This window comes from Flavobacterium sp. J49 (genome assembly GCF_011742145.1).
Lineage (GTDB): Bacteria > Bacteroidota > Bacteroidia > Flavobacteriales > Flavobacteriaceae > Flavobacterium.
The window spans coordinates 57,672-115,342 of record NZ_JAAQQU010000038.1 but is presented as its reverse complement, the minus strand read 5'-3'; the positions used below and the strand labels follow the sequence as shown (position 1 = coordinate 115,342).

52 protein-coding genes and 1 tRNA gene (1 of these 53 only partly in view) are annotated in these 57,671 nt (G+C 37.9%); 39 read left to right on the top strand and 14 right to left on the bottom strand.

Annotation, left to right across the window (positions count from 1 at the left end; all coding sequences use genetic code 11):
• The 12 genes in view from HA632_RS00715 to HA632_RS00660 are tightly spaced (at most 51 nt apart) and all read left to right on the top strand, a layout consistent with a single transcriptional unit that may run on beyond the window.
• Window positions 1-267 carry the final stretch of a UDP-glycosyltransferase gene (locus HA632_RS00715; protein WP_176305324.1) on the top strand. Its footprint begins 1,134 nt before the window's first position, so only the last 267 of its 1,401 coding nucleotides appear in the window; its start codon lies off the left edge, out of view; its stop codon occupies window positions 265-267.
• A 1-nt stretch (window position 268) separates the two neighbouring features.
• Window positions 269-832, top strand: a complete 564-nt coding sequence (locus HA632_RS00710) for a serine O-acetyltransferase (protein WP_176305323.1) — start codon at window positions 269-271, stop codon at window positions 830-832.
• Between the two features lie 23 nt (window positions 833-855).
• Window positions 856-1,839 (top strand): bifunctional 2-polyprenyl-6-hydroxyphenol methylase/3-demethylubiquinol 3-O-methyltransferase UbiG, encoded by a 984-nt coding sequence (locus HA632_RS00705; protein WP_176305322.1) that lies wholly within the window; start codon window positions 856-858, stop codon window positions 1,837-1,839.
• Window positions 1,840-1,843: 4 nt separating this feature from the next.
• The gene (locus tag HA632_RS00700) at window positions 1,844-2,989 is read left to right on the top strand and encodes a glycosyltransferase family 4 protein (RefSeq protein WP_176305321.1); all 1,146 of its coding nucleotides are present in this window, start codon (window positions 1,844-1,846) and stop codon (window positions 2,987-2,989) included.
• Window positions 2,986-3,789 (top strand): FkbM family methyltransferase, encoded by an 804-nt coding sequence (locus HA632_RS00695; protein WP_228778728.1) that lies wholly within the window; start codon window positions 2,986-2,988, stop codon window positions 3,787-3,789. Before HA632_RS00700 ends, HA632_RS00695 begins: the two co-directional genes overlap by 4 nt.
• Window positions 3,790-3,799: 10 nt before the next feature.
• Window positions 3,800-5,341: a glycosyltransferase family 2 protein gene (locus HA632_RS00690; RefSeq protein WP_176305320.1), complete on the top strand. Its 1,542-nt coding sequence runs from the start codon at window positions 3,800-3,802 to the stop codon at window positions 5,339-5,341.
• A gap of 1 nt (window position 5,342) precedes the next feature.
• A complete protein-coding gene (locus HA632_RS00685) occupies window positions 5,343-6,344 on the top strand; it encodes a glycosyltransferase family 2 protein (protein WP_176305319.1) in 1,002 nt (333 codons plus the stop codon).
• 6 nt (window positions 6,345-6,350) lie between these two features.
• Window positions 6,351-7,469 (top strand): glycosyltransferase, encoded by a 1,119-nt coding sequence (locus tag HA632_RS00680; RefSeq protein WP_176305318.1) that lies wholly within the window; start codon window positions 6,351-6,353, stop codon window positions 7,467-7,469.
• On the top strand, window positions 7,466-8,539 hold the full coding sequence (locus HA632_RS00675; RefSeq protein WP_176305317.1) for a glycosyltransferase: 1,074 nt from the start codon (window positions 7,466-7,468) through the stop codon (window positions 8,537-8,539). Before HA632_RS00680 ends, HA632_RS00675 begins: the two co-directional genes overlap by 4 nt.
• Window positions 8,540-8,543: 4 nt before the next feature.
• Window positions 8,544-9,863 (top strand): O-antigen ligase, encoded by a 1,320-nt coding sequence (locus HA632_RS00670; RefSeq protein WP_176305316.1) that lies wholly within the window; start codon window positions 8,544-8,546, stop codon window positions 9,861-9,863.
• Window positions 9,856-10,866, top strand: coding sequence for a glycosyltransferase family 4 protein (locus HA632_RS00665; RefSeq protein WP_176305315.1), 1,011 nt, complete (start codon window positions 9,856-9,858; stop codon window positions 10,864-10,866). The genes HA632_RS00670 and HA632_RS00665 overlap by 8 nt, the downstream gene beginning before the upstream one ends.
• A 51-nt stretch (window positions 10,867-10,917) precedes the next feature.
• Window positions 10,918-12,312, top strand: a complete 1,395-nt coding sequence (locus HA632_RS00660; RefSeq protein WP_176305314.1) for a sugar transferase — start codon at window positions 10,918-10,920, stop codon at window positions 12,310-12,312.
• Here the strand turns inward: HA632_RS00660 and HA632_RS00655 are convergent.
• Together HA632_RS00655 and HA632_RS00650 are read right to left on the bottom strand one after the other, a co-directional pair.
• Window positions 12,292-13,410 (bottom strand): DUF4105 domain-containing protein, encoded by a 1,119-nt coding sequence (locus tag HA632_RS00655; protein ID WP_176305313.1) that lies wholly within the window; start codon window positions 13,408-13,410, stop codon window positions 12,292-12,294. The genes HA632_RS00660 and HA632_RS00655 overlap by 21 nt on opposite strands.
• Before the next feature lie 6 nt (window positions 13,411-13,416).
• On the bottom strand, window positions 13,417-14,400 hold the full coding sequence (locus HA632_RS00650; protein WP_176305364.1) for a PorV/PorQ family protein: 984 nt from the start codon (window positions 14,398-14,400) through the stop codon (window positions 13,417-13,419).
• A 195-nt stretch (window positions 14,401-14,595) separates the two neighbouring features.
• Between HA632_RS00650 and HA632_RS00645 the strand changes: the two genes are divergently transcribed.
• Window positions 14,596-15,312, top strand: coding sequence for a phosphatidylcholine/phosphatidylserine synthase (locus HA632_RS00645; RefSeq protein WP_176305312.1), 717 nt, complete (start codon window positions 14,596-14,598; stop codon window positions 15,310-15,312).
• 9 nt (window positions 15,313-15,321) lie between these two features.
• Here HA632_RS00645 and HA632_RS00640 read toward each other — a convergent pair whose 3' ends face one another.
• The 5 genes from HA632_RS00640 to HA632_RS00620 all read right to left on the bottom strand — a co-directional run bounded on the left by HA632_RS00640 (window position 15,322) and on the right by HA632_RS00620 (window position 18,532).
• The gene (locus HA632_RS00640) at window positions 15,322-15,549 is read right to left on the bottom strand and encodes a hypothetical protein (protein WP_176305311.1); all 228 of its coding nucleotides are present in this window, start codon (window positions 15,547-15,549) and stop codon (window positions 15,322-15,324) included.
• A gap of 33 nt (window positions 15,550-15,582) precedes the next feature.
• A complete protein-coding gene (gene lptB, locus HA632_RS00635) occupies window positions 15,583-16,323 on the bottom strand; it encodes an LPS export ABC transporter ATP-binding protein (protein WP_176305310.1) in 741 nt (246 codons plus the stop codon).
• An 82-nt stretch (window positions 16,324-16,405) separates the two neighbouring features.
• Complete coding sequence (locus tag HA632_RS00630; RefSeq protein WP_176305309.1) at window positions 16,406-16,753, bottom strand: carboxymuconolactone decarboxylase family protein; 348 nt, start codon at window positions 16,751-16,753, stop codon at window positions 16,406-16,408.
• Entirely contained in the window at window positions 16,746-17,567 is an 822-nt protein-coding gene (gene tatC, locus HA632_RS00625; protein ID WP_176305308.1) for a twin-arginine translocase subunit TatC, read from the bottom strand. The genes HA632_RS00630 and tatC overlap by 8 nt, the downstream gene beginning before the upstream one ends.
• Window positions 17,567-18,532, bottom strand: a complete 966-nt coding sequence (locus HA632_RS00620; protein WP_176305307.1) for an SIS domain-containing protein — start codon at window positions 18,530-18,532, stop codon at window positions 17,567-17,569. The genes tatC and HA632_RS00620 overlap by 1 nt, the downstream gene beginning before the upstream one ends.
• A gap of 86 nt (window positions 18,533-18,618) precedes the next feature.
• On the opposite strand from HA632_RS00620, the gene recQ reads away from it, so the two are divergent.
• Window positions 18,619-20,814 (top strand): DNA helicase RecQ, encoded by a 2,196-nt coding sequence (recQ, locus tag HA632_RS00615; RefSeq protein WP_176305306.1) that lies wholly within the window; start codon window positions 18,619-18,621, stop codon window positions 20,812-20,814.
• 95 nt (window positions 20,815-20,909) lie between these two features.
• Here the strand turns inward: recQ and HA632_RS00610 are convergent, their stop codons facing one another.
• From HA632_RS00610 to HA632_RS00600, 3 genes are all read right to left on the bottom strand, one after another.
• A complete protein-coding gene (locus HA632_RS00610; protein ID WP_171222771.1) occupies window positions 20,910-21,344 on the bottom strand; it encodes a hypothetical protein in 435 nt (144 codons plus the stop codon).
• Window positions 21,345-21,508: 164 nt separating this feature from the next.
• Entirely contained in the window at window positions 21,509-25,918 is a 4,410-nt protein-coding gene (locus tag HA632_RS00605) for a T9SS type A sorting domain-containing protein (RefSeq protein WP_176305305.1), read from the bottom strand.
• A gap of 173 nt (window positions 25,919-26,091) precedes the next feature.
• Window positions 26,092-26,328, bottom strand: coding sequence for a hypothetical protein (locus HA632_RS00600; protein ID WP_176305304.1), 237 nt, complete (start codon window positions 26,326-26,328; stop codon window positions 26,092-26,094).
• 58 nt (window positions 26,329-26,386) lie between these two features.
• On the opposite strand from HA632_RS00600, the gene HA632_RS00595 reads away from it, so the two are divergent.
• The 7 genes from HA632_RS00595 (at window position 26,387) to HA632_RS00565 (ending at window position 35,644) form a co-directional block, all read left to right on the top strand.
• Window positions 26,387-27,439 carry a DUF2891 domain-containing protein gene (locus HA632_RS00595; RefSeq protein ID WP_176305303.1) on the top strand — a complete coding sequence of 351 codons (1,053 nt, stop codon included), beginning with the start codon at window positions 26,387-26,389 and terminating at the stop codon, window positions 27,437-27,439.
• Window positions 27,440-27,472: 33 nt separating this feature from the next.
• Entirely contained in the window at window positions 27,473-29,035 is a 1,563-nt protein-coding gene (locus tag HA632_RS00590; protein ID WP_176305302.1) for an NAD(P)/FAD-dependent oxidoreductase, read from the top strand.
• A gap of 81 nt (window positions 29,036-29,116) precedes the next feature.
• The gene (locus HA632_RS00585) at window positions 29,117-30,160 is read left to right on the top strand and encodes a hypothetical protein (protein ID WP_176305301.1); all 1,044 of its coding nucleotides are present in this window, start codon (window positions 29,117-29,119) and stop codon (window positions 30,158-30,160) included.
• 79 nt (window positions 30,161-30,239) lie between these two features.
• Window positions 30,240-30,764, top strand: a complete 525-nt coding sequence (locus HA632_RS00580; protein WP_176305300.1) for an RNA polymerase sigma factor — start codon at window positions 30,240-30,242, stop codon at window positions 30,762-30,764.
• A gap of 11 nt (window positions 30,765-30,775) precedes the next feature.
• Window positions 30,776-31,678, top strand: a complete 903-nt coding sequence (locus HA632_RS00575) for a FecR family protein (protein ID WP_176305299.1) — start codon at window positions 30,776-30,778, stop codon at window positions 31,676-31,678.
• On the top strand, window positions 31,675-33,969 hold the full coding sequence (locus HA632_RS00570) for a TonB-dependent siderophore receptor (RefSeq protein WP_176305298.1): 2,295 nt from the start codon (window positions 31,675-31,677) through the stop codon (window positions 33,967-33,969). The genes HA632_RS00575 and HA632_RS00570 overlap by 4 nt, the downstream gene beginning before the upstream one ends.
• 94 nt (window positions 33,970-34,063) lie before the next feature.
• Window positions 34,064-35,644 (top strand): NADP-dependent glyceraldehyde-3-phosphate dehydrogenase, encoded by a 1,581-nt coding sequence (locus HA632_RS00565; RefSeq protein ID WP_176305297.1) that lies wholly within the window; start codon window positions 34,064-34,066, stop codon window positions 35,642-35,644.
• Between the two features lie 30 nt (window positions 35,645-35,674).
• Here HA632_RS00565 and HA632_RS00560 read toward each other — a convergent pair whose 3' ends face one another.
• Window positions 35,675-36,772, bottom strand: coding sequence for a bifunctional methionine sulfoxide reductase B/A protein (locus HA632_RS00560; RefSeq protein WP_176305296.1), 1,098 nt, complete (start codon window positions 36,770-36,772; stop codon window positions 35,675-35,677).
• A 163-nt stretch (window positions 36,773-36,935) separates the two neighbouring features.
• On the opposite strand from HA632_RS00560, the gene idi reads away from it, so the two are divergent.
• From idi to HA632_RS00475, 17 genes are all read left to right on the top strand, one after another.
• Entirely contained in the window at window positions 36,936-37,463 is a 528-nt protein-coding gene (idi, locus tag HA632_RS00555; protein ID WP_176305295.1) for an isopentenyl-diphosphate Delta-isomerase, read from the top strand.
• Between the two features lie 96 nt (window positions 37,464-37,559).
• The gene (locus tag HA632_RS00550) at window positions 37,560-37,970 is read left to right on the top strand and encodes a 6-carboxytetrahydropterin synthase (protein WP_176305294.1); all 411 of its coding nucleotides are present in this window, start codon (window positions 37,560-37,562) and stop codon (window positions 37,968-37,970) included.
• The gene (locus HA632_RS00545) at window positions 37,970-38,422 is read left to right on the top strand and encodes a peroxiredoxin (RefSeq protein ID WP_176305293.1); all 453 of its coding nucleotides are present in this window, start codon (window positions 37,970-37,972) and stop codon (window positions 38,420-38,422) included. Before HA632_RS00550 ends, HA632_RS00545 begins: the two co-directional genes overlap by 1 nt.
• Window positions 38,423-38,442: 20 nt before the next feature.
• Window positions 38,443-39,405, top strand: a complete 963-nt coding sequence (locus tag HA632_RS00540) for a type I phosphomannose isomerase catalytic subunit (protein ID WP_176305292.1) — start codon at window positions 38,443-38,445, stop codon at window positions 39,403-39,405.
• A 55-nt stretch (window positions 39,406-39,460) separates the two neighbouring features.
• Window positions 39,461-39,730 (top strand): hypothetical protein, encoded by a 270-nt coding sequence (locus HA632_RS00535; protein WP_176305291.1) that lies wholly within the window; start codon window positions 39,461-39,463, stop codon window positions 39,728-39,730.
• A 75-nt stretch (window positions 39,731-39,805) separates the two neighbouring features.
• Window positions 39,806-39,879 (top strand) — tRNA-Thr (locus tag HA632_RS00530).
• A 106-nt stretch (window positions 39,880-39,985) separates the two neighbouring features.
• Window positions 39,986-40,888 (top strand): DMT family transporter, encoded by a 903-nt coding sequence (locus tag HA632_RS00525; RefSeq protein WP_176305290.1) that lies wholly within the window; start codon window positions 39,986-39,988, stop codon window positions 40,886-40,888.
• Window positions 40,889-40,993: 105 nt separating this feature from the next.
• On the top strand, window positions 40,994-41,701 hold the full coding sequence (aqpZ, locus tag HA632_RS00520) for an aquaporin Z (protein WP_176305289.1): 708 nt from the start codon (window positions 40,994-40,996) through the stop codon (window positions 41,699-41,701).
• A gap of 72 nt (window positions 41,702-41,773) precedes the next feature.
• Window positions 41,774-42,376 carry an alpha-ketoglutarate-dependent dioxygenase AlkB gene (locus HA632_RS00515; RefSeq protein WP_176305288.1) on the top strand — a complete coding sequence of 201 codons (603 nt, stop codon included), beginning with the start codon at window positions 41,774-41,776 and terminating at the stop codon, window positions 42,374-42,376.
• Window positions 42,377-42,413: 37 nt separating this feature from the next.
• Window positions 42,414-43,244 carry a sterol desaturase family protein gene (locus tag HA632_RS00510; RefSeq protein WP_176305287.1) on the top strand — a complete coding sequence of 277 codons (831 nt, stop codon included), beginning with the start codon at window positions 42,414-42,416 and terminating at the stop codon, window positions 43,242-43,244.
• A gap of 98 nt (window positions 43,245-43,342) precedes the next feature.
• Window positions 43,343-43,618, top strand: coding sequence for a TIGR03643 family protein (locus HA632_RS00505; protein ID WP_176305286.1), 276 nt, complete (start codon window positions 43,343-43,345; stop codon window positions 43,616-43,618).
• Between the two features lie 55 nt (window positions 43,619-43,673).
• On the top strand, window positions 43,674-43,955 hold the full coding sequence (locus tag HA632_RS00500) for a TIGR03643 family protein (RefSeq protein WP_176305285.1): 282 nt from the start codon (window positions 43,674-43,676) through the stop codon (window positions 43,953-43,955).
• A 98-nt stretch (window positions 43,956-44,053) separates the two neighbouring features.
• On the top strand, window positions 44,054-45,916 hold the full coding sequence (locus tag HA632_RS00495; RefSeq protein WP_176305284.1) for a peptidase M61: 1,863 nt from the start codon (window positions 44,054-44,056) through the stop codon (window positions 45,914-45,916).
• A gap of 152 nt (window positions 45,917-46,068) precedes the next feature.
• A complete protein-coding gene (locus HA632_RS00490) occupies window positions 46,069-46,782 on the top strand; it encodes a DUF4369 domain-containing protein (protein ID WP_176305283.1) in 714 nt (237 codons plus the stop codon).
• Window positions 46,783-46,809: 27 nt separating this feature from the next.
• Window positions 46,810-48,996 (top strand): radical SAM protein, encoded by a 2,187-nt coding sequence (locus HA632_RS00485; RefSeq protein WP_176305282.1) that lies wholly within the window; start codon window positions 46,810-46,812, stop codon window positions 48,994-48,996.
• Between the two features lie 103 nt (window positions 48,997-49,099).
• Window positions 49,100-51,196 carry an ATP-binding protein gene (locus tag HA632_RS00480; RefSeq protein ID WP_176305281.1) on the top strand — a complete coding sequence of 699 codons (2,097 nt, stop codon included), beginning with the start codon at window positions 49,100-49,102 and terminating at the stop codon, window positions 51,194-51,196.
• Between the two features lies 1 nt (window position 51,197).
• Entirely contained in the window at window positions 51,198-52,076 is an 879-nt protein-coding gene (locus tag HA632_RS00475; RefSeq protein WP_176305280.1) for a hypothetical protein, read from the top strand.
• On the opposite strand, the gene rimO is transcribed toward HA632_RS00475, so the two are convergent.
• The 3 genes from rimO to HA632_RS14030 all read right to left on the bottom strand — a co-directional run bounded on the left by rimO (window position 52,073) and on the right by HA632_RS14030 (window position 56,021).
• Window positions 52,073-53,374, bottom strand: coding sequence for a 30S ribosomal protein S12 methylthiotransferase RimO (gene rimO / locus HA632_RS00470; RefSeq protein WP_176305279.1), 1,302 nt, complete (start codon window positions 53,372-53,374; stop codon window positions 52,073-52,075). The two genes, HA632_RS00475 and rimO, sit on opposite strands and share 4 nt — an antisense overlap.
• Before the next feature lie 123 nt (window positions 53,375-53,497).
• A complete protein-coding gene (locus HA632_RS00465; RefSeq protein ID WP_176305278.1) occupies window positions 53,498-55,003 on the bottom strand; it encodes an OmpP1/FadL family transporter in 1,506 nt (501 codons plus the stop codon).
• 76 nt (window positions 55,004-55,079) lie between these two features.
• A complete protein-coding gene (locus HA632_RS14030; protein ID WP_176305277.1) occupies window positions 55,080-56,021 on the bottom strand; it encodes a hypothetical protein in 942 nt (313 codons plus the stop codon).
• A 100-nt stretch (window positions 56,022-56,121) separates the two neighbouring features.
• Between HA632_RS14030 and proS the strand changes: the two genes are divergently transcribed.
• A complete protein-coding gene (gene proS / locus HA632_RS00455; protein ID WP_176305276.1) occupies window positions 56,122-57,600 on the top strand; it encodes a proline--tRNA ligase in 1,479 nt (492 codons plus the stop codon).
• Window positions 57,601-57,671: the final 71 nt, after the last annotated feature.

The following is a 57,671-nucleotide window of genomic DNA, read 5'->3' as shown; positions in this document are numbered from 1 at the left end:
TATGAAGTGCCGAATGCACAATATCCTAAATGGTCGGTGAAAAATATTTACCAATTCATCCATTTCAGGTCGATGCCGAGTAAAGATTCCGTTTTTTGGATTAACCATCCTAATGAAATTGAGGATTGCATTGCAAAGACATTAGATAACAAAGCTGAAAACGTGATTGCCAACGCCAAACAATGGTTTGAAAAAATCACCCAACATCCGCCGCAATCCGCTTCGGAAAGAATTTGGACTGCAATAGAGGAAATCTGTAAAAAATAAAATGGCAAAAGAATATATTTTATCTGATTACAAACGCTGTGGTATTCACAAAATTACCATTGGGGTTTTGTTTGACGTTTTTATCATAAGCCCAAATCCCGGATTGAAATACATGACCATTTTTCGTTTGGTGCAACATTACCGTAGACGCAACCGATTGTTGTTTTACTTTTATTTTTTGTGGCTTAGAAGACTAAAAGTCAAGTATGGTTTTGATATTTCGTACCGAACGCAAATAGGCAAAGGATTTTATATCGGTCATTTTGGTAACGTAGTCATTCACGGCGATAGTGTGATTGGTGACAATTGCAACATTTCCCAAGGAATTACCATTGGCGTGAGTAATTATGGCAAAAAAATGGGCGTGCCAACGATAGGCAATGAAGTTTTTATCGGGCCGAATGCCGGAGTTTTTGGAAAAATTACGGTTGGGAATAAAGTGACCATCGGTGCCAACTCGGTAATTACCCAAGACATTCCGGAGGGTAAAACCGTACTTCCTGCAGCAGCAATGATCATCGACAAAGACTTGTCTGACTATTATATTCAAAGCAAAATCAACTAATTGTTCTAACTATATTTTACATCATGTCCTACCAATCGTTATTGCCTTTAATACAAAAAACAGGAAGCACTCTTTCTCCGGAGCAATTTCAGGAAAGAATCAATATCGTGTTTCATGATTTTGAAGCCCAACATTATGATGCAATGCACACCGACATGTGGGGAAGTTTACAAGAGCAGATTGATTTGTTGGTTGGCGATTTGATGACTCAAAAAAATATACAAAGCAAAGCACTCAGCTTGCTCGACATTGGTTGTGGTACAGGTTTGAGTTCTCAAATTTTACTCAATTCAAAACTCGGAGCACACATTAGCCAAGTGACTTTACTGGACACTTCGCCTAATATGTTGCGTTTTGCCGAAGCCAAAGCCAAGACCTGGGGCAAACCCTATAAAACAGTTAATGGCTATTTAGCATCGCTGACCGAAAAATTTGATGTTATCATCATCAGTTCGGTGTTGCACCACATACCTGATTTAGAAACTTTTTTGAGTCAGGTGGATAAGGCGTTGACTTCGGGCGGGATTTTAATTCATTTACAAGACCCGAATGGAGATGCCATCAATGAAGCGGAATATTTGAACCGGAGAAAACGTTATGAAAAAGCCCTCGAAGCTTTACCAAAAAAGAAAAAAATTACCGATTTTATTCCGAAGAAGTTACTCAAATCCTTCAAGCGCCTTTTAGGGAGAAAAGATTATATCGACTTAATTAACGATCAATTGTTGGCGGAGAAAACCATCAAAAAGCGCATGACTGCCGACGAGATTTGGTCGGTTACCGATATCCATGTGGAAACCAAAACCGATTCTGCGAACAAAGGCATTTCTTTACAGTTTTTGAAAAGCCAATTGCAAAATTTTGAATTGTTGCAAATGCGTTCCTATGGTTTTTTTGGGTACTTGAAAAGTGATTTAATCGAAAGTTTTAAGGCAGAAGAAAGTCAATTGATTGCCGAAAATCAAACCAATGGTCGAAACATTTCTTGTGTTTGGATGAAAAAATAGGAATATGAAAATAGCCTTCCTGACTTCTGAATATCCTCATGCCAAAACCGGTTTTTCGGCCGGAATAGGGACGAGTATCCTGAATTTAAGCAAAGGCTTACTCCAATTGGGTCACCAAGTTACGATTGTGATTTATGGCCAAGACCAAGACGAAACTTTTACTGATGCCGGATTGACATTTTATAAAATCAAAAACCGAAAACTCAAAGGATTTTCGAGAATTTTGACCCAAAAAAAGATTCAAAAACGGATTAATGATTTGGTAGACAAAGGCGAAATTGATATCGTTGAAGCTGCGGATTGGACCGGAATTACTTCCAATATCCAACTGAAATGTCCATTGGTGATTAAACTTCACGGCAGCGACACTTATTTTTGTCATTTAGACCAACGACCGGTGAAGTTTCTCAATAAATTCAGAGAAAAAAAGGCACTGCAAAACGCCGATGCTTGGCTTTCAGTCAGTCAATATACAGCCACAGTGACCAAAGAATTATTGGCTTTGTCAAACGATTTTACCGTCATTCCGAATGGCATTGATTTGGATGATTTTTCGGTTGCAGCAACAAATAATAACACAGAGGAGGATACCATTTTATACTTTGGCACTTTAATTCGGAAAAAGGGTTCACTCGAATTGCCGCTGATTTTTAATGAAGTATATAAGCAAAATAAGCAGGCCAAATTAGTCCTTATCGGCCGAGACGCTGCGGATATTACCACCGGCAATTCTTCGGTTTGGGCAATGATGCAACCGCTGTTTGATGCCGATGCATTTCAAAACGTAACTTATTTGGGAAGCGTGCCTTATGACCAAATGAAGACGCATATCAATGCTTCCACCGTTTGTGTTTTTCCCACATTTGCCGAAGCTTTGCCGGTTTCCTGGATAGAAGCGATGGCAATGCAAAAGGCTATTGTCGCTTCGGAAATCGGTTGGGCCAAAGAAGTAATTGACGATGGCGTCAACGGATTTTTAGTGAATCCCAAAGCGCACCAAGCCTACGCCGAAAAAATAAACGCCTTGCTTGAAAATGCCTCACTAAGAAATCAAATTGGCACAGCGGCCAAAGCCAAAGTGCAACAAAAATTCAGTATCCAAGTGGTAGCCCAACAAAGTGCTGCTTTCTATCAAAAACTAATCCGATGAAAAAAGCACTCAAGAAAATACTCAGTAGTTTGATGCCCAAAGGCAACGCCAAAGAACAGCTGAAACTTTTTTATTACAGACTGTTGAAACCTAATAAAGTGACCTTTGATTTGGTGGAAGGAAAAGAAAGATTGGTGTATAAAACCGGTTTTCAAAACACTACACTAATCACCCATGAGGCTTTGTATCCGATAGTGGCGGATTTTGACTATTACCAACATTTTTATACCGTAAAATCGGGCGATGTGGTCATTGATGCCGGAGCCAATTGTGGCCATTTGACGATTTTTTTCTCCAAATTGGTGGGGAAAAGCGGAAAAGTATTTGCCTTTGAGCCGGATACATTCAATATCGAGCGAATCCAAAAAAATAGGGCTTTGAATCCGGATTTGACAGACAATATCAAGATTGAAGATTTGTTGCTTTGGGATAAAAATGAATGGATCGATTTTTACGAAGCCGGAACTGTGGGTTCTTCTGCGGTGTGGATGCCCGATACCGAACATTGTGTCAAAAAACAAGCGGTTACTATTGACGATTGGGTTAAAAATAACCATATTCAAAAACTCGACTTTATCAAAATGGACATCGAAGGTGCCGAAATAGAAGCGCTTGACGGTTGTGTGAATACCATTAAAACGTTACAACCGAACTTTGCCATCGCATCTTATCACGTGGTCAATGGCGAGAAAACGTATATCAAAGTGGAAGCTTTTTTCCGCCAAATGAATTATCCGTACAAGACAGTCACTTTCAGAGGCAATGAAATCATAACCTTTGCCGGACCGAATTTGAAATAAATAAAGTTTCATGATTATAATTTATCACAATCAATCAAAAGTAACTAACGTCGTTTCAGCCGAAGCGATTGACTTTTCGACTTTCAAAAATCGGAATGTGGTTGCAGTATTGCTTGATTTGGCGGATAAATTTGAAGATGAACTATTGGTTTGGTGTCACCAAAGGTTGGCAGACAACTTGAATGTCAATTCGATTGAAAACCTGTTTCACCATAAAAAGTTGCTTTTTTCCTTTAATCCTTCGTCTTCGGATTATTTCGGAAGAGAATTGGGGTATATCGAAGATTCTCCTTTTATCAAAATAAACAAAGAAGTTCGATACGCCACTTGGCAAATGAGTAGTCAGGTTGGTGCTATTCATGCTTCGGCACTAAAAGCTTGTCAACCTTATTTGAAGCCAGAAAATGACTTGGATTATTTTCTGCATTCTTTGGCCAAAAGAGCCATCGTTCACGGTTTGTTGTGCTATTCGGAACCCAAATTACTCCGTGGCAAAACCGCTGAAATGCCACTAAAGACCACAAGTCTTTATACTCTTTTTAAATTTACCAAACAGCATTACCGAACGCGTTGGATTTTCCTTTTGTTCTTTAATTTGGTGCTGTTTGAAAAGCGATTTCCGTTGCTGCCGTTGCTGTTTTCTTTGTTTTATAAAAAGCGAACTTTTAACCCGATTCGGCTCAATCAAATACCATTAAATTCAACCAAAACGACAGTAGAAAAAGGCACGATTGATGTACTGATTCCCACGATTGGTCGCAAACAATATTTGTTGGACGTGCTCAAGAATTTAGCCGCACAAACGCATTTGCCGACCAACGTTGTCATTATTGAACAAAATCCAATTGCAGACAGCGTTTCTGAATTGGATTTCATCCAAAATACTGCTTGGCCTTTTACCATCAAACACCGATTTACCCATCAAGCCGGTGCTTGTAATGCGCGAAATATGGGCTTGGAATTGATCACGAGCGAATTTTGCTTTATGGCCGATGACGATATTGTTTTTGGCAATGATTTACTCGAAAAGGCTTTGGACACTTTTAGGTCAACCGGAAATGAAGTGTTTTTGGTGGCGTGTCATTTGAAAACACAAACCATAGAACGTCAAGCACCCAAGCAATTTACCGTTTTTGGTGCGGGTCACGCTTTTGTAAAAAGTACTTGTCTTCAAGGATTGCGATTTAATATGGGTTACGAATTTGGTTTTGGCGAAGACAATGATTTTGGGATGCAATTGCGCCAAAAAGGATTTGATATTTTGTATATTTCTTCCTCCAATATTTTACACTTAAAAGCACCGATGGGCGGATTCAGAACGAAACCAATTTTGCGTTGGCAACACGAAGTAATCCAACCCAAACCGTCACCAACCGTGATGTTGTTCCGACTGTTGTATGATACGCCGGAACAATTGCGAAGTTATAAAACCACGATTTTCTTCAAGAATCTCAACAAAAGTTTTTTAAAGAATCCTTTGGGGTATATTAAATTGTTTAAAAAAAAATGGAATACCAGTGTTTTTTGGGCCATTACATTAAAGCATGAATAAGATGAATTTTACCCTGATAGTTTGTACGTATATGCGACCCAATCCTTTATTGAAGTTATTGACTTCGGTAAAAGGGCAAACACTTTATCCCAATGAAATTCTGATTGTTGACGGTTCTGTGAATGACGAAACCAAAGCCATGATTGCCGCGCATCCTTTTCAGAATCTGACTTATTTTAAAGTGGAAAAGGAGCACAGAGGCTTAACCAAACAGCGCAATTTTGGGGTTTCCAAAGTGTCATCGGAAGCGGAAGTAATTTGTTTTTTGGATGATGATACGGTTTTGGAGCCCAATTATTTTGAAGAAATCATCAAAGCTTATCAAACGGATTCAACCATAACAGGTGTGGCCGGAATTGCCATAAATGAAAACCGTTGGGTAAAAAAAGAACTTAATACAACGTACAGCAAATACAAGTTTTATGAATTCGAAGGCTACGTTTATCCCGAAGGTTCAAGAAATGTTTTAAGAAATTATCTCGGTTTGCAGTCGGATTCAGGTCCGGGACGCATGCCCGAATACTCACACGGCCGAACTTGTGGTTTTCCTTTGACGGGCAAAATTTATGAAGTTGATTTGTTGATAGGGATGTCGTTTTCGTTCAAGAGAGTAGTTTTTGATACCATTAAATTTTCGCATTATTTTGAAGGTTACGGCTTGTATGAAGATGCCGATTTTAGTATCAGAGCGCAACAATTCGGAAAAAATGTAATTGCCACCAAAGCCCAATTGTCACATTACCACGACCAATCGGGTAGGCCTAACAAATACCAATACGGCAAAATGGTGACCCGAAACGGTTGGTTTGTATGGCGTGTGAAATACCCGAAGCCTTCGTTCCAAGCCAAGCTAAAATGGACCGCCATTTCATTAGTATTGATATTCATCAGATTTAGCAATATCTTTACCACTAACAAACGTTGGGAAGCGTTAACCGAATCTTGGGGAAGAACCGTAGGTTTGGTGCGTTTGCTTTTTGACCAACCCAAAACAGAATCTTAAACCAACATGACCTTTTGCCTCATTACACACGTTCCTCACGGCTTTCAAAATGGCGAATATTATGCGTATTCTCCTTATGTGAGAGAAATGAATATTTGGGCAAAATATGTAGATAAAATCATCGTGGTCGCACCTTTGACTTTAAAGGAAAAAACTGCGATTGAAATACCCTATTCCCATCAAAACATTGATTTCAGAACTGTAGCTTCTTATCATTTTTTGTCTTTACAATCCGCTTTTCAAACGATTTTTAAATTGCCTAAAATTGTTTTTAAAATTTACAAAGCTATGCAGCAATCCGACCACATTCATTTGCGATGTCCCGGAAACATGGGTTTGTTGGGATGTTTGGTTCAGATTTTATTTCCAAACAAACCCAAAACCGCAAAATACGCCGGCAATTGGGATTTAGAGGCCAAACAGCCGCTGAGTTATCGCTTGCAAAAATGGATTTTGAGCAATACTTTTTTGACCAAAAACATGCAAGTTTTGGTGTATGGCGAATGGGAAAACAGCACTAAAAACATCAAACCGTTTTTTACAGCCAGTTATTCGGAGCGCGATAAGATTGCTGTTAGTCCGAGACCATTAACCGGAAAGATTTCTTTCGTTTTTGTCGGGACTTTGTCTAATGGGAAACAACCTTTATACGCCATTCAATTGGTGGAGCAACTGTATAAAAACGGATATGACGTTGCGTTGACAGTATTTGGCGAAGGCGCAGAGCGGAACAGTTTAGAAGATTATATCAAGACGAATAGTCTTGAAAATATTATCAGTTTGGAAGGCAATCAAAACCAGGAAACCGTTAAAGCCGCTTATATCAAAAATCATTTTGTAGTTTTACCGTCATTGAGTGAAGGTTGGCCCAAAGTCATTGCGGAAGGCATGTTTTGGGGTTGTTTGCCCATCGCTTCCCGAGTTTCTTGTGTGCCCAATATGTTGGATAACGGAAATCGCGGATTGCTTTTGAAATTGCAATTGGATGATGATGTCAGCCAAATAGAGGCAATTATAAAAGATGAAAATCGCTACCGAGCGCAAGTCAATGATGCCATTCAATGGTCGAGACAATACACTTTGGATGTGTTTGAAAATGAAATTAAACAGCTTTTTCCATCATGAGAATAGTACAAATTATTGACTCTTTAGAAGTTGGCGGTGCCGAAAAAATGGCCATCAATTATGCCAATGCGCTTTCAAATAGGGTTGATTTTTCGGGCTTGGTTGCGACCAGAGCGGAAGGCCATTTGAAAAGTCAGTTGGAGGATTCGGTGTCTTATCTTTTTTTGAAGAAGGCCAAAACACTTGATTTTGCTGCGGCTTTTCGATTAAAAAAATACTGTAAAACGAATAAGGTTGATTTTCTTCAACCGCACAGTAGTTCTTATTTCATCGCTTTATTAGTCAAAATAATTTACCCGAAAATTCAAATCATTTGGCATGACCACAATGGGTTGAGTGAGTTTATCAGTACCCAAAAATCATTAGTGCTCAAAGTTGCTTCGTTTTTCTTTAAAGGCATTATCGTTGTCAATTTCAAGCTGAAAAATTGGGCCGAAAAAGAACTCAATTGTAAAAACGTGGTTTATTTCCCTAATTTTACCAATGAGGTTTCAACAGTGAAAGCCGAAACTGTTTTGAAAGGAGAAGTTGGTAAGCGCATTTTGTGTTTGGCCAATTTGAGAGACCAAAAAAATCATTTTTTATTGTTGGATGTAGCCGAGAAATTAAAAGAAACCCAACCGAGTTGGACCTTTCATTTGGTAGGAAAAGATTTTGAAGATGGATATTCCAAACAGATTTCAGAATTGATTATCAGTAAAGGGTTGCAAAATACGGTTTTTATTTACGGGTCTAAAAATGATGTCGTTCCTATCATCAATCAAACAGATATTGCTATACTTACTTCAAAATCAGAAGGATTGCCGGTGGCATTGATTGAATACGGTTTGTATAAAAAGCCGGTAGTTTCTACCAATGTTGGTGAAATTCCGTTGATAATAAAAAATGGGGTAAACGGATTTATTGTTGGTGTAAATGAAGTGGATGCTTTTGGTGAAAGTTTGTCAAAATTGATTGATGACGAAGCCTTAAGAACGCAATTGGGTAATGCTTTGCACCAAACCGTTGTAGAAAATCATTCGGAAGAAGGCGTCATGACCAAATATTTAAATTGGATTAAAGGGTTATAAAACTATGAAAGAAAGAAATTATATATTATTAGTTTTATCTCACGTTTTAATTGGGTTTTTAATTTATAATTATCCTCAATTTTCAAAAGTATACGGCTTTTCGATTTTAATATTCGGAATTTATTATGTGATTAAAACCAGCAACAGAGGCAATGAAGTGCTTTTTGTTTCAGCCTATTTGGTGGGAAGTGAGGTTTTCCTTAGGATGACCGGCGGAAATATCTTGTATGAGTTTTCTAAATACGGCGTGATGATGTTCTTGTTTTTAGGAATGTATTACAGCGGATTTTCTAAGAATGCTATTCCGTTTTGGATTTACTTACTACTGCTGTTTCCCGGGATTATCGTGGCTACCGAAACTTTAAATTTAAAGTCGGATCTTCGAACTTCTTTGGCTTTTAATATATCGGGACCGGCTTGTTTGGGTGTAGCAGCAATTTACAATTACAACCGTAAGATTTTGTTTTCCCAACTAAACAATATGTTATTGGCGATGGGATTGCCCATTATTTCTACTACGATGTACTTGATACTGTATACGCCGGAGTTGAAAACCATTTTGACCGGTACAGGTTCTAATTTGGAAACTTCGGGTGGATTTGGTCCGAATCAGGTTGCCACCTTGCTCGGAATTGGAATGTTTATTTTCTTTTCGCGACTGATTTTGGAATCAAAAACCAAATTAATGTTTGTAATCAACCTGATCATTATTTTCAATATCAGTTATCGCGGTTTGGTTACTTTTTCGAGAGGAGGCATGATTACCGGTTTATTGATGATTTTAATTTTAATCTTCTTTTTGTATAAAAATGCCAGAGGAGAGGGCAAGTACAAGCTCAACATGTTGTTGGTATTATTCCTGGTTGGTTTTGCCTTGACTTGGGTTTATACTTCCAACCAAACAGGAGGTTTGATTGACAAAAGATACGCCAACCAAGATGCTACCGGGAAAGTTAAAGAAAGTCAGTTTACCGGAAGAGAGGAGATTTTAGACAGTGAAATCGATGCCTTTTTAGACAGTCCGGTTTTTGGAATAGGCGTGGCCAAAGGTCTCGAAATTAGAGAAGAAAAAACCGGTGGTGAAATTATCACGTCACACAATGAAGTTTCGCGAACCTTTGCCGAACACGGGACATTGGGAATAATGGCACTGTTAATTGTATTTTTGACCCCTATTTTTTTATATCTCGACAACAAGCAAAATATTTATATGTTTTGTTTTTTAGTATTTTGGTTACTGACAATTAATCATGCCGCAATGCGAATTGCTGCGCCGGCTTTTGTATATTCGTTATCGCTATTAAAAGTTTATATGGATGAATAGCCTGCTTTACATAGGAAATAAGTTATCTGACCATGGGTATACTTCTACTTCTATAGAAACATTGGGTTCGTTTCTGGAAGCCGAAGGATTCACCGTTTATTATGCTTCTTCTAAAAAAAATAAGTTTTTTAGAATGTTGGAAATGGTTTCTATGACTTTTAAATATGCTAAAAAAGTAGACTACGTTTTGATTGATACCTACAGTACTAAAAATTTTTGGTATGCTTTTATTATCTCTCAACTCTGTAGAATTTTAAATGTAAAATACATCCCGAAATTACACGGTGGTGACTTGCCCAACAGGATTGTCAGGACAAAGTTTTTTTCCAATTTGATATTCAACAACGCCTTTATCAATATAGCCCCGTCTTATTATTTGTATGAAGCTTTTAAAAATAACGGTTATGCCAATTTAAAATACATCCCCAATACTGTTGATTTACAGCTGTATACTCAATCGATCAAAACATTTGATTTTCCGAGAATACTTTGGGTAAGGTCATTTGCCAAAATATACAATCCGATAATGGCCGTAAAGATTTTTATCAATCTAAAAAAAACATATCCCGAAGCTACTTTGTGCATGATTGGTCCCAAAAAAGACGATAGTTTCGAAAAGACGAAGCGTTTTGCTCAAAAAAACAACGTGGAAGTAAAATTCACCGGCAAATTGTCTAAAGAAGATTGGATAGCCAAATCCAAAGATTACAACGTTTTTATCAATACTACGCATTTCGACAATACACCCATAAGCGTTATTGAAGCGATGGCTTTAGGTTTGCCCGTTGTTTCTACCAATGTGGGAGGTATTCCTTATTTGTTAAAACATGAGGCCAATTCTCTGTTGGTCAACGATAATGATTCGGCGGGAATGACACAGCAAGTTCTCAGGTTGTTTGTGGAGGAAAATCTTGCGCTAAACATTACTAAGAATGCCAAAGAAACCGTTCAGGGCTTTGATTGGGAAATCGTAAAAAAGGAGTGGATAGATTTACTGATATAATCACGAGATTTATTAACTTGCGACTTCAAAAAATAAGGTGCTATCAAAAAGATGAACAAATACAAGGATATTCACTTTGAAATTTCGGAAAGAAAAATTCTTTTAAGACTTTTTGACGTCATCTCCGTGTTGGTTTCGTTGTACTTGGTAGGAATAGTTTTTAAATTTAACTACTTCAATATTTCGGCAACCAATTTTTATTGGACCATTGTTTTAGGACTTTACTTGAATTTTATAGGTTCTGTCTTTGAAATGTACAATTTGCAGGTTGCCAGCAATCAGTTTCAGGTCATTAAGAGTATCATACTTACGTCTTCTACGACGGTGTTGATGTATTTATTGACCCCGATATTTACCCCGATTTTACCTACCAATCGTATCCAAATCTTTTTCTTCTTCATCGCTATTTTTGTGGCTTTGTTTACTTGGCGGATGATTTATGTTCGCTTTTTTGCCTCGAATAGATTTCTGAAAAAAGTAATCCTGATTTGTGATAAAGAACAAGTAAAAGAATTGGTGGATGGTTTAGAAAATGCCGATCCGCATTATAGAGTGTTGGGTTTTGTCAATTCCGACAGCGCCAATTTAAAAAGTGATCTTTATCCTAAGATTAAAAGTGTTGACATTAATAGTTTAGAAGCATTTGTGAAGAAGAATTCTATTTCTGAAATTGTGATCGCTTCCCAAAAAACGGACGGTATTACAGTCAAATTATACAACCAGCTGATTCATTTACTTGAAAGTGGTTATATCATCAGAGAATACACCCAAGTCTATGAAAATATTACCCAGCGCATTCCGGTGCAATATGTTTCTCGCGATTTTTACCGTTATTTCCCTTTCAGCCGCAGCAACCAAAACCATTTGTATTTAATTATCGTTAGGTTTTTAGAAATTGTGATTTCCATAATCGGTTTGACTGTCGGTTTGTTGTTAATTCCGATTGTAGCTTTGGGAAATCTTTTGGGTAGTAAAGGACCATTATTTTACACCCAAGAAAGAGTGGGTAAGAATGGCAAGATCTTTAATATTGTCAAGTTCAGAACCATGGTTAAAAATGCCGAAAGCGGCGGAGCTGTTTTTGCTACGACCAACGATTCCCGAATTACACCTTTTGGCAAAATCATGAGAAAATCGAGAATTGATGAGTTTCCCCAATTTTTGAATATTCTAAAAGGCGATATGGCAGTAATTGGTCCAAGACCTGAACGACCGGTGTTTGTCAACGAAATAGCCGAAGTAATGCCTTTTTACGAAACCCGTCACGTAATAAAGCCCGGATTAACCGGTTGGGCACAAGTCAATTATTCTTATGGGGAAACGATAGATGACAGTTTGATAAAACTTCAATACGACTTGTATTATATCAAACACCGCAGTCTTTTCCTCGACTTTAGTATAATGTTTAAAACCTTGAGTACCGTTTTATTTTACCGCGGTCAATAGTTTTAAAGGATTTCTTCCGATGATTTTCAACAACATGTAGAACGTTGCTAAGATAAACGGCAGCATGATGGGTAAATGTGGTTTGTTGAACATAAAAATCATATATACCATCAAAATAGCCAAAGAGAGGTTGCCGATTTTTTTCAGTTTTGCTTCTTTTAAGAAAGGCAAAGCCAAAAATAGCGGACTAAAAAGCAAAGCGTTGTAATTCCAAAGCACTTCTTGGTGCTGCGAATACAAACCCACCAAACAAAGAAAAACACCCAATAGTCCTGCGACAAAGAGATAGGTCAAAAACAACCAACGCTTATTGATGACAATCAGCACTACAAAGAAAGTGATAATGATGTATATGCTATTGAAAAAGGAAAAAACCGGTTTGGTTTCAGTGCCTTTGAGAATGGTTTTTTTATTAGTTACCAATGGTTTTCCGGCTACAGTAGCTTTGTCTAAACTGTTCATCAATTCAACGGGCAGAAATAGTTTTTCGGCATCGGCATCGGTTTTGGCGCCAAAGATGATATTGATGCCCAATTTGTACCAAAAGTAATTTTCAAAATACGGATACAATACAGCTCTGTAGCTCAGGGTTTTGTCATCGACTTTCTGAATTTGGGTTTGACCCAATAAAACACTGACTTTATCAGCAACCATAGTGGTGCAATTTCGATCGATAAACTTATAAGTATAATACTTTTCAGAAGAGTTGAGCGAGGCGCCCAAAGCATCCAAAAGGGCTTGTTTTTGGGTTAATGGCAACTCTATGGTTTGTTCAATTACTTCTCTTTCGTCGATTTGGTATTCCAATATAAAATCTTCAAACGAAGTGACATTCATAAAATATTGCAAATCGCCTTTTACAAATTTCATATAAAAATTTTCCGTTCTGAAATCGAAAGCGCCATAGTTGAAAACAATGTCCAATTGGTTGGCTTCATCCTTAATCCGCAACGCGGTATGTCCGAAAGTAGAATACAATTGTTCGCCACGGCCACAAGTAAAAATGCTCACTTGGGTGTTTTCAGTCAGCCTTGGATTTTGTGAAAAAGCGGGTAAACTGAAAACCAATAGGAGTAAGAAGAATACTTTTTTCAACATAATTTTTTATCTAAAAATACTCAAATCAACCTTAACCGAAAAGATATTGGAGTACAAAGCGGCACTTTGGTCACCCAAATCGGTCAAAGCATAATCTACTTGAATGCCTTTGTATTTAAAGCCTAAACCAATGTTCGGTTGAAAATTCACTTTGGTAGAACCGTCGATTTGTTCTACATTTTGGAAATTACCGACACCGGCGCGAAGAAACACCAAATCGGTGTACCCAAACTCAAATCCCAAAGCAGGATCAATGCTCACGGCACTGGTAGAGATTATATCATTGGTTTCGGCAAATTGCATGTTCAGGTTTACAGCGGCCAACAAGGTATAGTCGTAATGGAATTCGAATTTCTTGGCGATTCCCAGTTGGGCTTTCGGCAAAGTAATTTCGGTACTTTCAGGCAATTCCTGATTCTGACCTTCTACAGCGCCTTGAATGGCTTCAAATTTGTCTTCATCGATGGCCCAAACGTTGTAAGTTGTTGTAATATCACGCAACATTAAGCCAAAATGCCAATCGTTTTTGTCGAATTGCAAACCGGCATCAAAACCAAAGCCCCAGGAATTGGCAAAATCGCCTATGACTCTTCGGATAACTTTGGCATTTATGCCGTATTGAAAACCTTCGAGTTTCATTTTTCGGGCGTAGGAAAAAGTCAAGCCATAATCGGCTGTAGAAAACAGACTGATTCGGTTGTAATCGATATTGCCTTCGCTGTCTATTAATTGGGTAGTGTTTAGAATGTCATCGACTCCAAAACGAATTAAAGAAACACCCCAAGCGCTTTGGTCATCTATTTTTTTGGCGTAAGCCGCATAATCGTATTGGGCAATATTGGCAAAGTAACTGGCGTGCATCAAAGCCGCTTCGTGGTCTTCAATTTTTAAAATTCCGGCCGGATTCCAGTACCCCGAATTCACATCGCCGGTAAAAGCGGTTACAGCATTCGACATGCCTAAAGCTGCTGCATCCACGCCAATGTTCATGAACTCATTGGAGTATTTTCTAACGGCTTGACCATGAGTGATTAGGCTAGTGAAAAGTAGCAGGATAGCAATCGTTTTTTTCAAGGCAATTTTTCTTTTTACAAATATCACATAAAAATCTTGAATATAAAACGCAGAAGTCTGCAACTTATTGTATTAAATTTGTATTTCTTTAAAAATATCAAACCTTAATCGATGAATATCAAAGCCCAGATTCCCAACTTATTTACGATGCTTAATCTCTTTAGTGGTTGCGTGGCGCTTGTTTTTGTTTCTAATGCCCAATATGAATGGGCTTTTTATTTTGTCAGTCTCGGAATTTTCTTTGACTTTTTTGATGGATTCTTTGCCCGAAAGTTTGGTGTTGCCGGACCGTTAGGAGTACAATTGGATTCATTAGCGGATATGGTGACAAGTGGTGTTGTGCCGGGTTATGTGATGTTTGTTCTTTTACGTGATTATCATGCTTTTGGTATAGAAAGTTATGTGCCGTTTTTAGGGTTTGTCATTACATTAGGTGCCTGTTATCGTTTGGCGAAATTTAATATCGATACGCGTCAATCGGATTCTTTTATTGGTTTGCCAACGCCTGCTAATAGTTTGTTTTTTACGAGTTTACCGGTTATTGCCGATTACTTTCATCAGGATATTGATTTGGGTATTTTTTATGACAAATGGGTATTGTTGCTGATGACATTTTTGAGTGCTTACATCATGAACGCCGAAATTCCGTTGTTCTCCTTGAAGATTAAAAATTTCACTTTTGCCAAATATAAGCTGCAGATTTTCTTTTTGATAATCTCTGTTTTGATGTTGGTTTTCCTTCAGATATTGGCCGTTCCGTTGATTATTTTGCTTTATGTGTTACTATCGGTTTTCAATAATATAGTTACTAAAAAAGCTTCCGTTTAGGAAGCTTTTTTAGTGATTTCTTGTGACCATAAAAACTATAAACCCAAAAAAGGAAAAGATCAGCAATAGGTACAAGTATGATTGTTTATGCGCAAAATTGAAAGTTGTTCCGTAGGTTGGATTCGGTTTATCCACTAAAAGTCGGTCGTCTTCTCTATTGAAATAAAACAATCCGCCAAGTTTCCAATATCTGGGATTTTTGGCCCATTCTTCTTGAAGTTCTTTAGATGGTTTCATATAAAAATCTCTAAAAATCTGTGCAATTTGTGTTTAAAAATGCAATTTCTTTTTACGCAATTCAAAGTTTTGTCCGAGGTATACCTTTCTTACCATCTCGTCTGCCGCCAATTCTTCCGGAATTCCGGCTTTTAGAATTCCTCCTTCAAACATCAAATAGGTTTTATCGGTAATGGCTAACGTTTCCTGAACGTTGTGGTCGGTGATTAAGATACCGATATTTTTGTTTTTTAATTGGGCTACAATTCTTTGAATGTCTTCTACCGCCACCGGGTCAACTCCGGCGAAAGGCTCGTCCAACAAAATAAATTTCGGATCCGTTGCCAAGGCGCGAGCGATTTCTGTTCTTCTTCTTTCTCCACCCGAAAGCAAATCACCGCGGTTGGTTCGAATGTGTTCCAAACTGAATTCGGCAATCAAACTTTCCATTTTGGCCACTTGTTCTTCTTTGCTGAGTTTGGTGAGTTGTAAAACACTCAAAATATTATCTTCAATACTCAATTTTCGGAAGACCGAAGCTTCTTGGGCTAAATAACCAATCCCGTGTTGGGCACGCTTGTACATCGGAAAATCGGTGATGTTCATGTCATCCAAATAGATGTTTCCGGAATTGGGTTTTACCAAGCCTACAATCATATAGAAAGAAGTGGTTTTTCCGGCACCGTTTGGCCCTAAAAGACCAACAATTTCTCCCTGATTTACTTCTACAGAGATGCCTTTAACAACACTTCTGCCTTTGTAGGTTTTGACTAAATTTTCGGCTCTTAACTTCATTTTGAGGTTATTCGGTTATTCGTGTATTTGGTTATTCGACAAATTAACGAATAAACAAATCACCAAATCCACCATTTAACAATTATTTATTTTCTTCTAACGCTTCCCAGAACTCGTAAGCTCTTCTTAGGTGCGGAATGACAATGGTTCCGCCGACTAAAGTAGCAATGCCCATGGCTTCCATCATTTCTTCTTTGGTGATGCCTTCTTTGTAGCTCGTTTCCAAATGGTATTTGATACAGTCATCACAACGCAATACGGTTGAGGCCACTAAACCCAATAGTTCTTTGGTTTTGACATCCAAAGCGCCTTCTGCATAAGCATTGGTGTCTAGGTTGAAAATTCGCTTTACAATTTTGTTATTGTCGGCCAATAACTTTTCGTTCATTTTAGAACGATAGTCGTTAAATTCTTGTACTAAATCAGCCATTTTCTTTTTCTTTTTCTTTTTTGACCACTACTGCGGAAATTAAAATACTCACTTCATATAAAACCAATATCGGAATAGAAACGATCACCTGACTCGGAATATCGGGTGGCGTCACTATGGCGGCTACAATCAGTATGATTACAATCGCAGCTCTTCTGTATTTTCTCAAAAATTCGGGTGTTACCAATCCTAATTTGGTTAAAAAGTAAATGATAATCGGAAGTTCGAAAACCAAACCACTTACAATTACCGAGGTTTTAATCATGCTGATATAGGATTCCACCGTAAATTGGTTGATAATCGTGTCACTTACATTAAAAGTGGCGAAGAAATTGATGGTCAAAGGAACAATAATAAAGTACCCAAAAAGCACTCCGATAAAAAACAGCAACGATGACACAACGATAAACAAGCCTGCTTTTTTACGTTCGTTTTCATATAATGCCGGTCTAATAAATTTCCATAACTCCCAGAGAATATAAGGGAAACCCAGCACAAAGCCGGTGGTTATTAGTATCCAGAGGTAAATTGAAAACTGCCCGCCAACTTCAGTGTTTTGAATGATAAAAGAAAATTCAGTGGCACAAGCATAAGAATCATCTACGCCAAAGAAACGCGTCACCTCACAAAAGAATTTGTAGGTGATAAAGTTTGGGTCTTTGGGTCCGAAAATAATTTGATTGAAAATAAAATCGTCAATAAAATAAGAAGCACAAGCAATGATAATAATAGCAAGTGTACTTCTTACCAGTAACCATCTTAACTCTTCCAGATGGTCTAAAAAGGACATTTCTTTAAGTTCTTTTTTTACCATTATACAATGCCTTCTTTTAAAATGTCATGCAAATGTAAAACGCCTTTGTATTCGCCGTTATCTACAACGACCAATTGCGTAATGGAAAAATCTTCCAAAATATTCAAGGCATCACTAACCAAATCCGTTGATTTAATCATCTTCGGATTCACGGTCATGATGTCTTTTGCCGCCAAACCTGAAATCGTTTCTGTTTTGTTCAACATTCTTCGGATATCGCCATCGGTAATGATTCCGATTACTTTTTCATTATCGACTACTGCCGTAACACCCAAACGCTTTTCGGAGATTTCTACAATAACCGTTTTAATACTAGAATCAGGTGCAACTATCGGTTTATGAGTGGTATCGAGCATATCGCCCACACGGAGTAATAATTTTTTGCCCAAAGCACCGCCGGGATGGTATTTGGCAAAATCTTCTGCAGTAAAGTCTCTCATTTCCATCAGGCAAACGGCCAAAGCATCACCCATTACCAATTGGGCTGTAGTGCTATTGGTTGGTGCCAAATTATTTGGGCATGCTTCGCTTTCCACGTAAGTATTCAAAACATAATCGGCTTCTTTGCCTAAAAACGAAGTAGTGTTTCCGGTAATGGCTACCAATTTATTGCCAAAACGTTTCAATAAAGGCACCAAAACTTTAATTTCCGGACTGTTGCCGCTTTTGGAAATACAAATCACCACATCGCCGGGTTGTACCATGCCCAAATCACCATGAATGGCTTCGGAAGCATGAAGGAATAAGGACGGTGTTCCGGTAGAGTTTAAAGTGGCTACAATTTTTTGGGCAATGATGGCACTTTTTCCGATTCCGGTAACTACTAATCTTCCTTTGGCGTTGTAAATGATTTCAACTGTTTGGACAAAATCGTCATTTACAAAATCCACCAGCTTTGCAATGGCTTCACTTTCTGATAATATGGTCTTTTTGGCAGAGGCTAAAATGGTTTCTTTAGGTATCAAAATTGAAATAAGATAAAATTTGTATGTATAAAAGAAAGTCGTATCTTTATGTTTGCAAATTTATGTAAAAATACCATTAACACAGAATGAATTTAGACGAAATTGACATCCACAAAGAATTAAAAAAGTATTTTGGTTTTAGCCAATTTAAAGGTTTACAGGAACAAGTCATAAAAAGTATTATTACTAAACATAATACCTTCGTTATAATGCCGACCGGTGGTGGAAAATCACTTTGTTACCAACTACCGGCCTTAATCCAAAACGGAACCGCGATAGTGGTTTCGCCTCTGATTGCTTTAATGAAAAACCAAGTCGATGCCATCCGAAGTTTGTCTTCAGAAAACGGAATCGCTCATGTACTCAATTCATCATTGACCAAAACCGAAATCAATCAGGTTAAAAAAGATATTACCTCAGGGATTACCAAGTTACTTTATGTGGCACCGGAATCTTTGACCAAAGAAGAATACGTTGAGTTTTTGCAAAGTGTACCGATATCCTTCGTAGCGATAGATGAGGCGCATTGTATTTCGGAATGGGGACACGATTTCAGACCCGAATACCGGAACCTGAGGCACATTATTAAGCAATTAGGTGATGTTCCCGTAATAGGTTTAACGGCTACGGCTACGCCAAAAGTGCAAGAGGACATTTTAAAGAATCTGGATATGTCTGATGCTACGACTTTTAAAGCGTCTTTTAACCGTCCGAATTTATTTTACGAAGTACGTACCAAAACCAAAAATATAGAAGCGGATATCATTCGTTTTATCAAACAGCACAAAGGTAAATCGGGTATCATTTATTGCCTAAGCCGTAAAAAGGTGGAAGAGATTGCCGAAGTTTTACAAGTAAACGGAATTTCAGCAGTTCCTTATCACGCCGGTTTAGACGCTAAAACGCGGGCCAAACACCAAGACATGTTCCTAATGGAAGATGTAGAAGTAGTGGTAGCAACTATTGCTTTCGGAATGGGAATTGACAAACCGGATGTGCGTTTTGTAATTCACCACGATATTCCGAAATCTTTAGAAAGTTATTACCAAGAAACCGGTCGTGCCGGTCGCGATGGAGGAGAAGGGCATTGTTTGGCCTACTACTCTTACAAAGACGTGGAGAAATTAGAAAAATTCATGTCGGGCAAACCGGTAGCCGAGCAGGAAATTGGATTTGCGTTGTTGCAGGAAGTGGTAGCTTATGCGGAAACTTCGATGTCAAGACGTAAATTCTTGCTGCACTATTTCGGAGAAGAATTCGACAGCGAAACCGGTGAAGGTGCTGATATGGATGACAACGTTCGCAATCCAAAAAGCAAAGTTGAAGCCAAAGACCAAGTCAAAATGCTTTTGGAAGTCGTTCGCGATACCAAACATTTATACAAATCAAAAGAAATTGTATTTACGCTCATAGGAAGAGTAAATGCTACTATAAAAGCCCACAGAACTGATACCCAAACTTTCTTTGGTTGTGGTTCCGATTTTGATGAGCGTTATTGGATGGCCCTAATTCGCCAGGTTTTGGTTGATGGTTTGTTGACCAAAGACATCGAAACCTACGGTATTTTAAAAGTCTCTGACAAAGGACATGCGTTTATTAAAAATCCGGTTTCTTTCATGATGTCGGAAGACCATGAATACAGCGAAAGTGAAGACGAAGCCATAGTAACTGCCGCCAAATCAAGCGGAACAGCTGACGAAGCCTTGATGGCCATGCTACGTGAGTTGCGTAAAAAAGTAGCCAAAAAACTCGGTGTACCGCCATTTGTGGTATTTCAAGATCCGTCATTAGAAGACATGGCGCTAAAATATCCGATTACCATAGATGAATTGAGTAATGTTCACGGCGTTGGCGAAGGCAAAGCCAAAAAATACGGGAAAGAGTTTGTGGAGTTGATCGAACGCTATGTAGAGGACAATGACATCATTCGTCCGGACGATTTGGTCGTTAAATCGACCGGTGCCAATTCCTCGAATAAATTATACATCATCCAAAACATCGACCGGAAACTGTCACTGGATGACATCGCCCGGGCGAAAGGATTTACCATGGATACTTTGCTCAAAGAGATGGAGCAAATTGTTTATTCAGGCACTAAATTGAACATCAGTTATTGGATTAACGAAATTTTGGACGAAGAACAACAAGAAGAAATCCACGACTATTTTATGGATTCTGAATCCGATAAAATTGAAGATGCACTAAAAGAATTCGATGGCGATTATGATATAGAAGAATTGCGTTTGATGCGAATTAAGTTTATTAGTGAAGTGGCGAATTAGAAGGCAGAAAGAAGATTTAAGAAGGCAGATTTTATTTAGTATAAAAAACGGCTACTTTCTCAAGTAGCTGTTTTTTATTGCATTGAAGTTTGTTTTTATCTTTTAATTTCAATTTTCCAATTTAATCTTTTTAAATCATCTACACTTAAATTAAGTTTTTTGAATTCTTTTTCGCCGAATTTTATTTCATGCCAATTGTATTTTTTTAATGTATCGGCCTCAAAAATAAATAATTTCAAACGACCATTGAAATTATGATTAATTAGGTCTTCCCAACTAGAGATAGCAGGAAACTTATTTTCACCATAAGGTTTAATAAAATTATCACTGTCTAACCATAAAGTATCTTTGTTTGTGACTTTTATATATTCTTCAAATGGATTTCCTCCTTCAATGGAATCAAATCTAGATATAGTAAAGAATAAAGGGCGATTCGTTTTATTAATGATTATTAATCGATTATCAATGGGATCGCAGCTGATTAAAAACAAAATACATAAAACAGAAATGATTATTTTTTTTTTCTTCATTTTTATTTATCGTTTAATTATTTTATCTCCATATAATACAAATCTAATGAAATAGTTTTGAAAATAATTTCTAATCAAGCGCTATTCAATTCCAATAAAAAATCAAATAAACAAAAACGGCTACTTTCTCAAGTAGCCGTTTTTTATTGCATTGAAGTTTGGTTTTATCTTTTAATCACCCGAAGGGTTTTTGCTTTGCCTTCTTGGGTTATTGATACATTGTAAATGCCCGAAGGATAGCCGTTACCGATTTCCAATTGAGATAAATCATTGTAACCAACCGTTTGATTTTCGATTAATCTGCCAATCATGTCATACACTTTGATGACCACATCAGCAGTATTATTGGTTTGAATGTCTAATTTAAAAGTTTGGCTGTAAGGGTTCGGATAAGCCACCACTCTGGATAATGATGAATTAGGAGCTGTTCCTAAACCACAATCATCAGCGGTTTGAACGGTAGCAACCACCGCAACTCTTGCGGAAGAACATACTTCTGTAATATCCCAATTGAAGAAATAGTAATAGCTATAAGTGTCTATAAAACCATTGTCAATTCCGCCAATTATAGATACAGCTCCACTAGTAACCGGAAAAGGATTCGGAAACGGGCTCACATAAGCCAAGGCATTGTCATAAGTTGCTCCATCTGTAATTTCAAGGGAATAGTTGTCGCCAGCAGATAATGTATAATTAAGCGTAACAGTTTGTGCCACTGTCGTTGGAGACCAATCAGAGAATGTATTTGGTGTAAAAGTTACTTCAGTTGTACCGGGAACTTGAATGCCGTTTTGTAATACTTTGATGGTTATCGGTAATGGACCTGAACCACCGGGATTTTGTTGTGGATATACTTTAACCGAGTTTAAAATAATTGAGTTAGATAAATTAAACGCCAAACCTCTGTTGGTATTACCGCTTCCGTAACCATCTGAGGTGTAGACTAAACCTGCTGTGCCCGCTGCAGTGGTTTCCGTACCGGCATAATAAGTTGTAGTTGTAGTAATCGATGGCGTTGTAAAGGAATTTCCGGTAGCCAATGCAGTTCCGCCAATTTGTGTTGTATACCATTTAACATCACCCGAAGCTGAAGTAGCTGAAAGCGTAGCAGTATCTGTTGGTTGACAAATAGTTGCCGGTGTAGTAGAAGTTATTGTATTGTTTAGGGTGATTTGAATTGGTGTTGAAGCCACAGTAGTTGAACTGAAAGAACAACTTACATTACAACGATAATAGGTGTTTTCAACCGGAGCCACTGAAGCTGTAGTTGCCGTTGCCATGTTGATGTCGGTATAGTCAGCGCCATTAGTAGAACTTTGCCATTGGTAAGAGATGCCTTCTCCAAACACTACGTTTTGTAAACTCAGAGTAACCGATTTACCGCCGCAAATAGTAGTTTCAGAAGCAATAGTGTTTCCCGGAGTTACTGTTGAACATTCCGACTGTCTTGCGGTTGAAAAATAACCGTTAAAATCAGCAAAAGACAATGGAGCACTCGTTGAGGTCAACATATTTGGCGTTCCGGCTTCAAAAGTGGCAGTGATGCCAAAATCATTATCATAAACTCCGGCCGCAGTAGTAGCTTGAACAATAATGCTACTTTCAATTGCGTTGGCATCAGCAACTTTGATATTGAATTCAGTAATATCTCCGGCTGTTTTTGAAACTTCCCAACGGTTTTGGCTTAAATGCGCTATGTTGGCTGATGGAGTACCCGAATTGGTTTCAAAAGCTTCTGCTTTTATGTTGGTTCCCGGACTGCCAAATCCAACACCGGGAGTAGTCACAGCAACCCAAATAGGAGCATAAGTTGATTTTCCGACAGGAAAGAAAAACTTATCGGTAAAACCGGAACCATTGGTTAAATCAATGGCATTTTGACCACCGCTAATGTCTTTAGCAAAAGGGCCGTCAATGTAACAGGTTGGGCCAAAATTCCCCGAAACAAATGCTGTATAAGCCATCGCCGGTGCTCCAATATTCAAAACACTGCTTGCTGAGGTATGAATGATTCCTTCGGTCATCGTCAAACCGGTTACTACATTAAAAGGCACCAAGAAAGTAACACCCTCAGCACTGGTATTGTTTACTTTTAGTTGTGAAACAGAACCGGTATTGAAAGATGTATTCAATATAGTATCTACCTGAGCATTAAAAGTACCTGTTCCTGATATGGTTTGAGGTTTGGCTGTTGCCACAAAACTACCCTCAATATAGTTGCCAAAGTGTGTACTGTTATATGTGTATAATTGTCCGTTATTCACAATGTTTCCCCCGAAATAAGTGTCAACACCTGAGCCTTTTACTTTTCCTTGTACAATCGTAAAATCGTTTTGTACATTCATAACCACGATATTACTATTGGCATTATTGGAATCCAGAGTAACGAACCGGTTTGTAGCATCGGGCGCATTGACAATTAAGTTATTCAACGAAAGGGTTCCGTCGGCTGCTCTGAAATTACAATTGAAACCATTAGTGGTTACAGCACTTTTTTCAGTCGATAATCCGTCGCCTATTTGTAAGGTATGACCGTTTCCTGCAGCATAATTATTGGTTGACTCATAAACAAAGGAAGAAGGCGCAGCATTAACGTTGTAAAAAGACAAAGTCAATGGTAAACTCAGCCCGGTTTCCGGTAAACTTGGATTGGTATTGATTGAGCCGTCAAAATTTACACCGGCTACGGTTGTTCCTACGGGTACTCCTGCACCAACAACAATTTGGCCAACCGATACATTGTCTATGGCATCTAAAGTTACACTGGATGGAAACCAGCAAAACCATCCAACACAAGGAACGATAGCAGTTGCAGTATGGGTTGTTGCCAAAGTTGCACTCGTAACAGCAGGATCAACAAGCGTTATAGAACCTCCGGTTAAATTTAAAGTTGAATTTCCAATTTTGAAAAGGGTTTGATCAGTACTAGTTGCCGCAGCTCCATTGTTGTTTCCATCAACAATAATATTCCCGCCGGTTTGATTGAAGGTGCTTCCGTTGGCGTGATAAATACTTCCATTAACAGTTAAAGTACCCGAGTTAATACTGTAGGTTCCGCCATTGTAAAAAGCAGCTTTATTATTGGTACAACCTACCGTTAATGTAGCGGAATCACTGATTAGTGTTGCTCCCGCTAAAATATTAATACCACCAACAGAAGAAGGAGTGTTTACAGTTATAGTATGTCCTGAAAGTAGGGTAACCGTATTTCCGCAAGTCGGGACGCTGTTACTGCTCCAGGTAGTTGCCTCATTCCAATTACCGGTTTGAACCGAAGTAATAGGTGTGTCTAAAGCAGCATTGTATCCTACTTGGAAAGTATTGTTTAAATCAGTGTCTGACAGACCAATTCGGGACGCAAATGGTGTAATGGTTCCGGTTTGATGATTGCCTACCGTAGTTCCGTCGGCCTTGATTATTCTCGAATTACCATTCATAATTAAATAAGCCTCTTGTGCAGCGAAAGCAATTGAATGATTACCGATAGGAAAAGCATAATTAGCATCTTTGCTCACTATCCAAGCACCTTCGTAGATGTCGGTCACAGTATAACCACCATCGGCAACTGAAAATCCTGATGCAACAGCTGAAGCATCATAGTAACTCACGGCAAGCTCACCGGATACCGCAGAAGAATTATTGTCTACCGGTCTTGTAATAAAGGCAGCCCTGCTTTTACCATTAGCATTTATAAAAGGGAAAAGAGCATTGCTATTGTAATAATCAATCCCTGAAGTTATTGGCGCAAAATTGTCATAAGCGCTGTACCATCTTCCTACAGTACCTGTTAAAAATCCACTCCCGGTTGCACAATTTGTAGTGGCCGAACTGTAATTTCCGATTGTTATTTTGTTTGTGCCCAAATCTACTCGGGCATTCGTCATACTTAATACACTTCTGATTTTAATATTGTTGAAACCCCAAATTACATTAGGTGAAGCTGTACTGGTATTGTTTATGAGCAACTGATTGATAACCGCTCCATTATTTGAGCTATCGGTTAAATATAAAGTCCCGCCAAAAGTCCCCAAACCGCTCACCGTTTGTACGGCTGAACCGTTGAGGTTTAAAGCCCCTTCAGGAGTATAATTGGAACCGATGGACAAATCAATTCTGCCATTGTTGGTGATGTTTCCGGCTACGTTAAGCTGAATCGCTTTGTCATAACCCCAACCTCCGGCATCATAATAGTAAATACCGTCAATCAAACCACCCGAGTTAACTATTAAATTTCCGGTGATGGTAAAATCAGGTGAACTATTACCGCCTTCTAAGGTACCACTGACGGTGGCATTAGTCACTGTTATCAAATCATCAAGAAGTACGGTTGTCCCGGTAGCTATTACTACATGGTCAATGGCTGTTGGAATAGTAGTAGAACCCCAAGTGTTGGGATCACTGAAATTTCCTGATTGAACCGAGGTAAAAGTCGTTTGCGCTTGCAGGCTGAATCCGGCCAACAATAAAAACGCTACCGCTAAAACCCCTTGTAAAAATTGCTTTTTTTCTTTGGAGAATTTTGCTTGCTTGTTAGCTGGTCTCGCGAAGTTTCCGATGATGTAATTTATTGACATAAATTAAGAAGATTGAGTTAAACCTCAAATCTAATTATTTAAAACTTGCAAAGTTTTTATTACACTATCAAAATGACAGAATTTATAAAGTAGTTTCAGGTGTTTAAAATTACTTTTTTAGCTTTATTCTAATGATATTTAAAGCTTTAGGTTCTTTGAGACAGGTCCGAAGGTTAAAGGTATAATTCCCCGCGATGAGGTTTCAAAGCATCGCGAAGTTGTATCATGTGTTCATCGGTTACCACTATAAAAGCAATGGCATACATCTCATTTTGAATTTCAAATCCGGTAATGGTAATCGGCAATTTTTCGATAGCGATGTATTCTTTTAAATGAATTTCATGATGCTCCGCAGTCTTAGCTGAAGCCGGTCCGCGAAAATCCCAGATGAGTTTGATTTGTCTCGACATAACTTAGAAATAGTTGGGCAAAGGTAACTTTTTGCTACATTTGAAAAACGCTTCTTTTATGAAATTTAGTTACTTTTTATTATTGTGGTTTTCTATCACCGGTTTTTCTCAGGAATTAACCCTCGAACAAGCCAATCATTTAGCAGGTTTACCGTTGAAGTGTCTCCAACAAGAGTATCCCAACAAATTAGGACAAATGTTGGTCGACAGTACCGAAATTCAATCGCCTCAAAAATTGCATCCATCCTTTTATGGCTGTTTCGATTGGCATTCGTCGGTTCACGGACATTGGAGTTTGGTGTATTTGCTCAAAAGATTCCCCAATTTGGCCAATAAAGAATTGATCATTCAAAAACTGAAGGCCAATTTATCCAAAGTAAACATCCAAGCCGAAATGGATTATTTGAATAAAAAGCACGAGAAATCCTTTGAACGTACTTATGGCTGGAATTGGTTACTGAAATTACAACTCGAGCTCGAAACGTATAACGAACCGTTCGCCCAAGAATTGGCTCAAAACCTAAAACCGCTTTCCAATATTATCCTCGAAAGATATATCGAATTTTTACCCAAATTGCTTTATCCGGTTAGAGTCGGAACCCATTCTAATACCGCTTTCGGACTGACTTTTGCTTGGGATTATGCGGTTTATTCCAAAAATGAGTTGTTCCAAAAAAGCATCAAAGAGAATGCGGTTCGCCTATTCCAAAAGGATGAAAACTGTCCGTTTACCTGGGAACCCAGCGGCACTGATTTTCTGTCGCCTTGTTTGGAAGAAATGGCTTTGATGCAACGCATTTTGCCTAAAACCGAGTTTTTAAGCTGGCTGAAAAAGTTTGCCCCGCAACTCTTTAAAAAGAAATTTACTTGGGAAGTCGCCCGAGTCTCCGATAGAACCGACGGTCACCTGGTACACCTAGACGGATTAAATTTTAGCAGGGCTTGGAATTTATATGCCTTGATCAATCAGTACCCAAAAGAGTTTTCGCATTTAAAGCCTTTAACCGATTTCCACTTAAACTTTTCGCTGTCTTCTGTAGTCGACGGCAATTATGAAGGCGAGCATTGGTTGGCTTCGTTTGCCTTACGCGCATTTGAAGAAAAAAAGTAATTCCATTTGTTTACTTTTGCAGAAAATTAAATCATGCCACAAGAATTACTCCTACAGGTTTCTCCCGAAATAGCAGCCAACGAAAGTTTGCTCTATGAGTATGTGGCTAAATCAGTAAGGGTTTCTACTAAATTGGTTCGCAAAGTAGTAGTTCTAAAACGCTCTATTGATGCGCGTCAAAAAGCCATAAAAATCAATCTGAAAGTTCTGGTCTATCTGATTAATGAAGATTATACTGAATCAAAAATCGAACTGCCTGATTACAAGAATGTGGGCAATGCTCAAGAGGTAATCATTGTTGGCGCCGGTCCGGCCGGACTTTTCGCTGCCTTGCAATTGATTGAGTTAGGCTTAAAACCTATCGTGATTGAACGAGGCAAAGATGTTCGAGGTCGCCGCCGTGATCTGAAAGCCATCAATCGCGATCATATCGTTAACGAAGATTCCAATTATTGTTTTGGTGAAGGTGGCGCAGGTACTTATTCTGATGGAAAATTATACACGCGTTCCAAAAAGCGCGGTGATGTCGACAGGATTTTACAGTTATTAGTAGGTTTCGGTGCAACGCCCGATATTTTAGTTGAAGCCCATCCGCACATTGGTACCAATAAATTACCCCAAATTATTCAGGACATTCGGGAAAAAATCATCGAATGCGGCGGACAAGTATTATTTGAAACCCGAGTAACCGATTTTGTAGTCAAAAATAATGAAATGCAAGGGATTGTAACCCAAAACGGTGATACAATTTCGGCCAATAAAGTCATTTTGGCTACCGGACATTCGGCTCGTGATATTTTTGAATTGCTCGACAGAAAGAAAATTTTAATCGAAGCCAAACCTTTTGCCTTAGGAGTTCGTGCCGAGCATCCGCAGGATTTGATAGATAAAATCCAATACAGTTGTGATTTCCGCGGGGAATATTTACCGCCGGCACCATATTCTATAGTGAAGCAAGTCAACGGTCGCGGCATGTATTCGTTTTGCATGTGTCCGGGTGGCGTAATTGCGCCTTGTGCTACCAGTCCGGGTGAAGTAGTGACCAACGGTTGGTCGCCATCCAAGCGCGATCAAGCTACCGCGAATTCAGGCATAGTAGTCGAATTAAAACTGGAAGATTTTAAACCGTTTGCCAAATTCGGCCCATTAGCCGGAATGGAATTTCAAAAAAGCATCGAGCAAAAAGCGTGGCATTTGGCTGGAGAAACCCAAAAAGTTCCGGCACAAAGAATGGTCGACTTCACCCAAAATAAAGTTTCCGCATCCATCCCAAAAACGTCTTATGTGCCCGGAACCACTTCGGTAGAAATGGGACAAGTCTTCCCGGGATTTTTAACCCAAATCATGCGAGAAGGGTTTATCCAATTCGGAAAATCAATGCGAGGCTATATGACCAATGAAGCGATTCTTCACGCTCCCGAAAGCCGCACATCGTCTCCGGTAAGAATCCCACGTGACCATGAAAGCTTAGAACATTTGCAAATCAAAGGACTTTATCCTTGTGGCGAAGGCGCCGGTTTTGCCGGTGGAATCATTTCTGCTGCCATTGACGGCGAAAAATGTGCCCTTAAAATTGCTGAAAGTCTCTCAAAATAAATTAATTTTCATTTTTATTTAAAAAAAGTAGGGTGATGGCATTTTGTGTTGTCTAACCTATAAACACTAAATATAAATAAGATGAAAAAGATTAAAATTTTAGTATTGCTATTGGCCGTTTCGGTCGCAGGTTTCTATTCTTGTACCGATAATGACCCGGTAGAAAATGAAGTAGTCACTTCTAAAAGTATTGCGTTAAGAACTACCTTAAACGAGATTAAAAAAGCCAACAATATTGGTAACAGAAATGCAAACGCAACTCAAGATCAATTTTTTTGTTTCAACTTTGTTTTCCCTTTAACTTTATCCTATAACGACGGAACAGTCATTACAGTGGCCACTTATGAAGGTTTGCTGGATGTGTTAACGGCTGAAACCGAAACATTATTTATTGTTGGAATTGCTTTTCCTTTCCAAGTACAACAAGAAGGTGCAGTTATCACCATTGATAATGAAGCCGAATTTTATGCACTCATTGAAGATTGCGGATTCAGTCCGATAAACGACGATGTGTTGCAATTTAGTTGTCTGCAATTTATATTTCCTATTTCTGTAATCAATGACAATGGTGCAACGATAGCGGTAAATACCCAAGCGGAATTGGAATCCCTATTGATCGCCGGCTCATTGGTAGAAATTGTGTTTCCTATTAGTGTAACTCAAAACAACGAGGTTATTGTGGTTAATGACTTGTATGAGTTGTTTGAATTGTATGACGAGTGTGACGGGAATACCACTTCATGTGTTTGTACTACAGATGTTAATCCGGTTTGTGTGGAAACGGCAAATGGTATTGTACAGTATTCAAATGCTTGTTTGGCCCAATGCGACGGCTTCACAACAGCAGATTTTGTGAGTTGTGATCCTATACTGACCATTAACTTTGGAAATGGTTTGGGCTCTTGCTTTACCATGAACTATCCGGTGCAAGTGCAACATGAAGGTGCTTTGGTAACAGTCAATAGTAATGCTGAATTGCTACAATATTATTTTCCGTCATGGTCAAGTATTCCGGCTTTTGTTTACCCTGTAACGGCAAATTTCAATACCCCAACCGGTTCTATTGCGTATACAATCGCTAACCAAATAACTTTTGAAGCAGCCATTATCAATAATTGTAATTAATTTGACTATAAAAATTGGGAAAGATTAAAGTTAATTGCGACACAACCTTAGTAATGGGGTTGTGTCAGCAATTTAAGCTATGAAAGAAGAAAACCAAAATACAAAGCTCTGCTCCGAAGTGGTATTTCGCTCGGTTTTTGACACGAATTTTAAAGTGTTGCGGAACTTTTTGGTGTATCAATTCAGAGGCGATATTGAAAGTGCCGAAGATATAGCCCAAAATGCTTTTGTCAAACTTTGGGAAAATTGCGGCATCCTAAAACCCGAACAAGCCAAAAGTTTTTTATACACCACAGCGATTAGGCTTTCGCTGAATAAAATAAAGCACAAACAAGTCGTGAATCATTTTGAGTTGCAATTCCAAACCAAATCATCACACAAAGAATCCCCAGAGTTTTTGATGGAAGTAACCGAATTAAGAACCCAATTGGAAAAAGCCATCAACAATTTGCCGGAAAAACAAAGAACCGTATTTTTAATGAACCGCTTCGACAATCAATCGTATACTGAAATCGCTGCGTCTTTAGATTTATCGGTTAAAGCAGTTGAGAAACGAATGCATCAAGCCTTGTTGTCCTTGAGAAGAGTAGTGAAAAACGTTTGAAAAATAATGACATGGAAGCGAAAAATGAAACGTACTTATCCGATTGGTTAGCCCATAAAATTACCGATGAACAATTAAAACAATTGGTTTCGGACGAAGATTTCACGGCATTCCAAAAAATAAAAAATGCACTGAACGGGTTTGAAATCAGTAATCCCGATTTGGAGCAAAATTTTAGTGCCATAAAACAAAAGTTATCCGATAAAGATAAACCTAAAGCGAAAGTCATTCCGCTTTGGCGTTATGCTTCAATTGCCTCTAGTTTGCTTATTCTTTTTGGTGTGTATCATTTTTTCATAGCCCAAAATGAAATCACAACCGGTTTTGGAAATACCCAAATGATTACCTTAGCCGACAATTCTAAAGTGGTTTTGAATGCCAAATCAAAACTAACGTATTGCAATAGTTTTGAATACAAAAGAACCTTGCAACTTGACGGTGAAGCCTTTTTTGAAGTCGAAAAAGGAAGCTCTTTTACAGTCGAAACTTCGCTTGGCGACATTCGGGTTTTGGGTACCAAATTCAATGTGATTGCTTTCCAGGATTTTTTTGAAGTCAAGTGTTATGAAGGCAAAGTGCAAGTCATTCAAAAAGGAAAATCAACGATTTTAACCCAAGGCGAAAGTGTACGTTATTATAATGCTACTTCGGAAAATTGGGCTGAGGTTAATGCCTCAAAACCTACCTGGATTTCCGGAGAATCATCCTTTAAAAAGGTGCCGATGCGCTATGTCATCGAACAATTTAAGAACCAATACAATGTTGAAGTCGAGTACCCGAATTCCATTGAAAACATAAAATTTACAGGAACATTTACCCATAAAGATTTAACAGTCGCTTTGCAAACGATTTGTTTGCCGTTGCATTTGAAATTCGGCAAAGACCAAACAGGAAAAATTATCATTTCAGAATGAAGAAACTAGTTTTTTGGTGCTTCTTTTTGTGCTGGATTTCACTTTCTTGGTCACAAAAAAAGGAGTCTTTTTTTTATAAGAATGTCCCACTCATCAAAGTGCTTTCCGATATCGAGAAAGCTTTTGACGTTAAATATTCCTATGTTGATTCGTTAGTGACTTCACAAAGGATTTCAGTACCTAAAAAACTTTATTCATTGGCCGAAATCAATACCGAAATCGAAAAGCAATCGACGTTAAAAGTCATCCAAATCAACGACCGATTTTATTCGATTAACCACGCGAAAAGTATTGATGATTTGGAGAAAATCCATCAATTAGAAGAAGTCATAGTCGAGGAGTTTTTGGCAAAAGGCATCAAGAAAACCAGCCAACATTATATTATTTCTCCTCAAAAAGTTCAAACGCTTCCCGGCATTACCGACGCCGATATTTTACAATCGTTGCAACAATTACCGGGCGTTAAAAGTCCGAACGAAACCGCCACCGGTTTGTACATACGTGGCGGAACGGCCGACCAAAATTTGATTCTCATGGATGGCATTCGGTTGTATCATCCCGGGCATTTATTTGGCATGATTTCCAGTATTAATCCGAATGTGGAGCAAACAGTGAATTATTACAACAAAGCTGTGAACCCTAAATTTGGAGAAAGAGTTTCCGGCATAATAGACATCAAATCGACTGATAAAATTTCGAACCAAACGAAAATCAACGCCGGGATTAATGCCTTAAATGCAGATGTTTATGTACAAATGCCATTGGTCAAAGAGAAGTTAGGATTACAGCTTTCCGGACGAAAATCGTATACAGAATGGTTGCAATCGCCAACGTTTAACCAATTAGAAAACAAGGTTTTTCAGAATACCAATTTTGAGGATTTTGACAATAATAACCAATTCAAGTTCCATGATTACTCGGCTAAATTGAATTTTAAACCCAATGGTAAAACCGAAATTTCACTATCCGGTTTGGTCATCAAAAACGATTTGGATTATAGAAATGTCATTGAAACAGATAGTGTCAGTAACCAAAAAATGAACATCGAGAATTATGGTTTCAGTCTGAATTGGACCCAAAAACACAGTCCGAAATTCACCCAAAAAGCCTTAGTTTTCTATTCGCTTTACAGTTTTGATTACCTCAAAAGGCAAGATTACGACACCAATAAGTTTGAAGCGTTTAAAAAACTGAATCGGGTAGTGGATTCGGGTGCGGAATTGAATTTTGGTTACCAAATCAATGAAAAATCTAATCTCGATTTTGGCTACCAAGTTTATGGAAATGACATTTCGCATTTGTTCAACAGTTACAATCAGGACATCGGTGTGGTTTTGAGTTTAAGACATCTCTATAATATTACCCATGCCGGATTTGTTTACTTCAAACAAGATTTTGGCAGCTGGAATTTCCAACCCGGTTTGCGCTATAATTTTTACAGCCAAATGAAAGCGTCGAGTTTTGAACCGCGATTATTACTTCAAAAAGCCATTTCGGAATCTCTGATTTGGCAAGCTTCTTATGAACGCAGAAGTCAGGTTTTAAGTCAGGTTCGCGAAAATGCCGCTAACGATTTGAGTCTGGAAAATTATGTTTGGGTGCTTTCGGATAACAACGAATATCCTATTCAAAAAGCAAATCAATTTACTTCCGGAATCATTTTCAAAAAGAACCATTGGCTTTTGGATGTGGATGCCTATTATAAAAATATTACCGGAATCACTTCGTTTACGTTAGGATTTTTGGGCCAAAACGGCAACGAAATTCGACAAGGAAAGGGTTTTACCAAAGGTATTGATGTTTTGCTTCAAAAAAGTGCGGCTTCTTGGCGTGCTTGGATAACCTATACTTATCAAGATTCCCAAAACCGATTTTCAACTTTGAATGACGGATATTATTTTGCTTCCAATGCTGATATCAAGCACAGTTTTAATTTGGCTTTTAATAAAAAATGGGACAATTTTCTCTTTACTGCCGGTTGGTTTTGGCATAGTGGCAAACCCTTCAGCACTATCGATGATTCAGGAGAAATCACTTCTTATAATGCTCAGAGATTACCCAATTACCATCGCTTAGATGTTTCGGGCAGTTATCAGTTCAAAAGCACCAAAGGACATACTTTTAAAATCGGTGCTTCGATATATAATCTCTACAACCGAAATGCTTTAATCAGTAAGGAATTGGAACGCAATTATGCCAATGTATCCGACTTTATCACGCCGCGTTATTCGATGCAGGAATTTTATTCATTAGGCATTATGCCCAATGTTTTTTTTAGGGTGAATTTTTAAAAGTTTTCAGTTACAACGATTTAGTTAATTTCTTTCGGCTAATCGATGTCGGATGTTTTATTCAAAATAGTAATTTTATAAAAAATCATTTTTTATGAATACTATTCCAAGCGAATTTCAAATCACGTCTTTATTAAATCAAGATACTTATTTGGTCAACGGTGAACTGAAAAAATGGACAGGCGAAACCACGCCGGTTTTCTCTACTATATCTTCCACTGACCATTATTCTCCAACGGTTTTGGGTTCTATTCCGGCCATGGGCGAAGCCGAAGGTAATGAGGTAGTTGATGCAGCAGTTGCAGCTTATAATAACGGACAAGGTTTGTGGCCTACGATGAAAGTCATCGATCGCATCAAATGCATGGAAAATTTTGTCACCCAAATGAAAGCCACGCGTAACGAAGTTGTAAAGTATTTAATGTGGGAAATAGGGAAATCTTTACCCGATTCTGAAAAAGAATTTGATAGAACTGTCGAATATATTTATGATACGATTGAAGATTATAAAGAACTAGACCGAAACAATGCGCGTTTTACCAAAAGCCAAGGCGTCAATGCCATGGTTCGTCGTGGTCCGCTGGGTGTGGTGCTTTGTTTAGGACCGTATAATTACCCGCTGAATGAAACTTTTTCGTTGCTGATTCCGGCAATTATCATGGGTAATACCGTTATTTTTAAACCGGCTAAACATGGTGTTTTATTGATTTCTCCTTTGTTGACTGCGTTCCAGACCAGTTTTCCGAAAGGCGTAATTAATATTGTTTACGGTCGAGGCAGAGATGTGGCTTCACCTATTATGAAATCCGGGAAAGTCGATATTTTGGCACTCATAGGCAACAGTAAATCGGCGATTGCGTTACAAGATTTACATCCGAATAAAAACCGTTTGCGTTTGATTTTAGGATTGGAAGCCAAAAACCCGGCGATTATTTTACCGGACGCCGATTTGGATTTGGCGATTCAGGAATGTATCACGGGAACCTTGTCTTTTAATGGCCAACGTTGTACAGCTTTGAAAATACTATACGTGCACGAATCCATCGCGGCCGAATTCAACCGAAGATTTGCGGAAAAAGTAGATGCGTTGCCTTTCGGAAATCCATGGGAGAAAGGCGTTTCTTTAACACCATTACCCGAAAAAGAAAAACCGAATTACATCCAAGAACTAATCGATGATGCGCAAGACAAAGGTGCAAAAGTCATTAACCAAAAAGGCGGACAAAGAACCGAAAATTATATTTTTCCGGCAGTTTTATTTCCGATTAACAAAGAAATGAGAGTGTATCACGAAGAACAATTTGGTCCGGTAATTCCAATCTTAACTTTCAAAGACATACAAGAACCGCTGAATGATATGGCGGAATCGAATTACGGTCAACAAGTGAGTTTGTTTGGCCAAGACATCAAAACCATTGCGCCGTTGATTGATACGTTGGTGAATTTGGTTTGTCGTGTGAATTTAAACAGCTCATGCCAACGCGGACCGGATGTTTATCCGTTTACCGGAAGAAAAGATTCGGCGGTAGGTACTTTGAGTATACACGATGCGTTGCGTTCGTTCTCTATTAGAACTTTCGTAGCTTCTAAAGACAATGCTTATAACAATGCAATTTTGCAGGAATTGCTCAACAGTAAAGAATCAAATTTTATAAACACAGATTATATTTTATAAAAAAAGCCCTGATTTCTCAGGGCTTTTTTATTAGTTCTTCTTTTTCAATCTATCTTTAAAAACCTTTTCAAATTTTTCCAGTTTAGGCTGAATCACCATTTGGCAGTAAGGTTGATTCTTATTGTTTTCGTAATAATTTTGGTGATTGTCTTTGGCTTTGTAAAACGCTTTAAACGGTTCCAAAGTCGTTACGATTTTATTATTGAAAACTTCTTTGTTCAATTCGGCTATAATGCTTTCCGCGGCTTTCTTTTGTTCTTCAGTTGCATAAAAAATTACCGAACGGTATTGCGTCCCTACATCAGCGCCTTGTCGGTTTAAAGTGGTTGGATCATGAACCGTAAAAAACACTTTGAAGATTTCATCCAAATTGGTTTTGGTCTTATCATAAGTAATCTCTACGACTTCCGCCGCACCGGTTGTTCCGGTACAAACTTCTTCATAACTCGGGTTTTCGACTTTTCCGCCGGAGAAACCGGAAACTACTTTTTCCACACCGGTTAGGTTTTCATAAACCGCTTCCACACACCAATAACAGCCACCACCAATGGTTATAGTCTCTAAATTTCCTTTGTTTTGAGCAACATTTCCATCAGGTACAAAATCCAAAGAAACCGCATTCATGCAATAACGCTTTCCGGTTGGTTCCGGACCATCATCAAACAAATGACCTAAATGACTGTCGCATCTTCCGCAAAGGGCTTCAATACGGCGCATGCCATAGGAATTGTCGTCTTTAAAAGTGATGCTGTTTTTGTTGTCTTGTTCAAAAAAACTTGGCCAACCGCAACTGCTCACAAATTTTTGGTCGGATTTAAAAAGTTTCAAACCACAAGCCGCGCAGTAATAAGTGCCTTTGGTTTCACTTTTCCACATCGTACCGGTGAAAGCTCTTTCGGTATCTGCTTTTCGGGCAACCGCATACAAATCGGGCGGCAGTACTTTTTTCCATTGCTCATCGGTTAAAACCAATTTAGAAGTATCGGTATTAGAATAATAAGGGTTTTCGGGTTTTGAAATAACGTTTTCCATAGCAGTGGTTTTTGTAGTGGGTTTATTGTTTTGGCCACAAGCCGTAAACATAAACAGCGGTGACAAAATTAAGAAGTTAAACAAAGTTTTTTTCATTGTGACTGATTTTAAATCTACTACAAATTTACACTACATCTACGAGTTGAAATGTCTTGTAGATTGCAAATTGCAGTGATTTAAGGAAAGTTTAACGGTTGTTCTATCAGCATAATTAGAGAGGCTGATATTTTTTCGTATTTTTGAACGATTAATAAAAGCTATGGTCGAAGAAAAAGTAATCTTGGTTAACGAACAAGATGAACCCATTGGGTTAATGAATAAATTGGAAGCCCACGAGAAAGCGGTTTTACACCGTGCCTTTTCGGTTTTTGTGTTGAACAGCAATAACGAAATCATGTTGCAACAACGCGCGCACCACAAATACCATTCGCCTTTGTTGTGGACGAATACTTGTTGCAGTCACCAACGCGAAGGCGAAACCAATATCCAAGCCGGAAGCCGTCGTTTGTATGAAGAAATGGGTTTTAAAACCGAGTTGAAAGAGCTGTTTCATTTTATCTACAAAGCGCCATTTGACAATGGTTTGACCGAACATGAACTCGACCATGTGATGATTGGGTATTATAATGACGAACCAAACATTAACCCTGAAGAAGTGGAAAGTTGGAAATGGATGTGCATTGAAGAAGTGCGACAAGACATGATTCAAAATCCTGATATATACACGGTTTGGTTCAAAATTATTTTTGATGAGTTTTATCACTATTTAGAAGAACATAAAATTTAATTAACCACAAAAGACACAAAGTTATCTTTGTTTCTTTTGCTGAACTTTTGTGACTTTGGTGGTTACAAAAAACATAAGGCACAAAAGAAATAAATTATGAGAGTCACTGTATCCAGAAAAGCCCATTTTAATGCTGCGCACCGATTGTATCGAAAAGATTGGTCGATGGAAAAAAACGATGCGGTTTTTGGGAAATGCAACAATCCTAATTTTCACGGACACAATTATGAGTTAATCGTTTCGGTTACGGGTGAAATTGACCAAGAAACCGGTTTTGTGATTGATGTGAAGATTTTGTCCGATTTAATCAAAGCGCATATCGAAAATGCTTTTGACCATAAAAATTTAAACTTAGACGTTCCGGAGTTCGCTGATTTGAACCCAACTGCCGAAAATATAGCAGTTGTGATTTGGAACAAACTCCGTAAACATATTGACAACAATAAGGATCTTGAAGTCGTTTTATATGAAACGCCCAGAAATTTTGTAACCTACAAAGGCGAATAATGGCATTGCAAGTCGGAGATAAAATCCCCAATTTTTCAGCTATTGATACTAATGGTAATGTCTTTGAAAGTGATACTGTTGTTGGCAAAAAATCCCTTGTCATTTATTTTTATCCCAAAGATGACACCCGAGTTTGTACTGAGCAAGCCTGTTCTTTTCGTGATCAATATGAAGATTTTAAGGCTTTAGGTGCTGAAGTTATTGGTGTGAGTAGCGATTCAGTAAAATCCCATCAAAAGTTTGCTCAACACTACAAACTCCCTTTTATTTTACTTTCTGATTCCGATAAAAAATTGCGAAAACTATTTGGTGTTCCCAATGACTTATTGGGATTGATTCCGGGCAGAGTTACTTATGTTGCCGATAAGAACGGCGTAATTCAGTTGGTTTTTAACAGTATGTCGGGCAAAATTCACATCGAAAAAGCCCTTGAAATTCTCAAAAGGATGTAAGTTTGCCTAAAATTACTTTGATGTCATTTTATCCATTACAATTTGAGCCGATTTTAAAAGAAAGAATTTGGGGTGGCACCAAATTAAAATCCTATTTAAACAAACCGATTACCTCTGAAATTACCGGTGAAAGCTGGGAGATTTCTACGGTAGAAAATGACGTCAGCATAGTAGCGAACGGTGATTTCAAAGGCAAATCGCTGAATGAATTAATAGAAGCTTATCCAAATGAAATTTTGGGAACCAAAGTCTATGCAAAATTCGGTAAGCAGTTTCCTTTATTATTTAAATATTTAGATGCGCGAGAAGATTTATCGATTCAATTGCATCCGAATGACGAGTTGGCCCAAAAACGCCACAATTCATTTGGGAAAACCGAAATGTGGTATGTAATGCAAGCCGATGCCGATGCGAGACTGATTGTGGGTTTCAAAGAAAAATCTTCACCGGAAGAGTATATTCAGCATTTGGAAAACAAAACGTTACTGCAAATTCTTGACAGCAAAAAAGTCAAACCCGGCGATGTCTTTATGCTCAACACCGGAACTATTCATGCCCTTGGTGCCGGCATATTGATAGCCGAAATCCAACAAACTTCCAATATTACCTATCGCGTTTACGATTTTGATAGGGTTGATGCTAATGGGAATCCCCGTGAATTGCATGTAGATTTAGCCTTAGAAGCCTTGAATTATGATAAAGTAGAAGCCCAACGCTTTTACGAAAAACAAGAAAATATTTCCAATGAAGTAATCAACTGCCAGTATTTCACAACTCATTTTATTCCGTTAAACGGGAATTTGAAAGTCGACAAAAAGAATGATTCCTTTACGGTTTATATGTGTGTAGATGGTCATTTTGAATTGTATTTTGACGGAAAAACAAGCGCTTATCAAAAAGGAGATACAGTTTTAATTCCGGCTTCATTGACTGATTTTCAATTGAGTGGACAAGCGGCAATCTTAGAAATTTATATTTCGTAGTTTGTATTCTAAAGATTTAGTGTAATTTTGCCGAAATTTAAAATTTACAAGAAAAATGGGAAGTGTTAAGAATTTAAAAAAAGACATCAATTTTGTTTTAGGCGATATCATTGAAGCAGTTTACATCTATGAGATGACAACTTCAGGAAAACCATCAGACAAAACAAATGCTATCATTGATGAAGCGATTGCGTCTTTTGACGGTTTAATCACCAAAGTGAACGCAAAGAAAGTGGAAAATAAAAAAGCACATTTCAAACAAATCAACACCGAATTAGAACAAGTTGCTAATCAGTTGGTTGAAAAAATCAATGCATTGCAATAAGAAAAAACAATAAAAAAGTGCCGAAATATTTTGGAGAATTAAATTTCACTTTTATATTTGCACTCACATTGAGACGCCAGCATAGCTCAGTTGGCTAGAGCAGCTGATTTGTAATCAGCAGGTCGTGGGTTCGAGTCCCTCTGCCGGCTCAATAAAAAAACCATCACTTTTTAGTGGTGGTTTTTTGTTTTTGGATTATCCCCTTTGAAAACAATTCCAATTCTGTATCTTTGTCGGCTTTTTAAAAATGAAATTATGTTTGGAAACAAAGTCCTTAAAGGTGTTTTCTTGGTTGGGTTAGGTGCTACAAGCTACGGCATGTTGGCTACTTTTGTCAAACTGGCTTATGATGAAAATTATACCACTGCTGAAGTGACTACTTCTCAGTTTGTTTTGGGAATCTTAGGATTGCTTTTGATTAATCTTTTTCAAAAAAACAGAAAAAAAGGAACAGTAATTAAAGCTTCGAGAACAAATATCTTTCAATTGATGCTGGCCGGAACATCATTGGGAATGACTAGTGTTTTCTACTATTTGGCCGTAAAATACATCCCGGTTTCTATTGGAATAGTGTTGCTGATGCAGACGGTTTGGATGGGTGTTTTGCTTGAATGGTTTTTAGATAAAAAGGCACCTTCTTTACAAAAAATAATTTCAGTAGCTATTGTATTATTCGGAACGGCTTTGGCTACTAATTTGCTTAACGCTACTATCGATTTAGACTGGAGAGGCGTTATGTGGGGTTTATTGGCCGCAGCATCTTTTACCACGACTATGTTTACTGCCAACCGAATTGCTTTAGGGATTTCAACCTCGCAAAGGAGTTTGTACATGTTGCTTGGCGGTGCTGTAGTTGTTTTTGGTTTTGCCCTTTTTACACAAACTACGCCTTTTGATTTTGCCATTTTTTCCAAATGGGGTATCATTTTGGCATTATTCGGAACCATCATTCCGCCAATGTTAATGAACTCAGGCTTTCCGCACACAGGGATTGGCTTGGGCAGTATAGTGTCTTCCTTAGAATTACCGGTTTCGGTTTTGATGGCTTTTGTAATCCTTAATGAAAGTGTAGTCCTTTCACAATGGATTGGTATATTGTTGATAATTTTAGCCATTGTTATTATGAATATTAGTCTGAAGAAAACAAAGGCTAATTAGTTGGTTGTTAATAAGTTTGTCTTTATTTAAATATCTTTCTTACTTTTTATCCTAATTTTAGTAGACTAATCAATCTCGCACTTGCGTGATTTAAATACTAAATTTATGAGAAAACTATTCGCAGAATTTTTCGGAACCTTTTGGCTCATTTTTGGAGGTTGCGGTAGCGCAGTGTTTGCCGCAGGAATTCCCGACTTAGGTATTGGCTTTGCCGGAGTTGCTCTGGCTTTTGGACTCACGGTATTGACTATGGCTTATGCTGTTGGACATATATCGGGCGGACATTTTAATCCGGCGGTTTCTTTCGGACTTTGGGCCGGTGGCCGGTTTTCGGGTAAAGAGTTATTGCCTTATATCGTTTCGCAATGTTTAGGCGGAATTGCAGCAGCAGGGACTTTAGTTTTTATCCTTTCCGGAAAAGAAGGCTTTGCGATTGACAATACCAAAGCCGGTGCTTTTGCCACCAACGGCTATGACGCTTTTTCTCCGGATGGTTATTCAATGGGTTCGGCATTTGTAGCAGAATTCGTTTTAACAATGTTCTTCTTAATCGTAATTATGGGTGCGACAGACAAATTGGCTAATGGTAAATTTGCGGGAGTTGCTATAGGTTTGGCGCTAACACTAATCCATTTAATAAGTATTCCGATTACTAATACTTCCGTGAATCCTGCCCGTTCTACATCACAAGCGATTTTTGCTCAAGGAGAGTCTTTGTCTCAATTGTGGTTATTTTGGGTTGCCCCAATTGCCGGTGCATTAGTGGGCGGATTTATCTATAAATTGTTTTTAGACAAAAAAGAAGATCTATAATTTTAATATCGCTTAGAATTTGTAAAGAGAAAAGAGTGGAATTATTCATTCTTTTCTCTTTATTTTTGTGGTATGAACACACTTTTTCCAAAAGAGAAAATTATTTTTAATGTACCCGATGCCGAAATCGAATATTATCCCAATTTCTTTGAGACGGATCGATCTAATGAACTATTTGCAAAATTAAAAGCTAATATTCCCTGGCAACAAGATCACATCACAGTTTTTGGAAAAACCCATCCGCAACCTCGATTGACTGCACTTTTTGGCAATGAAGGCAAGCCTTATGGTTATTCCAATATCATTATGCAACCGCATCCATGGAATCCGTTGTTGATGTTTATCAAGGAGGAAATAGAAACTGTTTGTCTGGAAAATTTCACAACGGTTTTGCTCAATTATTACCGTGATGGCAAAGACAGCAACGGTTGGCATGCCGATAACGAAAGAGAATTGGGGAGGAATCCGGTTATTGCATCCGTCAGTTTCGGTTCGGAAAGAAGCTTTCATTTGCAACACAATACCATCAAAGAACAAAAGTTGAAAATCAATTTGGAACACGGCAGTTTATTGATTATGAAAGGCACAACGCAACATTTTTGGAAACACCAAATTCCCAAGACGGCTAAAGACATTGGTTCGCGTATCAATCTTACTTTTCGCATTATCAAGTAATTCCCTATTTTGTTATATTTGAAATAAAAATAATTCGATGAACGATATCATTCAATACTTCGAAAGTATTCCATCGTCGCACAGAGCGTTGATTCTAGCTGGTGGAATTGCTATGTTTTGGTTAATTGAATCGGCAGTTCCGTTTGTTAAATTTGGTTACAACAAGTGGCAACATGCCGGCATCAATATCTTTTTTACATTTACCACCATTGTAATCAATTTTTGTTTGGCGGTAGTCTTAGTCGGTACAGCACAATGGACCGTAGACAATCATTTTGGTTTACTCCATTGGTTGCCTTCAATGAATGTTTGGCTCTTTGCTTTAGTAGGTTTGTTGCTTTTAGATTTAATAGGCGCTTATTTGCCTCATTATGTAGAACACAAAACTAAGTTTTTATGGCGTTTTCATTTGATCCACCATACCGATACTTGGATTGATACGACCTCGGGTAATCGCCATCATCCGGGCGAAAGCGTAATCCGTTTTGTTTTTACCACTTTGGGTGTTTTGATTGTGGGCAGCCCAATGTGGATGGTTTTTTTATATCAAACGTTATCCGTTATAGCCACACAGTTTACCCATGCCAATATTGCTTTGCCAAAGCAATTGGATAAAGTGATGAGTTATGTTTTGGTTTCTCCCGACATGCACAAAGTACACCATCATTACGTTTTGCCTTACACCGATAGCAATTACGGGAATATTTTTTCGATTTGGGACCGACTTTTCGGAACTTTTCAAGCCTTAGACAGAGAAAAGATTGTTTATGGTGTTGACACCCATATGAAGGCTGAAGAGCACAATGATTTGAGGAATCTGTTGTTGATTCCTTTTCAAAAAAAGCGGTTGCCCAAAACCGATGCTTAAAAAAACCGTTACAGCTTAAAAACTAATTATTTTTTTTATTAATATTGGAATACCAATTAATCAGTTGAAATCTATTTTTAAATAATGCTTTTACAGAAATGAAAAAAAGTAAGCTTGCAGACTTTGACAACGAACAAATTGAAAGAGTTGTCAGCATGGCTCAAGAGGAAAGAAAGCCTTTTGAAGTAATAAAAGGAGAATTTGGTCTCACCGAAAATGAAGTAACCGAATTGATGCGCAAACGATTATCGAAAGATAATTTTGAACTTTGGAAAAAGAAAGCCACCGGCAGTAAACCAAAGCCAAAACCAATTATTGACGATTTCGACGATGATTTAGACAGCAAATACTATATCAAAAATAAATTTGACTAAAACTTTAACTCTTGTTCAACAAGAGTTTTTTTATTTAATCCCGAATTTTGTTTGCATGAAATCAAATCCGTTTACCGAACAACAAATCGACAGAATCATAGAAATGGCATGGGAAGACAGAACGCCATTTGAAGCGATTACTTTTCAGTTTGGTATTTCAGAACAAGAAACGATTGCCATCATGCGTCGCGAAATGAAACCATCGAGTTTCAAAATGTGGCGAGAAAGGGTACAAGGTAGAACCACCAAACATGCCAAGTTGCGTACCGAAGGAATTGACCGATTTAAATGCACACTGCAAAGACAAATTACCCACAACAAAATTTCAAAGCGTTAATCGGCACGATTTTAGTTAATCAATGGTAAAAATGTTAAAGTCAATTGTAACTATTGGCTACATTTGATGACTTATCCAAAAAATATAAATTTTTGACAATGAAAAAATTAATTCTGAGTGCCATAGTAGCGTTAACTGCATTCCATTTTGATGGGATTGCCCAAAAAAAACAAGCAAGCCAAGAGGTGAAAGTTACCATAGATTTGAACCAAGTAAAAGAAGACAAAGTGATGGTTACAATCACACCGCCAAGTTTTAAATCGCAGGAAGTTGTTTTTCACATTCCCAAAACGGTTCCCGGAACTTATTCTTCCGACAATTACGGAAAATTAATTGTTGACTTAAAAGCCTTAGACAAATCTGGAAAAGAATTAACCGTTACAAAAACCGATGATAATTCTTGGAAAATCAGCAATGCCAAAGCCTTGTCAAAAGTTACTTATTGGGTAAATGATACTTATGATACCGAAACCGGTAGAGGTTTTGGGAAAGATGAAATTTTTTCTCCTGCCGGAACGAATATAGACGAAGGCAAAAACTTTATGCTAAACAACCACGGATTTGTGGGCTATTTCGATGACAAACTCGAGATTCCTTACCATGTAACGATTACCCATCCGGCGACACTTTTTGGATCTACCTCTTTGATAGATACCGATAAAAGTGATACCGTAGATACTTTTAAAACAGAAAGATATTTTGAGTTGGTAGACAATCCAATTATGTACTGCAAGCCTGATTATGTTACTTTCAATGTTGATGGTATGGAAATTTTGTTTAGTGTTTATTCTGCTAACGGAATGCATACGGCTAAATCACTTTCGACTTATTTAGAGACCACCATGCGTGCCCAAAAAGCTTTCTTGGGTCCAATCAATAACAACAAAAAATACACGGTTCTTTTGTATTTGTCTGACATGCAAAAAAAGGATGCTAAAGGTTTTGGTGCTTTGGAGCACCATACATCAACCACGGTAGTTTTCCCAGATATGATGCCGGCGGCTGCTTTAGGAGAACAAATTAAAGACGTGGTTTCCCATGAGTTTTTTCATATCGTAACACCATTGAGCATTCACTCTAAAGAAATCCAATATTTTGACTATAACAATCCTAAAATGTCAAAACATTTATGGATGTATGAAGGTGTAACCGAATATTTCGCCAATTTGTTTCAAGTCAACCAAGGATTAATCGATGCCGATGAATTTTACCAAAGAATGATAGGCAAAATCAATAACGCTTCAAGCTTAAATGACACCATGCCATTTACCGAGATGAGTGCAAAGGTATTGGAGCAACCTTATAAAGATCAATATTTAAATGTATACGAAAAAGGCGCTTTAATAGGAATGTGTATTGATATTATCATTCGTGAAAAAAGCAACGGCGAAAGAGGTATTTTAGATTTAATGCAAAAATTATCGAGTGAATATGGTCCGAATAAGCCTTTCAACGATGACGAGTTATTCGCAAAGATCACTTCGCTGACTTATCCTGAAGTAGGTGAGTTCTTAAACACTTATGTAGCCGGGCCAACACCAATAAAGTATGATGATTATTTTGCTAAAGTAGGTGTGGGTAAAACCAAGATTAGCCTTCCTATGAACCCTTTTTTGAAAGACCAATCAACCCCATTCATTACCGTTGACGGAAAGACCAAAGAAATCATGGTGATTCCTAGTCAGGACTTGAATGCTTTTATGACAAATTTAGGCATTAAAGGAGGCGATTTAATCTTGGCTATCAATAACAAAGATTATAACTTAGACAACATCTACGATATGATTATGGAGAGTCAAAACTGGAAAGAAGACGATGCTATTAGCGTTAAAATAAGAAGAGACGGAAAAGAGCAAGTAATCAAAGGGAAAGTAAAATTGGCCACAGAAGAAGTGGAAGGTTACCAACTTATTGATGCTTCAAAAGAGAAGCTGAACAAAGCTTGGCTGACCGGAAAATAAAAAAAAACTTGTAATAGTATAAAACCTCAATTTGGTCATCAAATTGAGGTTTTTTTAGTATTATTGCCAAAATTTATAACAGATTTGAAATATCTGTGTATCACTAAGTATAAACCGAATGTCCACCGGATATTCTTCTCTTAATATCAAACATGCAAAAAACATTTTTAGCCTTAGTAACCCTGATTGTTTTGGCTTCCTGCTCGGAACAAAAATCAACGAAAAACTTTGTGCTCAACGGAAATATCAAAGGATTAAAGAAAGGAACGCTTTATATACAAAGGATAAAAGACACGCTTTTAGTGCCGATAGATACGATTAAAATTGATGGAGATTCTCATTTTGTGAGTGAATTTGATTTGCAGTCATCAGAAATGTTATACTTGTTTTTGGATCGTGGGGTGACCAACTCGATTGACAATAATATCATGTTTTTTGCTGAGAAAGGCACGATGAATTTAGAAACCAGTTTAGATTTTTTTACAGCAGATGTTAAAATTACCGGTTCTAAAAACCAGGAGCTTTATGATGATTACAGAAAAGTAATGTCGAGATACATAAATCAGGATTTGGATTTGGTAGAGAAAAAATTCAAAGCCTTCAAAGCCGGAAAATTGGCAGAAGTAAGTGAAATGGAGGAACAACAAAAAGGCATTTTAAAAAGAAAATACTTGTTTACCACCAACTTTGCCGTAAACAACGGTAAATACGAAGTTGCACCTTATGTGGCTTTGGCGGAGATTTACGATATCAATTTGAAATATTTAGATACTATTCAAAAATCCTTGTCACCACAAGTAGCTAAATCACTTTACGGTAAAAGGCTTAGCCAATTTATAGCGGAAAGAAAAAAGATTGAAAAATAAAGTACTTTTGTTTGTCACTTACAACAAATGAAAGACCTACTTCTCATAACGCCACCGTTTACCCAACTCAACACACCTTATCCGGCAACGGCTTACTTAAAAGGGTTTTTGAATACCAAAAACATTTCTGCTTATCAAATGGATTTGGGGATTGAAGTAATTTTGGCGATGTTCTCCAAAGATGGATTGACAGCTATTTTTGAATCATCTAATATCCATCAGCTAACATCCAATCTTCAACGAATTTACAATTTAAGAGAAGATTACATTCAAACCATCGATTCAGTGATTGCCTTTCTTCAAGGGAAAAACCATACTTTGGCTCGCCAAATTTGCAGCGGAAATTTTTTGCCCGAGGCGTCTCGATTTCAACAATTAGATGATATGGAATGGGCATTCGGTTCGATGGGAATGCAAGATAAAGCCAAACATTTAGCCACTTTATATCTCGAAGACTTATCCGATTTTATAGTCGATTGTGTGGATGAAAATTTTGGCTTTAGCCGCTACGCTGAAAGATTGGGGAGAAGTGCTAATTCTTTTGACGAATTGTATGCCCATCTGCATGGTGAATTGACTTATATAGACAAAATTACACTCAAAATTCTGTCCGAAAGATTGAATAGTTTTCAGCCCAAATTGGTCTGTATTTCTGTACCGTTTCCGGGGAATTTGTACAGTGCATTTCGTTGTGCGCAGTTTATCAAAAAGCACTTTCCAAAAATAAAAGTATCAATGGGTGGCGGTTTCCCCAATACAGAACTCCGCGACTTGAAAGACCAAAGAGTATTCGAATTCTTTGATTTTATCACACTCGATGATGGCGAATTGCCGGTAGAATTGCTTCACGATTTTGTCACCCTGAGCGCAGTCGAAGGGCTTTTTAAGCGAACTTTTCTTCTTGAAAACAACCAAGTCGTCTATAAAAACAATACTGCACAATCCGATTATAAGCAAAGTGATGTTGGAACACCCGACTATTCCGATTTGCTTTTAGACCAATACATCTCTGTGATAGAAATAGCCAATCCGATGCACAGTTTGTGGAGTGATGGTCGATGGAACAAGCTTACGATGGCGCATGGTTGCTATTGGGGCAAATGTACGTTTTGTGATATTTCGTTGGATTATATCAAATTATACGAACCGATTGCCGCTCAAATTTTGGTCGACCGAATGGAGGAAATGATAGCCCAAACGGGTGAAAACGGTTTCCATTTTGTCGACGAAGCAGCGCCACCGGCTTTGATGCGGGAAGTAGCTTTGGAAATTCTTCGCCGTAAACTTACAGTCACTTGGTGGACAAACATTCGGTTTGAGAAGAGTTTTAGTCTCGACTTGTGTTTGTTGCTCAAAGCATCGGGTTGTATAGCGGTTTCCGGAGGATTGGAAGTGGCTTCAGACCGGCTATTGGCACTGATTAAAAAAGGTGTTACGGTAGAACAAGTAGCCCAAGTTACCCGAAATTTTACTGAAAGCGGCATCATGGTACATGCATATTTAATGTATGGTTATCCGACACAAACCGTTCAGGAAACCGTGGATAGTTTGGAAATGGTACGTCAACTGTTTGAAGTAGGCGTATTGCAATCGGGTTTTTGGCACCAATTTGCCATGACGGCGCATAGTCCGGTAGGATTGTTTCCCGATGAGTTTGGGGTAATACCCGAGCAGCAAGAGATTACTTTTGCCAACAATGATATACAATTCAAAGACAAAACCGGAATCAATCACGACCAATTTAGTTTTGGGTTAAAGAAATCGCTGTTCAATTATATGCATGGCATTTGTTTCGAATATGCATTGCAGGATTGGTTTGAGTTTAAAATTCCAAAAACGACAATACCGTCTGATTTTATAGTTAGTTGTTTGGAAAAGGAGACTGATTTTAGTGTGAAATCCTCGGCTAAAATAGTATGGTTGGGCGCCAAACCGATTACAGAAACTTTCACTAAAACCAAAAAAAGCCATTCTTGGGAGATGATGAAATTGACTTTTTTTGATAAAAAAGAGACCTTTGAAATTGTTGTTGAGCTAGAAAAAGGAGAGTGGTTTTTGAAAACTATAGAGACTTTATCGGTTCACAATCAAAAGATTCTTACCTTTGCCAATCTCAAGTTTGATTTTGAAAAACAGTTTGATGATTTCGAATTGTTTTGGTTCTCTAAACCCATTAATGCCATAAGAGATTCTGGTTTATTATTAGTGTTGTGATTTTTCAAAGTCTTTTTTCATGATTTTGATGAAAGATTTGCTACCGGTTAAGTTTTTATATTTATGATGATTTTTTTATTAAAAATTGTTTAACCAAAAAGAGATGACAGTTAAAAAAACATTTCCAAAAATTCTTTGGTTAATAATATCTTCGAGTATCTTCTTTATTATTCTGTATTTCACCCTTTTTTATTATACCAAAAAAGCCGAGACACAGGTTTATAAGGATTCGGTGGAACATTTTGATAATGAGATTCACAAGCTGCTCGATTTAGAGTCTAAACCTATCTTGGTTGCCATTAATAATGATACCAATTGGGATGAGTTTGTTGACTTTACAATCACCAAAGACAAGGTTTGGTTTGATGAAACGATTGGAAATGAATTGGCAATCTACGATGCAGAATATTTAGGGTCTTATGATGCCCAAAAGAATTTTATCATGAGAACATCTACGGCCAGTATAAAATCTTTGGATTTTATTCCCAAACCGGCAATGGATTTGCTTTACAAAGAAGGAATTAAAAAGTTCTACCTAAAAATTCCGGAGGGCATAGTAGAAGTAACCGGAGCGGCCATACATCCTTCCAACGATCCGTTAAAAAATAAAACCAAAGCTTCAGGCTATTTTTTTGTAGTGCGTTTGATTAATCAAGAGTTTCTCAAAAATTTATCCCATATAACCAATTCAGAGATACAATTGGTTGGTCCGAGCTATAATTATTCAGAAGAGAAAAACAAAATATCTTCAGTAGTTCAATTGAAGGATTCTCAGGGCAAAATCATTGCTGATTTGTTGTTTCAAAGGAATTTTGAAGTTTATTTTGAAAACACCATCAACCTGTTGTATATCATAATTATTGCCTTTTTAGTGATACTGTTGATGAATTTAATTTACACTCGAAGATTGGTCTATTATCCGCTGTATTTGGTAAGAAGGGTTTTATTAACCGGCAATAAAAAGGCCATTAAATTGTTAAAGGAATCCAATGGTGAGTTTAGCTACATTGGCAATTTGTTTGAAGAAAATAATAACCAAAAAATGGAGCTGATTACCGCTAAGATTAAGGCAGAAGAAAGCGATAGGCTGAAGTCATCTTTTTTGGCCAATTTGTCACATGAAATCAGAACTCCGATGAATGCCATCAATGGTTTTACGGATTTGATTATCAATACGGATGTTAACGAAGCAGAGAAGTCAGAATATCTTAACGTTATTGAAAAAAGCGGAAAAAACTTGGTTTCCATCATAGATGATTTGATTGAAATGTCAAAAATTGACTCTAATCAAATTGCGCCTAATTATACCTTAGTTAATTTGGAATCTTGTGTGAATGAATTGTATGAAACGGTAAAAGTGACCATACAAAACAAGGACCTTGAATTTATTCTTATCAAAAGTTCTATGCCGGCTGAGTTCAACATCATTACCGATGAAATTAAACTCAAACAAGTACTGGTTAATTTGTTGACCAATGCCATTAAGTTTACCGATGTAGGTATGGTGACTTTTGGTTATGAAATAGATGAAAAGAATGCGCTGATTCATTTTACGGTGAGAGACACCGGATTGGGGATAGATGAAGAGCAACACAATAATATTTTTGATCGTTTCAAAAGAGTTGATAGTGATATTTCTATTAAAGTGGGAGGATTGGGCTTAGGATTGGCTATTTCAAAAGCTTATGTTGAATTGCTGGGCGGTACTATAACTTTAGAATCTAAAGTTGGTGAAGGATCAACCTTTTATGTTTCTATTCCGCTCAAATATGCAGAAATGGAGCCTATTACTGTGAGCTCGGTCAATAATTTTGAGATTACAAAATCGGATGATAAATTAATTTTAATTGCTGAAGACGACAACATTAACTTTTTGTTGTTCCAAAAAATGATGCAAAATAAAAACTACCAAATCATAAGAGCGGTTAACGGAAAAGAAACGGTAGAAATCTGCTTAAATAACCCAAGTATTGATTTGGTTTTGATGGATATTAAAATGCCGATTATGAATGGTTTTGAGGCGATAGAACGCATTCAGCCTGTTAGACCAAACTTGCCGATTATTGCTCAAACCGCTTATTCTTCCTCTGAAGATAAAGCCAAAATATTGGACGCAGGATTTACAGATTATATTACAAAACCTTTAAGCAGAGAGCGATTATTTGAATTGTTGACCACTTATTTAGAAAAAAGAGAGTAGCATGAAGTATAAACAAATGGTAGCTATCTTTTTTTTCGGATTGGTCTCAACTTATTCCACAGCGCAAGAGGATGTTAAAGTGGTTGATACGATTGCTCAAGACGAGGAGAAAAGACTTTATTTAAATTTAGACATTTTGAATCGTTATCTTTGGCGTGGCCAATGTTGGGGAGGAGATTATATGGCGGTGCAGCCAACTATCGAATACCGACTTACACCAAAATTCACTTTGGGTTTTTGGGCTACCACCAATTTTAAAAACGACTATTTTTATCCCGATGGTATAACCTATTACAAAGGTTACCAAGAGATAGATTTTTATATTACTTATCAAGTTAATGACTTTCTTCAGTTCCAACTTTGGGATTACTATTGGCCATCAGTAGGCAAGGTAGCGGGTGTTGACAACGGTTTTTTAAATTACGGCAATGACAGTACTAAAACAGTTGATGCCATTTGGTATTTTGATTTCTCAGAAGGTTATCGTTATCCTTTTAATGCTACTCTAAGTACTTTGGTGGCCGGAAACGATTATCGTTATGATCGTTTTGGAGAAAATCCGAAACAGAATTTCACGACTTATTTGGAGTTAGGGTATACATTTTTGTTTTTTGAAAAAGCCAAATACAGTGCGCTTCAAAATATTGAAATTGCTCCGGTTGTTGGTGCTGTGATTAATAATAAAGCCGAGTATTATTCTTATGCCAATTATGATAAACCTTCTTTTGTGAATTTGGGCGTAACCGCATCCAAAGAAATTGATTTGGGTAAAGGTGTTACCATGCCTATTTCTGTGAATTATACACACAATGGTGCTTCCAAGAATACAGAAGTATTCGGGAAAAACTTTTGGATAACTACGGTAAGTTTTAGCTATTAAACCGGCTCGCCGTAAAGATCGAATTCAGTGGCGTCAATAATCTTTACATTAACAAATTCACCGGTTTTAACGTAGAATTTAGCGGCATCAATCAAGACTTCGTTGTCTACATCCGGACTGTCAAATTCAGTTCTTCCGATAAAATGTTGGCCTTCTTTTCTGTCGATAATACATTTAAAAGTTTGCCCGATTTTTTCTTGATTTAAATCCCATGAAATTTGTGACTGTAAGTCCATTATCTCGGCAGCACGTGCTTGTTTTACTTCCTCGGGAACATCGTCTTCCAATAAATAGGCGTGCGTGTTTTCTTCGTGAGAATAAGTGAAGCAACCCAAACGTTCAAATTTCATTTCCTGAACCCAATCTCTCATGGTTTCGAAATCTTCTTGGGTTTCGCCCGGATAACCCACAATCAAAGTCGTTCTGATTGTCATGCCCGGTACCGCAGCGCGGAAGTCTTTTAAAAGTTTGGTGGTTTTTTCTTTAGTTGTTCCGCGGCGCATCGATTTCAAAATGTTATCTGAAATGTGTTGTAACGGAATGTCTATGTAGTTACAGATTTTTGGTTCGTTTTTCATCAATTCCAACACATCCATCGGGAAACCGGTTGGAAACGCATAATGCAAACGAATCCATTCGATGCCTTCGACTTTTACCAAGTTTTCTAATAATTCGGCTAAATTTCTTTTTTTGTATAAATCCAAACCGTAGTAAGTCAAATCCTGAGCGATAAGAATCAATTCTTTGACGCCGTTTTTGGCCAAACCTTCAGCTTCTTTTACTAGTTTTTCAATAGATTGTGAAACGTGTTTGCCTCGCATAATCGGAATCGCGCAAAAACTACATGGTCTGTCACAACCCTCGGCAATTTTGAGATAAGCATAGTTTTTGGGCGTAGTCGTTAAACGCTCTCCAAGCAATTCATGTTTATAATCGGCGCCTAAAGCTTTTAGCAAAAGAGGCAATTCTGTGGTACCGAAATACTGGTCAACATTCGGAATCTCTTTCTCTAAATCGGGACGGTATCTTTCAGAAAGACAACCGGTCACAAAAACTTTGTCTACCAAACCTTTCTCTTTTTTATCGGCATATTCCAAAATGGTGTTCACCGATTCTGCTTTGGCATTATCAATAAAACCGCAAGTGTTAATCACCACGATATTTCCTTCTTGTTCATGCACTACATCTTTACCACTGGCTTTTAATTGTCCCATTAAAACCTCACTGTCGTAAGTGTTTTTAGAACATCCAAGGGTAATGACATTGATTTTGTTTTTCTTTAAAGACTTAGTTCTCATAGATTTAATTCCGATTATTGGGAAAGCGTGCAAAATTACGCTTTTATTTCTAATTAGTTTGTTGACTTTGAGAAATAAAAAAACCATCTCAATAGAGATGGTTTAGATAGGGTATTCTAAAAATTAGAAATTAATAGAATAACTAAGGGTAATATTGTTATTGTAGCGGCTTATTCTTGCAGGATCAGTCATGCCTGAAGACACTAAGGCTTGGTTGCTGTTTCTGTGGTCATAAGAATAAGCCAAATCCAAACGGCTTTCACCAAAATTATAACCTATACCGCCGGTATATCCGGTTAAGTCACCAAACGTTTCATCAACTTTATATGGACTTTCCTCAAAGCGATAACCTGCTCTTAAACTCACTTGTTTGATTTTGAATTCTCCACCTACACGAATTTCCATGGCATTGTCTAGGGCATTACTCATAAAAGTATTGATACCGGTGTAATCGTTTTTGGGTTTTATTCTTGTACTGCTGTAATCTTTGGTTGAAACGTCAACGCTCAACAAACCTCTTTTGCCAAAAATATACGCCATACTTCCGGTCCATTTTCCGGGTGTTTGAATGGTGTAAGGCAAATAGGTAATAGGGTCATGATAGGAAAAAGGAAATTCATTTCCATCCTGATTGTTGAGGCTATGTGTACTAACACCTTGTTGTAATTCATCGGTTAACCTAAGCCATGTTGGAGATTCGTAAGCCAACCCAATACGAAGGCTTTCAATCGGTTTTACGATAGCACCCAAGTTAAAAGAGAATCCGGATCCGGTTGTCCAAAGACGGTTCTCGAAAAGAATTTCCGAAATGGTTGAGCCAGTGTCATAAAGCGGATTTTCATTACTTTCATAAACAGAAGATAACCTTTCAATGTTTACAAAGTGAAAATTTAAATTTGCGCCTAAGAAGAGAATATCTTTGTATGCGGCAGAGAAGTTTCCGGTAAGTTTTCCATTGTAACCGGTAGTTAAAATTTGGTTTTCTTGGTAGTAATTTCCGCCGTTTGGTATGTTGGTGTAATAGGAAGAGTTGTTCGGGGTATCAACAGTTGGTTCAAAAATATAAGTGTTGTATCCCAGAAAGGCTTGTTGTTCATAAAAATTCATATTGTAAAAATTTTCATTGTCCAGTATATCAGTCGGAATTCCCTGTGCGATATTTACAAAATAGTTCCCGATAGAATTATAAGGGTTAACACCGGCCGAAAACACACTATTGTTGAAATTATTTGCGTTTTCATAATTCAAGCCTACAGCCAATTTTTTCCAATCATTTTTGCTGTCAGCACCTTCTTTAAAAATGAATACTGCTCCAATTTGATTGATGTCAAGCGTACTGTCGGTATCGTTGGTTGAGGTGCCAAAATAACGTGATCTGTTTTTGGCATTATAAACAGAACCAGTGATGGTGGCAAAGTTGTTGTTAAAAAAAACAGAACCTGCCGGGTTAACATTTATGGCAGACAAATCGCCGCCAACAGCTCCAAACGCACCACTCATTCCTCTGAATCGGGCGGTTCCGGTTAGGTTATCGGTAGCCAGCCGAATAACATCTTCCGGTGTAGTTTCTTGGGCATGCATATTGGATAATGACATCCCAATACAAAATAATAGTAGATACTTTTTCATAGTAATTTTAAATTTTTATTCAAAAAAAACCTATGCAATAGATTAACAAAGCATAGGTATAAGATAGGTGATAGTATTATCGTCTTCCGCCACCAGACGAAGACCTGCCGCCACCGCCGCCAGACGAAGAACGACCGCCGCCATAGTTAGAACTTGGACTATAAGAACGGGTAGGTGAGGATTCTGTTCTTACGTTGTTTCTGGGCTGTGTGGTATTCGTATTTTGTCTGGGAGAACTACTGTTGTTGTAATTTCTCGGACTGGAAGAATTATTTCTTGGATTGCTGTAGTTGTTTCTAGTTGGGCTGAAGTTTGAATTTCTTGGTCTAACAACGCTATTACCTCTTCCACTATAATTAGATGCATTTCTGATGCCATATCTTGAACTGTTTGCTCGATTTCCGGCATAATAACCATAGGTAGAACCTCTTCTTCCGCCATTGTAGTGGTAATAATTGTTGTAATAGCCTCCGTACCAATTGTTGTAGCCATAATAGCCACCATACCATGGGCTATACCATGGACTGTACCAACCTCCCCATCCAACGTTCCAACCCGGTCCGTACCAGCTGTTCCAGCCCCATCCCCATGATGGTCCCCAACTGCTCCAACCCCAATAATTGCCATACCAATAGTTGTTCCAATAGCCATAACCCCAATTGTTATCATAAACATTTATGGTTACTGATTGGGCATTGCTTCCCCAACCGGCATTATTATCATCATAGTTTTTACTGTTAGTAGCGGTAGAGTCGTCCGATACAGTGCTATAGGTTTCTACGTTTGTAAATGCTTGAGCATCTTTATTTAATTCGCTAAAATATTCTTGGTATTTATTGCTTTGAGAATTATCCCCTGATGCTACCTCTTTTTTCTTGTTTTCTCCGTTTCCGTAAACTCCGTCGGAGTCATAATAAGAACTGTTTTGATAAGAACCGCACGAGGTAATTGTAATGGCCAAAATTCCTAAGACGGAAAATAAGGACAATCTTCTACTGAATAAATAATAAGTTTTCATATCTATAGCATTTTTATTGTTGGACTATACAAAAATAGTTAGTTTTGTCGAACTATTTAGTTAAAAAAAGTTAAACAATTTTTATGCCAAACTATTCATTATGAGTAAGAACTTAACAAAGAGAGAAGAAGACTATTCCAAATGGTATAACGAGCTCGTAGTCAAGGCGGATTTAGCCGAGAACTCAGGGGTTAGAGGTTGTATGGTAATCAAACCCTACGGCTATGCAATTTGGGAAAAAATGCAAGCGGAATTAGACCGTATGTTTAAAGAAACCGGTCATAGCAATGCCTATTTTCCTCTTTTTGTTCCCAAAAGCATGTTTGAGGCCGAAGAAAAGAATGCAGAAGGCTTTGCCAAAGAATGTGCCATCGTAACGCACTACCGATTAAAAAACGATCCGGACAAACCCGGAAAATTAATGGTTGATCCCAATGCTAAATTAGAGGAAGAACTAATTGTTCGCCCTACCAGTGAAGCTATTATTTGGTCAACTTATAAAAACTGGGTACAATCTTACAGAGATTTACCACTATTAATCAACCAATGGGCAAATGTCGTTCGTTGGGAAATGCGAACCCGATTATTTCTGAGAACAGCTGAGTTTTTATGGCAGGAAGGACATACAGCGCATGCGACTAAAGCTGAAGCTATTGAAGAGTCTGAGAAAATGATGCATGTGTATGCTGATTTTGCCGAGAATTTTATGGCAATACCGGTAATTAAAGGATTAAAAACAGAGACCGAACGTTTTGCCGGTGCGGAAGAAACCTATTGTATTGAGGCTTTAATGCAAGACGGAAAGGCATTGCAAGCCGGGACTTCCCATTTCTTAGGACAAAACTTTGCCAAAGCTTTTGATGTCAAATTTGCCAACCAAGAAGGAAAACAAGAGCACGTTTGGGGTACGTCATGGGGTGTTTCTACGCGTTTGATGGGCGCATTGGTAATGACCCATTCTGATGATAACGGATTGGTTTTGCCTCCAAATTTGGCGCCAATTCAGGTAGTGATAGTGCCAATTTTCAGGACAGATGAAGAATTTGATGCGATTTCGACAGTAGCAAATGATTTGGTTGCTCAATTCAGAAAATTAGGCATTTCGGTTAAGTTTGACAACAGAACCACCCAAAAACCTGGCTTTAAATTTGCCGAATGGGAGTTAAAAGGAGTGCCGGTTAGAATTGCTATAGGGCCAAAAGATTTAGAAAACGGTACTTTTGAAGTAGCCCGACGCGATACATTGACTAAAGAGATTATTGCCAAAGACGGCGCTGTAAATTATATCTCTGATTTATTGGAGCAAATCCAAAAGGATTTATTCAATCGTGCTTTGGAATTCAGAAATACTCATATTACGGAAGTCAATTCTTTTGAAGAGTTTAAAGATGTTTTAGAAAACAAAACCGGTTTTATCTCTGCACATTGGGATGGAACACCGGAAACAGAAGAAAAAATTAAGGATTTGACCAAGGCAACCATTCGTTGTATTCCTCTAAACAGGAAAAATGAAGAAGGGATTTGTATTTTTTCCGGAAACAAATCCACTGGTAGAGTGTTATTTGCAAAAGCGTACTAAAAAAAATCAAAAAAAAATTATCTTCCCTCTTGCGAGAATAAAAAACAGTTGTATCTTTGCAACCGCAATGA

Excerpts from the sequence above, each read along its gene's own strand:
- HA632_RS00710 (WP_176305323.1), top strand. The coding sequence starts at position 269 with ATGGCAAAAGAATATATTTTATCTGATTACAAACGCTGTGGTATTCAC.
- HA632_RS00705 (WP_176305322.1), top strand. The coding sequence starts at position 856 with ATGTCCTACCAATCGTTATTGCCTTTAATACAAAAAACAGGAAGCACT.
- HA632_RS00700 (WP_176305321.1), top strand. The coding sequence starts at position 1,844 with ATGAAAATAGCCTTCCTGACTTCTGAATATCCTCATGCCAAAACCGGT.
- HA632_RS00695 (WP_228778728.1), top strand. The coding sequence starts at position 2,986 with ATGAAAAAAGCACTCAAGAAAATACTCAGTAGTTTGATGCCCAAAGGC.
- HA632_RS00690 (WP_176305320.1), top strand. The coding sequence starts at position 3,800 with ATGATTATAATTTATCACAATCAATCAAAAGTAACTAACGTCGTTTCA.
- HA632_RS00685 (WP_176305319.1), top strand. The coding sequence starts at position 5,343 with ATGAATTTTACCCTGATAGTTTGTACGTATATGCGACCCAATCCTTTA.
- HA632_RS00680 (WP_176305318.1), top strand. The coding sequence starts at position 6,351 with ATGACCTTTTGCCTCATTACACACGTTCCTCACGGCTTTCAAAATGGC.
- HA632_RS00675 (WP_176305317.1), top strand. The coding sequence starts at position 7,466 with ATGAGAATAGTACAAATTATTGACTCTTTAGAAGTTGGCGGTGCCGAA.
- HA632_RS00670 (WP_176305316.1), top strand. The coding sequence starts at position 8,544 with ATGAAAGAAAGAAATTATATATTATTAGTTTTATCTCACGTTTTAATT.
- HA632_RS00665 (WP_176305315.1), top strand. The coding sequence starts at position 9,856 with ATGAATAGCCTGCTTTACATAGGAAATAAGTTATCTGACCATGGGTAT.
- HA632_RS00660 (WP_176305314.1), top strand. The coding sequence starts at position 10,918 with ATGAACAAATACAAGGATATTCACTTTGAAATTTCGGAAAGAAAAATT.
- HA632_RS00655 (WP_176305313.1), bottom strand. The coding sequence starts at position 13,410 with ATGTTGAAAAAAGTATTCTTCTTACTCCTATTGGTTTTCAGTTTACCC.
- HA632_RS00650 (WP_176305364.1), bottom strand. The coding sequence starts at position 14,400 with ATGAACATTGGCGTGGATGCAGCAGCTTTAGGCATGTCGAATGCTGTA.
- HA632_RS00645 (WP_176305312.1), top strand. The coding sequence starts at position 14,596 with ATGAATATCAAAGCCCAGATTCCCAACTTATTTACGATGCTTAATCTC.
- HA632_RS00640 (WP_176305311.1), bottom strand. The coding sequence starts at position 15,549 with ATGAAACCATCTAAAGAACTTCAAGAAGAATGGGCCAAAAATCCCAGA.
- lptB (WP_176305310.1), bottom strand. The coding sequence starts at position 16,323 with ATGAAGTTAAGAGCCGAAAATTTAGTCAAAACCTACAAAGGCAGAAGT.
- HA632_RS00630 (WP_176305309.1), bottom strand. The coding sequence starts at position 16,753 with ATGGCTGATTTAGTACAAGAATTTAACGACTATCGTTCTAAAATGAAC.
- tatC (WP_176305308.1), bottom strand. The coding sequence starts at position 17,567 with ATGGTAAAAAAAGAACTTAAAGAAATGTCCTTTTTAGACCATCTGGAA.
- recQ (WP_176305306.1), top strand. The coding sequence starts at position 18,619 with ATGAATTTAGACGAAATTGACATCCACAAAGAATTAAAAAAGTATTTT.
- HA632_RS00610 (WP_171222771.1), bottom strand. The coding sequence starts at position 21,344 with ATGAAGAAAAAAAAAATAATCATTTCTGTTTTATGTATTTTGTTTTTA.
- HA632_RS00605 (WP_176305305.1), bottom strand. The coding sequence starts at position 25,918 with ATGTCAATAAATTACATCATCGGAAACTTCGCGAGACCAGCTAACAAG.
- HA632_RS00600 (WP_176305304.1), bottom strand. The coding sequence starts at position 26,328 with ATGTCGAGACAAATCAAACTCATCTGGGATTTTCGCGGACCGGCTTCA.
- HA632_RS00595 (WP_176305303.1), top strand. The coding sequence starts at position 26,387 with ATGAAATTTAGTTACTTTTTATTATTGTGGTTTTCTATCACCGGTTTT.
- HA632_RS00590 (WP_176305302.1), top strand. The coding sequence starts at position 27,473 with ATGCCACAAGAATTACTCCTACAGGTTTCTCCCGAAATAGCAGCCAAC.
- HA632_RS00585 (WP_176305301.1), top strand. The coding sequence starts at position 29,117 with ATGAAAAAGATTAAAATTTTAGTATTGCTATTGGCCGTTTCGGTCGCA.
- HA632_RS00580 (WP_176305300.1), top strand. The coding sequence starts at position 30,240 with ATGAAAGAAGAAAACCAAAATACAAAGCTCTGCTCCGAAGTGGTATTT.
- HA632_RS00575 (WP_176305299.1), top strand. The coding sequence starts at position 30,776 with ATGGAAGCGAAAAATGAAACGTACTTATCCGATTGGTTAGCCCATAAA.
- HA632_RS00570 (WP_176305298.1), top strand. The coding sequence starts at position 31,675 with ATGAAGAAACTAGTTTTTTGGTGCTTCTTTTTGTGCTGGATTTCACTT.
- HA632_RS00565 (WP_176305297.1), top strand. The coding sequence starts at position 34,064 with ATGAATACTATTCCAAGCGAATTTCAAATCACGTCTTTATTAAATCAA.
- HA632_RS00560 (WP_176305296.1), bottom strand. The coding sequence starts at position 36,772 with ATGAAAAAAACTTTGTTTAACTTCTTAATTTTGTCACCGCTGTTTATG.
- idi (WP_176305295.1), top strand. The coding sequence starts at position 36,936 with ATGGTCGAAGAAAAAGTAATCTTGGTTAACGAACAAGATGAACCCATT.
- HA632_RS00550 (WP_176305294.1), top strand. The coding sequence starts at position 37,560 with ATGAGAGTCACTGTATCCAGAAAAGCCCATTTTAATGCTGCGCACCGA.
- HA632_RS00545 (WP_176305293.1), top strand. The coding sequence starts at position 37,970 with ATGGCATTGCAAGTCGGAGATAAAATCCCCAATTTTTCAGCTATTGAT.
- HA632_RS00540 (WP_176305292.1), top strand. The coding sequence starts at position 38,443 with ATGTCATTTTATCCATTACAATTTGAGCCGATTTTAAAAGAAAGAATT.
- HA632_RS00535 (WP_176305291.1), top strand. The coding sequence starts at position 39,461 with ATGGGAAGTGTTAAGAATTTAAAAAAAGACATCAATTTTGTTTTAGGC.
- HA632_RS00525 (WP_176305290.1), top strand. The coding sequence starts at position 39,986 with ATGTTTGGAAACAAAGTCCTTAAAGGTGTTTTCTTGGTTGGGTTAGGT.
- aqpZ (WP_176305289.1), top strand. The coding sequence starts at position 40,994 with ATGAGAAAACTATTCGCAGAATTTTTCGGAACCTTTTGGCTCATTTTT.
- HA632_RS00515 (WP_176305288.1), top strand. The coding sequence starts at position 41,774 with ATGAACACACTTTTTCCAAAAGAGAAAATTATTTTTAATGTACCCGAT.
- HA632_RS00510 (WP_176305287.1), top strand. The coding sequence starts at position 42,414 with ATGAACGATATCATTCAATACTTCGAAAGTATTCCATCGTCGCACAGA.
- HA632_RS00505 (WP_176305286.1), top strand. The coding sequence starts at position 43,343 with ATGAAAAAAAGTAAGCTTGCAGACTTTGACAACGAACAAATTGAAAGA.
- HA632_RS00500 (WP_176305285.1), top strand. The coding sequence starts at position 43,674 with ATGAAATCAAATCCGTTTACCGAACAACAAATCGACAGAATCATAGAA.
- HA632_RS00495 (WP_176305284.1), top strand. The coding sequence starts at position 44,054 with ATGAAAAAATTAATTCTGAGTGCCATAGTAGCGTTAACTGCATTCCAT.
- HA632_RS00490 (WP_176305283.1), top strand. The coding sequence starts at position 46,069 with ATGCAAAAAACATTTTTAGCCTTAGTAACCCTGATTGTTTTGGCTTCC.
- HA632_RS00485 (WP_176305282.1), top strand. The coding sequence starts at position 46,810 with ATGAAAGACCTACTTCTCATAACGCCACCGTTTACCCAACTCAACACA.
- HA632_RS00480 (WP_176305281.1), top strand. The coding sequence starts at position 49,100 with ATGACAGTTAAAAAAACATTTCCAAAAATTCTTTGGTTAATAATATCT.
- HA632_RS00475 (WP_176305280.1), top strand. The coding sequence starts at position 51,198 with ATGAAGTATAAACAAATGGTAGCTATCTTTTTTTTCGGATTGGTCTCA.
- rimO (WP_176305279.1), bottom strand. The coding sequence starts at position 53,374 with ATGAGAACTAAGTCTTTAAAGAAAAACAAAATCAATGTCATTACCCTT.
- HA632_RS00465 (WP_176305278.1), bottom strand. The coding sequence starts at position 55,003 with ATGAAAAAGTATCTACTATTATTTTGTATTGGGATGTCATTATCCAAT.
- HA632_RS14030 (WP_176305277.1), bottom strand. The coding sequence starts at position 56,021 with ATGAAAACTTATTATTTATTCAGTAGAAGATTGTCCTTATTTTCCGTC.
- proS (WP_176305276.1), top strand. The coding sequence starts at position 56,122 with ATGAGTAAGAACTTAACAAAGAGAGAAGAAGACTATTCCAAATGGTAT.